This is a genomic window from Mesorhizobium sp. CNPSo 4661, assembly GCF_057784215.1.
In genome coordinates, this window is sequence record NZ_JBWGIO010000004.1 from 114,182 (window position 1) to 169,942 (window position 55,761).

Sequence of the window (55,761 nt, forward strand, 5' to 3'; positions counted from 1 at the left end):
CTGTGGCGGGAACAGTCGCCCTTCGTCACCTCGGTGCTGAAAACCCTCGGCGTACAGGGCGTGGAAGCAGGCTTCAGGATCGGCGACAACGAACCCTACGACTGGCGCCAGGCCGTCGGCTACACGCTGAACCGACATGGGCTGCAGCAGGCCCGGCCCTGCCTTTACCTCGAGGTGCGCAACGATCTACTTGCTGATCCGGAAACTTTCGAACGCATCAGCCGCCTTCTCGAAAATGCCTTTGCCACCGTCGCGATGTCCCTATGGCCGCAATCAGCCGTAGCCGTCTAAAGGCTGGACGCTCAAATAGCGGAACGCTAGAGCTTGTCGAATTGGAAACACGACAGCCAAGGGCGTGGACGATGCAAGGCAATGTGGGCAGCAAGATCCGCGACGCGCGCAAGCAGCAGAACATCACCTTGCGCGATCTCAGCGAGCGCTCCGGCCTTTCCGTTTCGCAGCTGTCGAAGCTGGAGAACGGCAAGGCCAGGCTGACCGTCGACATCGCGCTGATGATCGCCGGCGTGCTGCACGTGCCGGTGGCCTCGTTCCTGTTCAGCCCGAAGCCCGGGCCGCAGGCGCGCCGCTCGATCACGCGCGCCGGCAGTGGCATCCTGCATGAAGGCAACGCCATGGAATTCGAGGTCTTGTGCAGCGATTTCCGCGACAAGACCAATATTTTCTGGCGCGTCACGCTGCGCGCCAGGACCTTCGAGGAAAATGGCGGCTGGCGCAACCATTCGGGTGAAGAGTTCATCCATGTGCTGAGCGGCAGCCTGCAACTGCACACGCTTCATTACGACCCGACCGTGCTGCAGCCCGGCGACAGCATCCTGTTCGACGGCGAGATGCAGCACGCCTATGTCGCGCTCGGCGACGAACCCGTCATCATGCTGATGTCGAACACCGTGCCGCGCGACGGGCTGCCGCCGGGAACAGGCGCCTGACCGACGGTCCGAAGGCTTCCGTTGAAGAATTTTTCTAAAATGGAAAAAAATACTTGTTCTGGAAAAGTCGGAGGACTAGCATCCTTTCGACGGCCGACAGGAGAACAGCCAGCGGCCGGCAATGGGAGAGATGACCGATGCTGTCGGTTGAGGCAGTCAGCAAGACATTCGGCGGCGTGCAGGCCCTGCGCAACGCTTCGCTGACTTGCGAGGCCGGCGAGATCCTCGGCCTTATCGGCCCGAACGGCGCCGGCAAGTCGACGCTCGTCAACGCCATTTCGGGCGTGCTCAAGCCGGACAGCGGCAGCGTTCGCCTGGCGGGCGAAGAGATCACCGGGCGCGGTCCGGAGCATTGCGCACGGGCTGGGGTCGGCCGCACCTTCCAGACCATCAGGCTGTTCAAGGATTTGACCGTGCGCCAGAACGTCGAGGTCGCGCACATCACCTGCCGCGCCGTGCGCCCCGCCGCCGCCGCTCGGATCGGCGTCGACCAGTTGTTGCAGCAATATGAGCTGGCGGGATTCGCCGACAGCCCGGCCGGCACGCTGCCCTATGGCAGCCAGCGCCGGCTCGAGATCGCCCGCGCGCTGGCGCTGGGGCCGTCGCTCTTGTTGCTCGACGAACCGGCGGCCGGCCTCAACGAGGCCGAGTCGGAGACGCTGGCGATCGCGATCGAAGGTATCCGCCGCGACGTCGGCTGCGCGACCATCGTCATCGATCACGACCTGCGCTTCATCAACCGGCTCTGCGACCGGCTTTGCGTGATGGACCAGGGGCAGGTGATCGCTTCGGGCGAGACGGAAGAAGTGTGGCGTGATCCGCGCGTCATCGAGGTCTATGTCGGGCAGTCGGAGACTGCTTGAGGGCCCGGAAGAACAACCGCAATGAGAGGAAGGAGGGGTAGAATGGAAAAGATTTTACTGGGAGCCGCGGTGCTGACCGCCGGCCTGCTGCAGGCAGGGCATGCGGGTGCGGCTGACCTGAAGATCGGGCTTGCCGTCGCCATGACCGGCGCCTACGCGCCCTACAGCGAAGCCGAGGGCGCGCGCTGCATGGCCGACAGGCTGAACAAGGCGGCGGGCGCAAACGATCCCAAGGTCGAGCTGATGATCGAGGACAACCGCTCTGACCCGCAGCTTTCGGTCTCGCTCGGCCAGAAATTCCTCGATGCCGGCGCGCAGATCATCACCGGCGTGCCGTTCCCGGACGCGCTGATCCCGATGGCACAGACCGCGCAGCCTTACGGCGCCACGGTGTTCTCGGCGCCGAACACGCAGCTCGAAATGCAGCAGGCAGGTCTCGACAACTTCATCGCCGGCGCCGTGCCCGATCCGATCAATGCCTCGGCCACCGCCAACGCGCTCTACGGCAAGGGCGCGCGCACCGTGGCGCTGATGGTGTCGCCCGATGCCGGTTCCTATTCGGAAAAGCTGCCTGAGTGGTTCGGCGAGGTGTTCGAGCATCTCGGCGGCAAGGTGGTCGGCAAGTTCAACTATTCCTACGGCACCACCGACTGGTCGCCGCAGATCGCCTCGATCAAGGCGTTGCCGCAGAAGCCGGATGCGATCCATATCTGCGCCGTGCTGCCCGATGTCGGCATCCTGATCCGCCAGCTGCGCGCCAACGGCTATGACGGCTGGGTGGCCGGCTGCGACGCCTTCGACGACAAGTCGCTGGAAGGCACGGTCGGCGATCCGAAGTCGCTGGAAAAGGTGATGTTCGCGACGCACGGCGCGACCGGCGTCGACGGCCCGATCGACAAGTTCCTCGCCCAGTGCAAGGCAGACGGCTACAAGATCAACGGCATCTTCGACGCGCTCGGCGCCGACATGGTGCAGATAAGCTACGAAGCGGCCGAGAAAGCCGGCACCGTCGACCCCGCAGCCTTGCGCGAGGCGATCCGCGCGCCGGGCGGCTATCCGGGCACCACGGCGCCGACGATCTCCTTTGCCGAGAAGAAGGGCTATCCGGTGAAGGCCGTGCCGGTGATGGGCTTTGCCGACGGCAAGCGGGTGCTGATTACCGACACGCCGCCGACCTTCGTTCCGGCGCTGAACTAGGGCGGGCCGGAGCACGTGTTGAAGGTCGAGAAGCTTGTCGTGCGCTATGGCGCCGTCACGGCGGTGCGCGAGCTGTCGCTCGAGGTCGGGCAGGGCGAGCTTGTCGCCCTGCTCGGGCCCAACGGCGCCGGCAAGAGCTCGACCATCAATGCGCTGACCGGCCTGGTAACGCCCGCTTCGGGGCGCATAGTCCTTGACGGCAAGGACATCTCGCATGTCCGCACCGAGGATCGCATCCGAGCCGGGCTGACCTCGACGCCTGAAGGCCGGCACATCTTCTCCAACCTGAGCGTCGGCGAGAACCTGCGGCTGGGGGCCGCGACAAGGCGCGACCCCGCCGGTGTGCGCCAGGACATCGAGCGGTTCCTGGCGCTGTTTCCGGTTCTGTCCGAACGCTACGGCCAGGCGGCCGGCACGCTTTCGGGTGGCGAGCAGCAGATGCTGGCGATCGCCCGCTCATTGATGTCGCGGCCGAAGCTGTTGCTGCTCGACGAGCCGTCGCTTGGACTGGCCCCGAAGATCGTGGCGCGCATCTTCGATTTCATCGGCGAGCTCAAGGCGCAAGGGCTGACGCTGCTGGTGGTCGAGCAGAACGCCAAGCAGGCGCTGCGCTTCGCCGACCGCGTCTATGTCGTGAGCTCGGGAACGCTGCGCTATGACGGACCGCCGGCCAAGCTCGCCGACGAGCACGGCCTGTTCAACCTCTATCTCGGCGGGTAGGCGGCGATGGACTACGCTCTGCAGCAGCTTCTCAACGCGCTCGCCTTCGGCGCGGAATATTCGTTGGTGGCGCTCGGGCTCGCCGTCGTCTTCTCGATCATGGGGCTGGTCAATTTTGCCCATGGCGAGATCATCGGCGTCTCGGCCTACAGCGTGTTCCTGGCAGCCGCACTCGGGCTGACTTCGCCCTTCGTCGCGGTGCTGCTTGCCGTCGTCATGGCGGCGCTGGCGGCGGTCGTGTTCGAGCGCGTCGCCTTCCGGCCGGTGCGCTACGCGCCGACCACGACCGGGCTGCTCACCGCCTTCGGCGTGTCGATCGTGGTGCAGAACCTTTTCATGCTTCTGATCTCGCCCAAGCCGCAGTCGGTTTCGATCCTCAACGGGTTGAACCAGATGTGGTTCTTCGGCCCCTTCGCCGTCTCCTCGCTGCAGGTGATGGAACTGATCGTCTCGGGCCTGACCATCCTTGCGCTGGTGCTCTTCCTCAACCGCTCGACGCTCGGCCTCGCCATCCGCGCCGCCTCGCGCGACTTCGCAACGGTGCGGCTGATGGGGATCAAGGCGAACCGGGTGATTGCCACGGCCTTCGCGATTTCAGGCGCGCTGGCGGGCATTGCCGCCGTCTTCATCCTGGCGCGGCGCGGCAGCGTCTCGCCGGACCTTGGCTTCGGCCTGGTGCTGAAGGCTTTCGTCGCCTGCGTCATCGGCGGCTTCGGCTCGCTGCCTGGCGCGGCTGTCGGCGGCATGCTGCTCGGCTTCATCGAAGTCGGCCTGCTCGTCGCGCTGCCGCAGGAATATGCGGGCTTCAGGGACGCGCTTACTTACGCGATCATCGTCGCTTTGCTCGTCTACCGCCCGGAAGGCCTGCTCGGTCAGCGCATCGAACTCGGCGACAAGGAAATCTGAAGTGGGGAGATCTGACGTGGCAGGCTCCGAACTCTCGCAAGCGGTCGACCAGATGGCGGCTCCGACTGGCGCAACGCGATCCGGCAACGCGCTGGTCCGCTCGCTGATCGGCGGGCTGGTGACGGCGCTGCCGGTGCTGGTGATCGGGCTCCTGGTGCTGAACTTCGCGCCGACCTACTACACCTTCCTGGCGCTCGGCGCCTTCGTGAACCTGATCGTCGTGGTCGGGCTGCAAGTGTTCATGGGCAATTCCAACATCGCCAATCTCGGCCACAGCGCCTTTGTCGGGCTCGGCGCCTATGGCGCCGCCATCCTGTCGACGCCGCTCGCCATGAAGAAGCTGTCGATCCCCAACGCGCCCTTCGGCTTTGCGACGCTGGAGCTCGATCCGGTTTCGTCGGCGTTCATCGCACTCTTCGTCGTCGGCGTCGTGGCGCTGGTCAGCGGCAAGGTGATCAGCCGGCTGTCGGGAGTCGCGGCGACCATCGTCAGCCTGGCGCTGCTGATCATCGTCCACTCGGTGTTCCTCAACTGGACCGATCTGTTCAAGGGCAACCAGGCTTTCTTCGGTATTCCCAAAGTGGTCGGCCTGCCGTGGATGCTGGTCTTCGCGGTGGTGGCGATCGTGGCGGCGCGTCTGTTCAAGGACAGCCGCTGGGGTTTGCAGCTGCGCGCCAGCGCGCAGAGCCCGCAGGCGGCGGCAGCGCTTGGGATAGACGCCAAGAAGCTGCGGCTGATGTCGTGGGTCCTGTCGGCGCTGATCTGCGGCCTCGCCGGCGTGCTCTACGCCTATTTCGCCGGCACGATCAGCCCCAAGCTTTTCTATTTCCAGATGATCTTCAACACGCTGGCGATGCTGATCCTCGGCGGCATGGCGACGGTGACGGGAGCCGTGACCGGCGTCATCGTGCTTTCGATCGGCCTGGAATTCATCCGCAGCATCGAATCCGGCGTGACGATCGCCGGCATCCAACTGCCGCAGCTGCTCGGCCTGTCGGGCGTGGCGCTCGGCGTGGTCATCGTGCTTTGCATGGCGTTCCGGCCAAGCGGCATCAGCGGCCGGCATGAGCTCGACGAGCTCCTGTCGCTTCTGTTGCGGCGCAACGCCAAATAGCTCAGTCATTTCCTGGTGGAGGGTTGAACGTGGAATTTGAGGAGAGGGTGGCGGCGTATGCGCCGAAGCTCGAAGCGCTGCAGGCCGAGCTTGCATCGCGCGGCGTCGAGTTCGTCGAGGTGCATACGGTCGACACGTCGGGCGTTGTGCGCTCCAAGATCGCGCCGCTGAAGCTTTCCACCCATGGCGAAGCGATCAACGCCATCCTCTATTGCGTCACGCATGGCGACGGCCAGCCGATGGGCGACGTCGCCTTCGCCTCGCCGAGCGCCAATGAGGAGAACGGCTTTCCCAACATCAAGGGCATCATCGATCCCGACACTGTGGTGCAGCATGGCTGGAAGCCTAAATTCGCTTCCGCCATCACGCGCTCCTACATGCTCGACGGCGCGGTCTGCCCGTACGATCCGCGCAACGTCCTCGCCCGAGTTGAGGAGCGTGCCAGGGCGCTCGGCTACGAGCCGAAATTCGCGCTCGAATACGAGTTCGGTATTTTCCACGCCGACCATGATCTGATGCGCGCCGGCCGCTATCGCGAGCTCAAACCCTGGGGGCATTCGCTGATCAACTACGACCTGGTGCGCAGTGGCGAATACCAGGACTTCGCTGCCGAGTTCATCACGCGCATGAAGAGCATCGATATCGGCGTCGCCTCGCTCGTCACCGAATATGGCTACGGCATGTATGAGTACGCGCTGACGCCGAAGAGCGCGCTGGCCGCCGCGGACGCGGCGATGCGGGCCAAGCTGCATCTGCGCGAGCTGTGCGCCGAGCGCGGGCTGGTCGCCACCTTCATGACGCGCTTCCAGCCGCCGGGCAAGGAAAGCGCCTGCGGCGCGCACCATCATGTCAGCCTGTGGCAGGACGGCAAGCCGGCCTTCGCGGCCGGACCGAACCGCCTGACGCCGGTTGCGGAAAAATTCCTCGCCGGCGTGCTCAACCGCATGCAGGAGACGCATATCTTCTTCCGGCCGACGGTCAATTCCTACCGCCGCTTCGACCGCGGCGCATGGTCGCCGGAAGACGTCGCCTGGGGGTTCGAGAACCGCACCGCGCCGATCCGCGCCATCACCACGCCGAACGACGCCGCCTGCCGGTTCGAGCACCGCGCGCCGGGCGCCGACGTCAATCCGTATCTGTCGATCGCCGCGATCCTGGCGGCGGGCTGCGAAGGCATCGAGAAGAACCTGCCGCTCGAGGCGCCGGTGACATCCAACCTCGCCAATCTCGACAAGCCGAAGCTGCCGCGCACGCTGAACGCATCCATCGAAGCTTTCGCCGCGTCCGATTTCTGCGCCGCAGCTTTCGGCGAAGCGTTCCGCGACAATTACGCCGAGAGCCGCCGCGCCGAGCAGGCGGCGTTCGATGCGTGGCAGGCGTCGCATATCACCGACTTCGAGTGGCAGCGCTATTTCGTCAGTTGAGCCGACAAAGCTTCGGCGCTTCACAACCCGGCGATCAGTTCCGCTGATCGCTGGGTCAAGCGAATTGGTGTGACATTGAACGCGACGCTCCCTAAATGAGGCCGCACTTAAAGCGCGTCGCGCTGAACGGATTCAGGCGACGCGCTTCAAGTCTTTTTTGTTGATGCATGTCGTTGTCCCAGAACCGCTGCACACTTCTGGGCGACATGCATTAGGAGCGGCTTGATGACAGCGGAAGCAATCTCTGAGGGCAGGACCGGCGGCGATTTCTGGGACGGCGTGCGATTGTCGATGCCGGTGGTCGTCGCCTCGGCGCCATTCGCGATCCTGTTCGGCGCGATCGCCGTCGACAATGGTTTCTCGGTGCTCGAGGCTTTCCTGATGAGCGCCATGATCTATGGCGGTGCAAGCCAGATGGTCGGCATCGAGTTGTTCGGCCAGCACGTCGCGCCATGGCTGATCGTGCTGTCCATCTTCGCGGTGAATTTCCGCCATGTGCTTTATTCGGCCGGCATCGGCCGACGCATCGCGCATTGGCCCGTTTTGCAGCAGGCGCTCGGCTATTTCATCCTGACCGACCCGCAATTCGCCATCGCCGAGGCGAGGGCCGAGTCGGGCCGTCCGGTCGGCTTCGTCTGGTATCTGGGGCTCGGCCTGCCGGTCTATGTGTTCTGGACGATCGAAAGCGGTCTGGGTGCCGTGTTCGGCAAAATGATCCCGGACACCCATGCGCTGGGCATCGATTTCCTGCTGCCGATCTATTTCCTCGGCCTGGTGCTCGGCTTCCGCAAGCGGCCGCTCTGGGCGCCCGTCGTTGCCGCCAGCGCCGTCGCCTCGATCATCGCCTATCGGGCCGTCGGCTCGCCCTGGCATGTCTCGATCGGCGCGGTCGCCGGCGTTCTCCTGGCGGTGGTCCTGCCGCCGCATCACAGCGGCGTGGGCAAGCGGCCGTGAGCACGACCTTCTGGATCATCCTTGCCGGCGCCGTCGCCACCTATCTCACGCGCGTCGGCGGCCATCTCGTCATCTCGCGCTTCGACACCATCCATCCACGCGTCGAGGCGGGCTTGAACGCCGTGCCGGCCGCCGTGCTGACGACGCTGGTCGCGCCGGAGCTCTTGCATGCGGGACCGGCGGAATGGGCGGCGCTGATCGTCACCGTGCTGGTATCGCTGCGCGGCGGCCTGATGGCGATGTTTTTGGCTGGCGCTGCGGTGCTGATCCTGGCGCGCCAGTTCGTCGGGTAGGAACTCTGCCGGCGCGATCGTTCGGATCGTAGGCGCTGCCCCTCATTGCCCTGCCGGGCATTTCTCCCCGTAGAACGGGGAGAAAGAAGCTCATCTCAAATCTTCGCGTCGTGGGGCAGCGGCGCGGTGGCTTTTTCCAGCCAGGCCAGCGTTTCGCCGTCGACCATCGGGCCGATCTCGGCCAGCACCCAGGCGTGATAGCGGTCGAGCCATTGCAGCTCGTCGCGGTGCAGCAGGTCGCTGCGGATCAGCCGCTTGTCGATCGGCGCCAGCGTCAGCGTCTCGAAGCCGTGCATGGCGATGTCGCCGCCTTCGATCTGCTCGGCGGGCGTGACCAGGATCAGGTTCTCGATGCGGATGCCGTAGGCGCCTTCCTTGTAGTAGCCGGGCTCGTTGGACAGCATCATGCCGGCAAGCAGTTTTTCCGTGCCGGTGCGGGCGATGCGCTGTGGCCCTTCATGCACGGCAAGGTAGGAGCCGACACCGTGGCCGGTGCCATGAGCGAAGTCGCAGCCATGTTTCCACAGCGCCATGCGGGCGACAGCGTCGATCTCCGAGCCGCGGGTGCCGGCGGGGAAGCGAAGCGTCGAGATGCCGATCATGCCTTTCAGCACCAAAGTAAAACGCTCGCGCATCTCCTCGCTCGGCTGGCCGATCGGCACGGTGCGGGTGATGTCGGTGGTGCCGTCCTGATACTGACCGCCGGAATCGAGCAGGAACAGCTCGCCGCTCTGCAGCTTGCGGCTGGTGGCGCGCGAGACGCGATAATGCATGATGGCGCCGTTCGGGCCGGCGCCGGAGATCGTGTCGAAGGAGACGTCGCGCAGCGGCATCTGCGTTTCCTCGCCGGTCTGGCGGCGCACTTCCTCCAGCTTGGTGACGACGGCGATTTCGTCCAGCGAGCCAGGTTTCTGGCGATCCAGCCAGCAAAGCAGTTTCGCGACCGCGGCGCCGTCGCGGCGATGCGCGGCGCGGCTGCCCGCGATCTCGGCCTGGTTCTTGGTCGCGCGAGGGATACGCGCCGGGTCGGCGGCCAGCACGACGGCGCCGCCATTGTCCTCGACAAGCATCCGGAACTTCTCCGCCGCAAGCACAGGATCGAGCGCGATTTTCGCGCCGCCCTTGGCGAGCTCAATGATCGCGGCTTCGAATTCGCCTGGGTCGTGCAGGTCGGCAAGCTGCGTAAGATAGGCCGCGACCTGGCGCGGAAATTTGCGCTGGTCCATGAACAGCTGATGCTTGCCGTCGGCGGCGAGGATGGCAAAACCCAGCGCCAGCGGCGTGTGCGGGACATCGCCGCCACGGATGTTGAAGCTCCAGGCGATCGAGGAGGGATCGGTGAGCACGGCATGAGTGGCGCCATCCTTCTCGATCGCCCTCGCCAGCCGCGCCAGCTTGTCCTTGGCGAGCTCCCCGGCAAGGTTTTGCGGGTGGATCTCGACGGGCGCGCGCGGCGGTTCCGGCTGGTCCTTCCAGATGATGTCGATGGGATTCCTGTCGAGCGGCACCAGAGTCGCGCCGCATTGCTCGGCCGATGCCTTCAGCGCCTTGATCTCGCCGATCGTGTGCAGCCAGGGGTCGAAGCCCAGCCTCGCGCCCTTGCCGAGATTGTCCTTGATCCAGCTGGCCGGAGGATTGTCGATCAGGCTTTCGACGATGAAGATCGAAAGGTCGACCTCATTGCGCACCTGCAGCGTATAGCGTCCGTCGACGAAGATGAAGGCGCGGTCGCGCAGGCTGATGGCGACGCCGGCCGAACCGGAAAAGCCGGTCAGCCATTTCAAACGCGCCGAGCGGTCGGCGACATATTCGCCCTGATGCTCGTCCGCGCGGGGGACAAGGAAGCCATCCAGGCCGTTCTCGGCCAGCCATTGCCGCAGCAGCGCCACGCGCGCTTTGCCGACGGCCGGATCACCAGCGGAATCAAAGGTCTGGAACATTTTTGGCACCTCCCTCGAGTGGCTTGCGGCGACCGTAGCGCATGATCTCGAAAACCGGAATCGATTTCGGCAGGGCCAGATCGGCTGGATAAAAGTCGGCCTCAGCGCTTGAGGTGGATGGTCACCCAGCCTTCGCGATGCAGCGTGCGGACGTGGCGGAAGCTCTGGCCTACATAGGCCGAGATCACCGCGTCGCGCTGACGGTCGAGGATACCGGAGAGCACCAGCGAACCGCCGAGCCTGATATGGTTGGCCATCTGGGGCGCCAGCCGCATCAGCGGCCGGGCCAGGATGTTGGCGACGATGAGATCGAAAGGCGCGCGCCTGGCGAAGATCGGATGATGGAAGCCCGGCGCCGTCACCGCCTCGACCAGCGCCTTGACGTGGTTGAGGCGGGCATTGGCGGCGGCGACGCGGACGGCGACCGGATCGATGTCGGTCGCCAGCACCGGGATATGCGCGAGCTTGGCAAGCGCGATCGCAAGCACCGCGCTTCCCGTTCCGAGGTCGAGCGCGTTGCGCGGCCGCTCGCGCAGCACCACCTGCTCCAGCACTTCGAGGCAGCCGGCGGTGGTGCCGTGGTGTCCGGTGCCGAAGGCAAGGCCTGCCTCGATCTCGATGGCGAGGTCGCCGCTGTGACGCTTGGCCCGGTCATGCGAGCCGTGGACAAGGAAGCGGCCGGCGCGCACCGGCTTCAAGCCTTCCAGCGAGCGGGTCACCCAGTCCACGTCGGGAAGGACCTCGCGCGCGACGGGCTTCGGCAGGCCGAGACCGGCGAGGATGTCCCTGACCCGCGCTTCGACGGGATCGATGTCGCCATCTGCATAGAGCGACACTTCGTGGATGTCTTTCTCTTCGTCGACCTCCAGCACGGCGATCGGCAGGCCGTCATCCTCGAAAGCGGCGTCGAGGGCCGCGAAGATGCGGTCGGCGTCAATCTTGCCTGCGGTGAGATGGAGCCTGGTCTGGCCCATCAGAATGACTCTTGTCTGAACATGATCTTTTCCGAAAACCGGTTCCCACTTTTTGCGTTCGCTGACCTTCGGTTCGGGATCATGTTTGGCCACCGCCAGCCAGCCGTTTCAGCTTGGCGACAGCGGTGTCGGCGCTTTCGCCATAGGCGATGGTGCCGGCGAAATCGCCCTTGGCATTGAGCAGCAGCACCGAGGCCGTATGGTCCATCGTGTAGTCGCCGTCGCCGGTATCGACCTTCTTCCAGTAGATGCCGAAGGCCTTGGCCATGGCATGCACCTTGTCCGGATCGCCGGTGATGCCGGTGATGCGGTCGGAGAAGTTGCTGACATAGGTGTTCATCGTCTCCGGCGTGTCGCGCTCCGGATCGATGGTGACGAAATAGGCGTTGAGGTTCTTGCCGCTGTCGCCCATCGTCTTCAGCCAGCCGGCCAGCTCGAACAGGGTCGTCGGGCAGACTTCCGGGCAATGGGTGAAGCCGAAGAAGACGACGCTCGGGTGGCCCCTGAACGCCGCCTCGGTGATCGGCGCGCCTTTCTGGTCGACAAGCGTAAAGGGGGCGCCGAAGGGCTCGCCGCCATAATGGCCCCGGTACCAGTCGAATGTAAGCCAGCCGATGCCCGCCGCCATCAGGACGAGAATGCCGACCAGGATTGAACGCATCATCAGTGAATGCCCATTGCGTTGGCTAGAAGCCAAGTTTCGGCGACAGTCTTAGCGGGTCGGCGCCGGGCACGCAAAGATGTCGCGTTGCCGCAATCGGACGGACAGGCCGATCCCGTGCCTGACCATTACCGATCCTTAATTTGACCGGTCTCGGCTCACAACTATCTTCCGTGCGATTTTCGTGATGGAGCTCCCCGATGGCTGGCGCGCCAGTATCCTATTCGAAGACACAGGTCTGGCTGCATTGGAGCATCGCGGCGCTCATCCTGGTCCAGTTCGTCGCCCATGACGGCATGCAGCATGTGTGGCGCGCGCTGCGCCGCGGGCAGGAGGCCGCCGCCGGCGATTGGCCGCTGGCCTATATGCATGTCGTGCTCGGCCTCGCGGTGCTGGTCCTCGCCGCCTGGCGGCTATGGCTGCGGACAACACGCGGCGTCCCGCCGGTGTCGGGCATGGAACATCCGGCGCTGCAATTGCTCGCCAGGCTGACTCATCTGGTGATCTACGCACTCATCTTCATCGTGCCGCTTTCCGGCGCGGCGGCATGGTTCCTGCGGGTGCCCGACGCGGGCCTGGTGCATGTCTTAGGCAAGAACATCCTCCTCTATGTGGTTCTGCTGCACATCGCCGGCGCGCTCGTCCAGCACTTTGTGCTGAAGTCGAATGTGTTGCGGCAGATGCTGGCCTTCCGGCAGGCATAGCCTCTTCAGCGACGCCGGGCGGCTTGCAAAAGTCATTGTGCTGTCCCACCTGACACCGGCAAACGTGAACCGAGGAGGCTTCCTTGCGAAAACTGATCGGCTTGTTCGCAGCCTGTCTTGCCCTGAGCGCCGGCGCGGCCATGGCTGACGAAGTGGGTAAGGTCGGTGTCGACTGGGTCGGCAACGACATCATGATCGACGCCATCAAGGACCCGAAGGTCGACGGCGTCACCTGCCACGTCGCCTATTTCGACCGCAGCATCATCGACCGGCTGCACAAGGGCAACTGGTTCGAGGATCCTTCCGATTCCTCGATCTCCTGCCGCCAGACCGGGCCGATCACCATCGGCGACATCGACATGAGCGAGGGCGGCGAGGAGGTGTTCAAGCAGGGCCTCAGCCTGATCTGGAAGAAGCAGGTGGTGAACCGCATCTACGACAAGAAGAACGAGACGCTGATCTATCTGTCGCATTCGCGCCAGGTGCAGAACGGATCGGCGAAGATGTCGGTCACGACCGTGCCGCTTTACGGCCAGAACGTGGTGTGGACCAAGGGCAAGCCGCAATAGCTTCCCGACAGGCCAGGCCGCCGCGCTTGCGGGACTGTCCCGGCCGGCGTAAAGCCGCTTCATGGACCGCCCTGAAAACCTCGTTCTCAAGGACCCCGCGCCGCGCATCCATCCGACCGCGGAGCTGAAGGCGTGCAAGCTCGGCCGCTATGCCTCGATCGGCGAGCGGGTGATCCTGCGCGAAGTGAGCGTCGGCGACTTTTCCTATTTCGAACGCCATTGCGAGGCGATCTACACAACGATCGGCAAGTTCTGCTCGATTGCCGCCAACAGCCGCATCAACGCGCTCGAGCATCCGATCGAGCGGCTGACGCAGCACAAGGTCAGCTACCGGCCAAACGAGTATTTCCGCTGGCTGGGCGTGGACACCGAATTCCGCGCACGGCGGCAGGCAAAATCGGTCAGCATCGGCCATGATGTCTGGATCGGCCATGGCGCGGTCATCATGCCGGGCGTCGCGATCGGCAACGGCGCCGTCATCGGCGCCAATGCCGTGGTGACGCATGACGTCGCGCCCTACACGATCGTCGCCGGCGTTCCGTCAAAGCCACTGCGCCGGCGGTTCTCCGCCACCGTCGCGGCGCGCATCGAGGCGCTCGCCTGGTGGGACTGGACGCCCGAGAAACTGGCAAGCGCAATCCCCGACATGCAGGCCATGCCGATCGAGGCCTTCCTCGATCGTTGGGAAGAAAACAGCTTTTGAGGCGAACCACCGGCAGAACGCCGTCCAAATGCATGACGGCGCTGTCGAGGTGTTGCCTTGCTCTCGGGGAATTGCCCCTTCCGCCATGCGGGGGTGGCGCAGCGGAAGGGGCTGGAGGTAAACCGCCGTGAAGCGGAAGGAACAGGCTTTCGGCCTGCAACCGCACTATGGCAAGCAACGGATAAGGTGTTTCTTCACACGCCTGCGCTTTCTGCGTGTATCCGATTGTGAGACGCGTGCATGCACGAAAATTCAATCCTTGGAACCGGACGCGGCGGCAGTTTGTTTCATAGCGAATCCTGCGCTTGCGCGGCTTGCCGAGGAATTTGCATGATCGAAAGACTCTTCACCAGCATAGCCAACCGGGTCGCGCATATGGCGGGCCTGCCGCCGACCTTTGCCGCCTGCGTGCTGATCGTGATCGCATGGGGGGCAAGCGGCCCGGTCTTCGGGTTCTCGGACACCTGGCAACTGGTCATCAATACCGGCACCACTATCATCACCTTCCTGATGGTGTTCCTGATCCAGAACACGCAGAATCGCGATGGCGCGGCGATCCAGGCCAAGCTGGACGAGCTGATCAGGGTCAGCCGCGCCCACAATCATTTCATCGGCATCGAGCACCTAACGGAATCGGAGGTCGAGGAAATCCGCGACAAATGCGAGCGCGCCGCAAAGCGGCATGATCGCAAGATCGCGGAGATGGCGGCCAAGAAGGCCGTGGCGGGCAAGACCGGCTCCAGGAAGAAGGCGGCCGCCTGAGGCGATGTAAGTATTTGCTTTTGCGCAATTTTGGACGGGAGGCTACGGCGAAGTCGCCGAGCCTAAACGCTATGCACTTTTCCTGGAATTGCTTAGCGGTTCATGAAGGCCGCGAACGCGTCCTTGTGATCGGGATGCCAGCGCGACAAGGCAGGGCGGTTCTCGATGATGTCGCCGATCGCCCAGGCCATGCGCTTTTCATCCGTCGGCCGCGCCACCTCGTTGTCGGGGCAGAGGATATAGAAGTCACCGTCCATCAGCGATGCCAGCATGAAGTCGATCACCTGTTCGCCGGTCCATGCGCCGGTTGGCTTTTCCGTCGCGCCTTCGGTGAGGCCGGTATAGGTGAAGCCGGGGATCAGCAGATGCGCCGACACCTTGGCTCCCGGCTCGTTGCGCAGCGCGTGCGCCAGCCCCTCGGTAAAAGTCTTCACGCCGGCCTTGGATACGTTGTAGGCGAGGTTGCCGGGCGGCGTGGTGATGCCCTGCTTGGACCCGGTGTTGATGATCAGGCCCGGCTTGTCCGCCGCGAGCATGCGCGGCGCGAAGGCCTCGACGCCATGCACGACGCCCCAGAAATTAATATCCAGCAACCGCTTCCAGGCGTCGCGGTTCTCCCAGGGCTTGCCCGGATTGTTGCCGACGCCGGCATTGTTCATCAGCACCGACACCGCACCGAAGGCGCCGTTGGCGAGTTCGGCCAGCTGGTCGACTTCGTCGGCCTTGGACACGTCTGTCGGGATAGGCAGGACGGCATCGTCTCCGGCAATCGCCGCGACAGCTTCCTTCGCCTGGTCGAGGCGCACGCCGCCGATATCGGCCAGCACCACCTTCATGCCCATCGCCGCGAAGCGTTTTGCGGCGGCAAGGCCGATGCCGCTGGCGCTGCCGGTGATGACGGCGACATTGCCGGAAGCGAAAGCGGGCAGGGCGGTCTGGATCTGGGCGTCGCTGGTCATGATTTCCATCCTTGTTCGGGTCGGGCCGAACTTAACGCCGGGCGCCGCCGTGGCAAGGCCAACGAATCCCGACAGTGACGGCAATAACCGCAACGGGTTGACGGCAATAGCCGCAACGGGTTGACGGCAATAGCCGCAACGGGTTGACGGCAATAGCCGCAACGGGTTGACGGCAATAGCCGCAACGGGTTGACGGCAATAACCGCAATGGGTTGACGGCGATAGCCGCAACGGGTTGACCATCGCTGCGCCTGCCGCGCATGCTGTTCAGAAAAAGGAGCTCGGCATTTGACCGATTGGATCGGAATCCTGAAGGAGCAGACCGTCAACGGCGACCAGATGGGCCGCGAGGTGCCGAAGATGCTCGCCAATCCCGACATCAGCGAGACGCAGGTGAAGACGCTGTTTGCGGCGCTGGAGAAGCAGGCGGATTTCGCCGAGAAGCTACGACTGGCGCTGGAGAAGTTCGGCCATGACTTTCCGATCATCAAGGCGGCCGAACGGCTGGAGGAGCGCTATGCCGACCTTGCCGCCTCGGCGGCGGAAAAGCTGAAAACAATGCGGAAGTAGGGTTCTATTTTTCGATCAGCCTCTCGAAGCGCTTGTCGGGCGCAAACCAGATGGCCGCTACAAGCACGTAGATCGCGACGCTGATCCACTGGTTGAAGAAGCTGAGCAGGACGGCGGTGGTGTAGAGTCCCAGGGAAATCTTGCCTTTGTTGTCGCGGCCCACCGCCTTGGCAAAGGTCGTGTCGGCGCCGTGCAGATGGCGCAGCTTGACGACCAGAATGGTATAGGCAACGGCACAAAGCACCAGGTCGATGCCGTAGACAGCGACCGGCACGGGCGCGAAGTGGTTCTCTCCCATGAACGCCGTGGTCACCGGCATCAGCGACAGCCAGAACAGAAGGTTGAGATTGGCCCATAGGACGCGCCCGTCGACGCGCTGCACCGCATGGAACATGTTGTGCAGATTGTTCCAGTAGATGCCGACATTGATGAAGGAGAGCACATAGCAGAAGAAGACCGGCCACAGCGGCAAAAGTGCTGAAAAATCCTCGCCATGCGGCACTTTCAGCTCCAGCACCATGATGGTGATGATGATGGCGACGACGCCATCGGTGAATGCCTCGACCCGTCCCTTGCCCATGATTCCTCCCCTCAGTGGCCGGCAGACGTTACGGGAGGATTCTGCGCAAGACCATACTGTCAGGATTGTCAGGAGGGCGTTCGCGGGGTGGAACAGCGCCATTATATAGGCGTTGGGCTTGCAACCTCCGGAGGTCGCGATGACCAGCTACGCTCAAACCATGACGCGTGACAATGAGCTTAGCGGCGGCGCCGCGAAAGCCGCCGTCGCCGCCATGATCGCCGCGCTCTTTGCCGGCAGCACCGCGCTGACGCCGCTTTACGTGATCTACAAGCAGGCCTTCGGCTTCTCGCAGATCATGCTGACGCTGGTCTATGCCGTCTACGTGGTCGGCAACCTGGCGGCGCTGCTGTTTTTCGGCCGCCTGTCGGATGCCGTCGGCCGCCGCCCCGCCGCGCTCGCCGCGATGGCGGTTGCGGTGGTCAGCGCGCTGTCTTTCCTGTTTGCTGAAAATCTCGCCTGGCTCGACGTCGCCCGCATCCTCAGCGGATTAGGCATCGGTGTCGGCGCAGGCGCCGGCACTGCCTGGTTGGCCGAACTGATCGAAGGCAAGGACAAGTCACGCGCCGCGGTCATCGCCACCAGCACCAACTTTGTCGGTCTCGGGGTCGGCGCGCTCGTGGCGGGGCTGCTCGCCCAATATGCGCCCTGGCCGCTCAGGTTGACATTCGCCGTTTATCTCGTCCTGCTCGTGCTGGTCACCCTGCTGATCTGGCGTACGCAGGAGACGGTCTCCGAGCCCGGGCGATTCTCCGACGTCCCGTTGCGGCCGCGGCTTTCGGTGCCCGACGATATCCGCGCGCAATTCGTGGCGCCGGCGGTGACCGGGTTCGGTGCCATGGCGCTGGTCGGCTTCTACGCGGCGCTGGCGCCGAGCATATTGGCGCAGCAGCTGCATGTGACCAGTCATGCCGAAGCCGGCGGGCTTTTCTTCGAGCTGTCGATCGTGGCGGCCGTCACCATCCTCGCCACCGCCAGGCTCTCCAGCCGCGCCAGCATGCTCGCGGCGCTGGCGCTGATGATCCCCGCCGTGGCGCTGGTCGTGGCGGCGCAGGTCTACGCTTCGATGGCGCTGATGATCGCCGCGACGGCGCTCTGTGGCGTGGCGGCGGCTCTCGGCTATCGCGGCGGCTTGCAAGTGGTCAATCAGATCGCGCCCGCCGACCGTCGCGCCGAGGTGGTGTCGGCCTTCTTCATCTGCTGCTTCTGCGGCAACGCGCTGCCGGTGATCGGCATCGGCATTCTGTCCAGCATGGCGAGCGCCACCGCGGCAAGCCTGGCCTTTGCCGGCATGATCATCGTGTTCTCGCTGGTGGCGCTCGGCTTCGGCGCCAGATACGCGCGGTAGGTTTAACTATTCGGTCTCCGGCAAGAGTTGCGCACGCTGGCGGGGCACGCCGAGGCCGGTGTCGGGCGGCTCGCCGGCGGCCGGGCGGTCCTCGATCATGTGCATCGTGCGCCAGCGCCCGAAGCGATAATAGGCAGCGGCGAGCACGAGCGAGGCGATCGAGCCGGCCGGAAAGCTCCACCACAGCGCTTCCTGGCCGATGACGCTGCGCATGGAATAGGCAAAGCCGGTGCGGATGATCAACACCGAGATGATCAGGATGATCAGCGGCGGCATGACGGCGCCGGTGGCGCGTACCGTGGCGAAGAGCACGATGGTGACGCCGAACAGGATGAACGACCAGGATGCCACCTTGTTGATGTGGGCGGCGATGTCGATCGCGGCGCTGTCATTGCTGAGGAAGAGGCTGAGGACTGCGCGGTCGAAGGCGAAAAGCAGCGCAACCAGCGCGCCGGTCAGCACCAGGTTGAAGCCGACGCCGGATGCCGCGACCTTGCCGATGCGGTCCCAGCGCCCGGCGCCGACATTCTGTGCCGCCATCGAGGAGACGGCGGCGCCGATCGCCAGGGCCGGCATCTGGATATAGGTCCAGAGTTGGGCTGCGATGCCGTAAGCGGCGGCGACCTGGGATCCATAGGAATTGACGATGCCCATCACGGTCAGCGCCGCGGCCGAGATGACGATCATCTGCAGGCCCATCGGAATGCCCTTGGAGACGACGATGCGCAGCAGCGCCGGGTCCGGCCGAAGCAAGGCCAGATCGCTGCCCGCCAGCCTGAGCGGATGTTTGCGCACATAGAGCACGATGAGGATGGCGATGACGCTCACCGTCTGTCCTACAAGCGTCGACGTTGCCGAGCCGGCGATGCCGAGCTCGGGGAAGGGGCCGATGCCGCGGATCAGCAGCGGGTTGAGCACGACGTCAAGCACGACCGCCAGCGCCATGAAGACGAACGGCGTGCGCGAATCGCCGGCGCCGCGCAGCACGGTCATGACGAAGGACAAAAGGTTCATCATCGGCACGGCGACAAAGATGATGCGTAAGTAGGCGCGCGCCAGCGGCAAGGCATCCGCCGGCGTGCCGAGCCCGGTGAGGATTGCGTCGACCCAGACCCAGCCGCAGACGGCGAACACCACGGAAACCAGGAAGAAGAAGGTGGCGCTGGTGCCGACGATGCGCCTGGCCTCGGGCAGGTCGCGGGCGCCGACCGATTGCGCCACCAGGATGGTCGCCGCCATGCCGATGCCGAACACCGTGCCGAGGATCAGGAACAGCACCAGATTGGCGTTGGAGGTCGCCGTCAGCGCCGCCTCGCCGAGGAAACGGCCGACCCAGACCGCGTTAATCGAGCCGTTGAGCGACTGCAGCACGTTGGAGCCCAGCACCGGCAGCGCGAACAAAAGCAGCGTGCGCGGTATGGGGCCGCTGGTCAGGTCGGCGGTCCGCCGGCGGGTGGGCTTTTCGTCATCCATGGCAGCACCGAAAATGAATCAGGCCCGCGATGCTATCGCAGGCCTGATGCTCATGCATCCCTTCCGCGCTCGGTCATATGCCGCTCGCCATACGATCCGAAGCAGAACTAGTTCGCGGCGAGGCTGTTCCCAGACAGTCCAGGCAGCGTGACCTGATAGACGAGGAAGGTGGTGTCGACATCGGCGCCATCCTCGGCCTTGTACGAAGCGCCGACCTGGAAGCCGTCCTGGGTGAGGAAGTCGTTGTCGTTGGCGACGAACAGGAAATAGTCGTCGGGCAGCTTCGGATCGAGCACGGAGACCAGCGACATCGCTTCCCACTTCTCCGAGAGGTTGTTCTTGTCGTTCGGCGCGCCATTGTGCAGGCCGAAGCGGCTGAGCTCGCCCTTGTCGTTGATGTCGATGAACGAGGTGAGCTTGGCCGGCGTCACCGACGGGTCGAGCACGCCCTTGGGCGCGACCGGCTTGTCGGCGGCGTCGAACGGGCCGTTGGCGATATCGGTCGCGGCGGAGAGGTCGACGATCTCGATCTTGCGATAGAGCGACTCGTCGCCCTTGAGGCCCTGGCCGTTGCCCGAGTCGCGGGCCAGCATCAGGAAGCTCTTGTCGGAAAGCGCGACGATCTCGCTCTGGGCGGCGATCTTGGTCTTGCCCTTGGCGTCCTTGAACATCGGCAGCGGAACGACATATTCGTGCGCCAGCTTGAGGTGGGCGAGGTCGGAAGCGTCATAGACCAGCGCGCGGGTGTTCTGGCGCGTCGAGCCGGAATCGCCGCCGTCCTGGCGGGCCGCCGACTGCAGCACGGCGATCAGGAACTTGCCGTCAGGCGTCATCGACATGCCTTCGAGACCCTGGTTGTTCTGGCGGCCGGTCTCGGGATCCTTCGGATCGGGCTCGGCTGCGCCCGGGCCGGGGTTGTCGGAGGCGAAGTTCGGCTTGCTGTGGCGCATCGGCACCAGGGCCGCGGGCGGCTGCGTCGCCGACATCAGGCGGCCTTCGGCCGAGAAGCGATAGATGTTGGGGCCATATTCGTCGGAGATGAACATCGTGCCGTCGGGCAGCCGCACGATCGCTTCGTCGTCCAGCGCCAGCTTGCCGTTGTCGGCCTGCGGCAGGATCGGCATGCCGCCGGCGGCTTCGCGCACGCCGTTGAGAGGATCAAGGCCGGTGGAATCAGTGCCCTTGTTGTCGGTCAAGAGCATCGTGTCGGCGAGCGTCGCCCTGACGCCGGTCTGTTCCTGCCCGGCGGCGGGCGCCGCGCCAGGGGCGGTCGGCGTCAGCTCGATCGCGATGGTGTTGACGCGAGCGCGATAATCGGTGGTGCCGACGACATTGTAGCCGCGATCCGGCAGCAGCCAGAGCGAACCCTTGTAGCCCGCGCCGTCGCGTGTCCAGCCCTTGGTGTCGATCGCCATGCCGGAACCCGAACCGAACGTCTCGCCGAACTTGTCCTTCTGGCTGGCCGGAATGCGACCGATGCCGACGAGCCCTTTGTTGACATAGGCGACGCCGTCGGCGAGCGCCGGGGTCAGCGTGGTAAACAGGGCGAGTGCCGCGCCAAGCGCGACGGTTCGGTTGAGACGTTTCATGGATATCCCCTTCGTGACGAGCAGATTGGAGCAGGCGTCGCATCAAAAGCCGCCAGCAGCTTCCGCCAAGCGGTCTAGGACGCCAACGTGATGGTTGCGTGACAGGAGGGCAGTTCTACCTTCTCCCCTTGTGGGAGAAGGTGGATCGGCGCGCAGCGCCGAGACGGTTGAGGGGTGTTCCAGGGAACGTCGACGCCTCACTCCGCTGGAGCACCCCTCATCCGACCGAGCTTCGCTCGGCCACCTTCTCCCACAAGGGGAGAAGGAAAAGCTGCTGCTCAATCGCTCTCGCGCGCGATCAGCTCCAACGGCCAGACTTCGCGCATGATGCGTGTGCCTTCGGGGCCGGCGAAGGCGGGAAGGGAGGCGAGCAGCATCTCGGCCAGCCGCCGGCCCATGGCCTCCAGTGCCGGACGGAAGGCGGTCAGCGTCGGCGAGAAGTAGCGGCAGAGCGGCGTGTCGACGATGACGATCACGGCCATGTCATGGCCCGGCCTGATGCCCATCTCTGCCAGCGCCTTGCAGCCGCCAAGCGCCATCGCGTCATTGTTGAAGATGATGGCCGTCGGTGGGGCCTTGGAGCGCATGACTTGCGGCGTCACCTGGTAGCCGCCGGTCTCGTTGATGAAACCGTCGGCGATCAGGTCGGGGTCGACCTCGATGCCGTGCCGCCTCAGCGCCTTGCGGTAGCCGTCGAGGAACAGGTAGCCGAAGTTGAGATCAAGCGAAGGGCGGATGGCGGCAATGCGGCGGTGGCCGCGCGCGACCAGCCGCTCGACGGCTTCATCACCCGCCCTCTCGAAATCGATATCGAGCGAAGGATAGGTGTCGCCGCCGGACTGACTTCGGCCAAGCGTGGCGAAGGGAAAGCCGGCCTTGCTGAGATAGTCGATCCGGTCGTCTTCCCTTCGCGTATTGGCCAACACGACCGCGTCGGCCCGGCGCGTCTCGACCACGCGGCGCAACCGCTCCTGCTGATATTGGCCGGGCTCTCCCATGACGACCATCAGATCGAGGTCATGCTCGGCGAGCTTCGCCTGCAGCCCGATCAGGAACGGGATGAAGAACGGCTCGCCATATTGTTGGTCGCCCGGATGCGGCTGCAGCATGAAGGCGATCGAGCGGGTGGCGCCTTGCCTGAGACTGCGGCCGGACTGGTTGGGTGAATAGTTCAGCTCTTTGGCCGCATCGAGCACGCGCCGGCGCGTATCGGCATTGACGTCGGCACGGCCGTTCAGCGCGCGCGACACGGTGCCGATCGAAATGTTCAGGTGACGCGCAAGGTCGTGAATGCTGGACGCCAAGAGCCACTCTCCCTTGCCTTGGCCAGAGCAATTCCAGGAAAAGCGCGAAGCGGTTTCCGTTCGGAATTGCGTCAAAAACAAAGAGTTAGACCGGTTCACCGTTTTCGTAAACGGTGAGCCGGTCTAGCATTGGCTGCCGCCCGGGCCAAGGCTTCCGGAAGATTTTTGAGAGGCAGCCTGTTGACATTCTATGTCATCGGGTGTGTTCTCGTAAACGTTTACGGAAAAACGTTTACGGTCTCGCCGTGAATGCCGTGACGACCGGTCTGGAGGGACCGGGCGGAGGAGGAGCGCTGGATGATGAAGGTCGTCCTGGTCGGGTGCGGAGCCATGAGCAGGCAATGGCTCGATGCCGCGAGGCAGATCGACGGGCTTGCCATTGTCGGCCTTGTCGACCTCGATGCCGACCGGGCACAGGCAAGGGCGCGCGAATACGAGCTTTCCGGCGCGGTCATCGGCACCAGCATCGATGCCGTCCTCGATCAAACCAAACCTGACGCTGTGTTCGACGTCGTGGTTCCGGCAGCGCGCCGCGGGGTCGCGCTTTCTGCCTTTGCCCATCATTGCCATTTGCTCACGGAAAAGCCGCTGGCCGACAGCCCGGACAATGCGCGCGCCATCATCGCCGCGGCGCGGGCTGCCGGGCGCATCCATGCCGTGGTCCAGAACCGCCGCTACGTCGCCAATGTCCGGCGCATCCGGCGGTTCCTCGATTCCGGCGCGATCGGCGCGCCGACAAGCATCCACGCCGACTTCTTCGTCGCCCCGCATTTCGGCGGTTTTCGCGAGGAGATGGCGCATGTGCTGCTGCTCGACATGGCGATCCACACCTTCGATGCCGCCCGCTACATGGTGGGCGGCGAGCCTGCCGGCGTCTATTGCCAGGAATGGGAGCCGGTCAGTTCGTGGTACCGGCAGGGATCGTCGGCAAGTGCGGTCTTCGACTTCGGCGGCGGCAAGGTTTTTACCTATGCCGGCTCCTGGTGCGCAGACGGTTTCAGGACCAGTTGGGAAGGCAGCTGGCGCATCGTCGCCCAGCGCGGCTCCCTGTTGTGGGATGGCCATGACGGGCTGAAGGCGGAAGTGGTTGCGTCCGGCCGCGACGGTATCATCGACAAGACCCGGCCGATCGAGGTGCCGCCGCTCGATCCCGCCGATCGTGTCGACGGCCATCTCGGCATCATCAAGGATTTCATGCACGCGATCGAGACCGGCACGGAACCGGAAACGCGCGGCACCGACAATATCCGCAGTCTGGCCATGGTGTTCGGCGCCATCGAGAGCGCCGAGACCGGGCGCCGCATCGCCATCGCACAGGAGCCACAATGATGCCGAACCCGCTTCTCGATATCAGGATCGGCACCATGGTGCGGGCCAATCTCGACGACCCGGCGGCCTATATCAGGCAGATCCTGCCGCTCGGTTTCGAGAGCATCCAGCCCTTCTTCTGGCAGACGCTGGGCGGCAAGGATTTGCCGCGGCTCGCCGGCCAAATAAGGGAGGCGATCGGCGACGCCGACGTCACCGTGTCGTCGCTCGGTGTGTTCGGCAATCCGCTGGAGAGCGGCGAGGTCGATCGCGGCGTGCTCGCAGCCTGGGAGACGGTGATCGACAACGCGCATCTGTTCGGCGCTTCGATGGTCTGCGGCTTCACCGGCCGTCTGCGCGGCAAGAAGCTGACCGACAGCCTGCCCCGCTTCCGCGAGGTCTGGGGGCCGCTGGCCAAACGCGCCGCCGACAAGGGCGTGCGCATCGCCTTCGAGAACTGCGCCATGGACGGCAACTGGGCGAGCGGCGACTGGAACATCGCGCACAACCCGGACGCCTGGGAACTGATGTTCAACGAATTGCCCAACGACAATCTCGGGCTCGAATGGGAGCCCTGCCACCAGCTCGTCTACCTGATCGACCCGATGCCGCAGATCCGCAAATGGGCGCCGCGCATCTTCCACGTCCACGGCAAGGACGCCACCGTGCGCTGGGACGTGATCCGCGAGCATGGCGTGTTCGGGCGCCTGCCTTTCGTGCAGATGCGCACGCCGGGCTTCGGCGACAGCGACTGGACGCGGGTGATCAGCGAGTTGCGGCTGGCCGGTTACAAGGGCGCCATCGACATCGAGGGCTGGCACGACCCTGTCTATCGCGGCGACCTCGAGATCACTGGCCAGGTCCGTGGCCTGGAGTATCTGAAGCAATGCCGGGGAGGGAACAGCTACCTGCCCAATCCGACTTGAGTACTGGCCGACTTGAGTACTGGCCGACTTGAGTACCGGCCGACTTGAGTGCCGGCCGGCGGGAGGAGCCGGCCGATCCAAATCATTGTCGTAAACCCTTGATAGCGAGGGACCAAAAGGGAGGAACGTGCATGAGCATCACGACCAGAAGAACTGTTCTGCGCTCGACCGCCGTGGCGGCCGCCACGGCGCTCTGCGCCTCGATCTCCACCTTGCCGGCGCAGGCGCTCGACGCGCAATGGTGCAAGGACGTGCACATCCGCTTCTTCGTCGGTGGCGCCGAGGGCGACGCCTTCGGCACCATCGTCTATAATGGCGCCAAGCAGGCGGCGGCCGATCTCGGGCCGAAGGTCGACTACATCTTTTCCGGTTGGGATGTCGAAAAGATGGTGCAGCAATTGCGCGAGGCGGTCGCCGTCAAGCCCCAGGGCATCGCCATGATGGGCCATCCGGGCGACGCGGCGATCATGCCGCTGGCCGAACAGGCGCATAAGGACGGCATCAAGATGATGTACCAGAACGTTCCGGTGCCGACCGTGGTGGCGGCGTTCGGCGGCGGTTATGTCGGCGCGCAACAGGAGCAGCAGGGGCGCGCGCTCGGCGCCGAGGCGTTCAAGCTGGCCGGGCTGAAGGCTGGCGACAAGGCGATCATGATCGGCCCGTTCGAGAATGAGAGCCGCGGTGCGCGCGAGCGTGGGACGGTCGCCGCGCTGAAGGAGGCCGGCGTCGATGTCGTTCAGATCAATTCGCAAACCGAATGGGCAGCCGATCCCAATCTCGCGATCCCGCCGATCACTGCCGCGCTCCTCAACAATCCCGGCGTCAAGGCGGTCGGCTATCCCGGCGGACAGATGCTCGGCAATGTTGCCACCTATATGCAGGCGGCGGGAAGGAAGCCCGGCGACATCTTCAATTTCGGCTTCGACACCAGCCCGCAGATCGTCGAGGCCTTCAAGGGCGGCTGGGTGCAGCTGACGGCCGACCAGCAGCCGTTCATGCAGGGCTATCTGCCGATCCTCAGTCTCTGCCAGCAGGTGGTGCTCGGTCTTGCCCCCATGAATGTCGACACCGGCGCCGGCTTCGTGACGCCGCAGAACTACGAGATCGTCTCAGAGCTCGCCAAGCAGGCGCTGCGCTGACCTCCCAGGCCGCCGGCCGGACCCAACCCGGCCGGCGGGACCGCCTGCGGACGAGGCAGGCACAACAGACAATTCAAGCGAGGATCGCATGAGCGAACGCATCATCGAACTGCGCGACATCAAGAAGTCCTACGGCCAGGTCTATGCGCTGGGCGGCGTCAATCTCAGCGTCGATCGCGGCGAGGTGGTCGGCCTGATCGGCGACAACGGCGCCGGCAAGTCGACGCTGATCAAGATACTGTCCGGCGTGGTCAAGCCGACCAGCGGCGACATCCTGGTGCGCGGCAAGCCGGTGACCGGATGGAGCGCGGCGCGCTCGCGCGACGCCGGCATCGAGACCGTGTTCCAGGATCGCGCCCTGGCCGTGCAGCAGACCATCGTGCGCAACATCTTCATGGGTCGCGAGCTCACAGGCTTCATGGGCTGGCTGAAGGTCAACAAGGAAGTCGCGGAAGCTAGCCGGCTGATGCGCGAGATCGGCTTCACCTCGAAAGTGTTCACGCCGCAGTCGATCGTCGGCCAGCTTTCGGGCGGCGAACGCCAGGGCGTGGCGATCGCGCGCGCCATCTACAAGCAGGCGGAGCTGATCATCCTCGACGAACCGACCACGGCGCTGTCGCTGACCGAGACCGCCAAGGTCTTCCATTTCGTGCGCCAGGTGCGGGCGAGTGGCCGCTCGATCCTGTTCATCGGCCACAACATCCACCATGTCTTCGACATCGCCGACCGTTTCGTGGTGCTCGACCGCGGCAAGGTGGCGCTGACCGCCGACCGCACCGAGGTCAAGTCGGCCGAGGATCTCATCAACTTCATGGAAGACGTGGCGCATCCCGGCGGATTGCCCGGTTTGCATGGGGAAGCGGAGCAGAGAGCGTGATGAGCAAAGCCATGGAACCCGATCTGCAAACACCTCTCGGAAGGGCAAGCGGCCAGGCGACCAAGGAGTGGAGCCACCCATCCAACCACTGGCTGCGCGGCTTCGTCCTCGACAACCGCGCGGCGCTCGGCACGCTGGCCGTGTTCATCGTGATGATGGCGGTCTTCATGATCGCCAACCCGACCGTCTTCACCACTTGGTATCTCTACAGTTCGGTGCTCACCACGCTTCCCGTGGCGCTGTTCGTGGTGGTGCCGCTGGTCTTCGTCGTCACCTGCGGCGAGATCGACCTGTCGTTCCCGGCGACGATGGGCTTTGCCTCATGGGTTTTCGCGCTGGTGGTGCAGGCCGGCTACGATCCGTTTATCGGCATCGTAGCCGCGCTGGTCACCGGCACGCTGCTCGGCTTCCTGGTCGGCTCGCTGGTCGTCTATGGCGGACTATCGTCGCTGATCGCCACGCTCGGCATGAATTTCCTGCTGCGCGGCCTGATCCAGATCGTCAACGAGGGCAAGTCGATGGCGCTGACGGGCCTTGCCGACAGCTCGGCCTACAAGATCTTCTCCAGCCAGGTCTTCGGCATCCCGGTGCAGATCTTCTGGGCGATCGCCTTCGTCGTCTTTGCGGCGCTGCTCTACAACCGCCACCGCTTCGGCGCGCAGGTGAAAGTGGTCGGCGACAATCCCGACAGCGCCAGGCAGATGGGCATCGACGTCAAATGGGTTCGGGTGAAAGTCTTCGTCTTCGTCGGCATAGGCGCCGCGATCGCCGGCTGCTTCTCGGTGATGATCAACTTCACCTGGTGGCCGACGGCGGGCGACGGCTATCTGCTGCCGGTGCTGGCCTCGGTGTTCGTTGGCGGCACGCCGACCTGGGGCGGCATCGGCACAGTCGTCGGTGGCGCGATCGGCGCGGTCACGGTGTCGTTCATCCAGACCGGCGTGGTCGCGGCAGGCTTGAGCGGCTTCTACGTGCAGTTCTTCAACGGGCTGATTATCATCCTGTCGTTGCTGGGGCATAAATGGAACCAGGCGCGGTACAGGTGAGGGGGCTGGTCAAACCGGCGCGACAAACCCGTCCAGCACGCGTTTCTGGCCGGCCTTGTCGAAGTCGATGGTGAGCTTGTTGCCTTCGATCGCCGCGATGTTGCCGTTGCCGAATTTCTGATGGAAGACGCGGTCGCCGACATTGAAGGCGGAGGGCGTGTCGGCAACCGATTTGGCGACCAGCTCGCCATCGATGGTACGGCCCTTCACCGAGGTACGGCCGGCACCGTAGCCGGAGTCTGTCTCGCCATAGCCGATGCGTTCGACCTGATGGCCGGAGCGAGTGCCCCAGTTGCGGTCGGTCGCTTCGGTGCGGTTCGCCTGGGCGCGCTGCCAGCCGGGCGTCGCATAGGTGTTGGAGAAGCTGCCCTGGTCCTTGGCGCCGACATTGTCGAAGCGCGAGGCGCCATAGGGATTCTGCCGGCCACCGCCACCGCGCCCGGAGGCGAATGAGCCGCCGCCGTAAGGGTTGCCGTAGCCGCCGTAACTGTTGCCGCTATCGGCGACATCGACATGGGTTTCCGGCAGTTCGTTGACGAAGCGCGACGGGATGGTCGATTGCCAAAGCCCGTGAATCTGGCGGTTGGAGACGAACCAGATATGCAGGTTCTTCTTCGCGCGCGTCAGGCCGACATAGGCCAAGCGCCGCTCTTCCTCGAGGCCAGAGCGTCCGCCTTCATCCAGCGCGCGCTGATGCGGGAACAGGCCTTCCTCCCAGCCGGGCAGGAACACGGTCTCGAATTCGAGGCCCTTGGCCGAATGCAGCGTCATGATGCTGACGGCGTCCTGGTCGGCATTCTGCTCGGCGTCCATGACCAGCGCAACATGCTCGAGGAAGGAGCGCAGCGATTCATACTCCTCCATGGAGCGGATCAACTCCTTGAGGTTTTCCAGCCGTCCGGGCGAATCCGCCGAACGGTCGTTCTTCCACATGTCGGTGTAGCCGCTTTCCTCCAGGATGGTCTCGGCGAGCTCGGTGTGCGGCGTCGTCTCCAGCGCCTTCTGCCAGCGCTCGAAATTGGCCGCGACCTCGCGCAGCGCCGCGCGCGGCTTTGGCTTCAGCTCGTCGCTTTCGGCAAGCGTCGCGGCCGCTTCCAGCATCGGGACGCGCAGGGCACGCGCGGTGTCGTGGATCTGGCGGATGGTGGCTTCGCCGAGCCCGCGCTTCGGCACGTTGACGATGCGCTCGAAGGCGAGGTCGTCGCCGCCATTGGCGACGACGCGGAAGAAGGCCAGCGCATCGCGGATTTCCAGCCGCTCGTAGAAGCGCGGGCCGCCGATGACTCGGTAGTTCAAGCCCAGCGTGATGAAACGGTCTTCGAAGGCGCGCATCTGGAAGGACGCGCGCACCAGGATCGCCATGTCGTTAAGCCGGTGCTTCTGGCGCTGATAGGCCTCGATGGTATCGCCGACGGCTCGGGCTTCTTCCTCGGAGTCCCAGGCGGCATGGACATGCACCTTGTCGTCCTCGGGGTCGTCGCGGTCGGTGAACAGCGTCTTGCCGAAGCGGCCCTCATTGTGGGCGATGAGGTGCGAGGCGGCGCCGAGAATATGCGCGGTCGAGCGATAGTTGCGCTCCAGCCTAATGATGGTGGCGCCCGGGAAATCCTTGTCGAAGCGCAGGATGTTGTCGACCTCGGCGCCGCGCCAGCCATAGATCGACTGGTCGTCGTCGCCGACGCAGCAAATGTTAACTTTGTTCTCGCTCACGGCCGCGCGCTCGCTCCGCTCGCTGGCCTCCGCGGGGGCGGCCTGACCGGCCGACGCCCGGTCGGGCTTGCGGCCTTCGGCCGATGCAGCGCGCCCGCCATTGGGCCGTTGCGCCAATAGGCGCAGCCACATGTATTGCGCGGTGTTGGTGTCCTGGTACTCGTCGACCAGTATGTATTTGAACTTGCGGTGATATTCCTTCAGCACGTCCGGATAAGCGCGGAAGATGCGGATCGGGTGATAGAGCAGGTCGCCGAAATCGCAGGAGTTCAACGTCTGCAGCCGCTCCTGATAGGCTTTGTAGAGCTGGCGGCCCTTGCCGTTGCCGAAGCTGCGCGCATCGCCTTCGGCAATCTCGTCGGGGCCGAGGCCCTTGTTCTTCCAGTTGTCGAGCATCTGGGCGAAGGTCTTGGCCGGCCAGCGCTTGTCGTCCAGCCCTTCGGCCTGGATCAGCTGCTTGATCAGCCGCACCACGTCGTCGGTGTCGAGGATGGTGAAATCCGATTTCAATCCGGCCAGCTCGGCGTGCCTGCGAAGCAGCTTCACGCCGATCGAGTGGAAGGTGCCGAGCCAGGGCATGCCTTCGACATTGCCTTCGCCGATCAGGTGGCCGATGCGCTGCTTCATCTCGCGCGCGGCCTTGTTGGTGAAGGTGACGGCCAGGATCTGCGAGGGGAAGGCCCTGCCGGTGGCAAGGATGTGGGCGATGCGGGTGGTGAGCACCCGCGTCTTGCCGGTGCCGGCGCCGGCCAGCACCAGAACCGGGCCCTCGGTCGTCTCGACGGCGAGCCGCTGCTCGGGGTTCAGGCCCTTCAGGTAATCGGGCGCGCCGTGCTGGCCGCTGCGGGCGGCCATGGCGCGCGCGGCTATGCCGGATGGTGCCGCCGCCGGCCGCGCATTCGGTTCATCGAAAAAAGGCATGTCCTCGGAAAAGCCCGACATCGCTCCCGAATGTAGTGATTCGGCAGCGAAAGACCAGAACTGTCTACGTTTTGTTCTAGTTTCGCGTGTCTGGCCCCAACTTGACAGCCGGAGCGGGTGAGGGAAAGCTGCCGGCAGGGCAGGGACGGCTCGCCGTCGCCTGAAAGCCGCCTCTTCGTTTGAAAGCGCGCAACAGTCGAAGGAGCACCGTCTTGGCTGTCACCATCACGTCCCTCGTCCTCTTCCTCATCGGTCTCGTTCTCGGCGGCGGCGGCATCTGGCTCGCGACGCTAGGCGGCAGCTGGTACTACCTGATCGCCGGCCTGGTCTTCCTGATCACCGCCTGGCTGTTGCTGCGACGCAGGTCAACATCGCTCTGGCTCTACGCGCTGTTCGTGCTCGCCACCTTGTGCTGGGCGGTCTGGGAAATCGGCTTCGACTGGTGGCAGCTCGGTCCGCGCGGCGGCGTCATCGTGCTTATCGCCTTGTGGCTTTTGACGCCATGGGCAAGGCGCGGCTTGCTGGGGCCGGACGCGCGGGCGCCGCTGATCCTGGCCGTGCTCGCCTCGCTCGCGGTCGCCGGCTATTCGATGACCGTCGACCCTCACGACATCGGCGGCACGCTGGGCACCGAGAAGGTGGCGACGGCGGCCAATCTCGGCGGCGACATGCCGGCCGGCGAATGGCATTTCTACGGCCGCACGCCCTTTGGCCAGCGCTATTCACCGCTCGACCAGATCACGCCCGACAATGTCGCCAAATTGCAGCCGGCCTGGACCTATCGCACCGGCGACGTCAAAGGCCCCGACGACATCGGCGAGACGACCTATCAGGTGACACCGCTAAAAGTCGGCGATGCGCTTTACATCTGCACGCCGCATAATTTCGCTATCGCCATCGATGCCGCGAGCGGCCAGGAGAAATGGCGCTACGACCCGAAGGTCAAGCTCGACCCCAACCGCCAGCACCAGACCTGCCGCGGTGTTTCCTATTATGCCGACGCCAAGATCGCCGCCGGCCAGCCTTGCGCGCAGCGCGTCTACCTGCCGACGTCGGACGCCCGGCTGATCGCGCTCGACGCCGCGAACGGGCAGGTGTGTGCGTCCTTCGCCGAGGGCGGCACGCTGAACCTGATGGCCAACATGCCCTATCCGAAGTCGGGCTATTACTATTCGACATCGGCGCCTCTGATCGTCGGCGGCAAGATCATCGTCGGCGGCGCGGTCAACGACAATTGCTCGACCGAGGAGCCGTCCGGCGTCATCCGCGCCTTCGATGTCGATACCGGCGCGCTGCTGTGGAACTGGGATTCCGGCAATCCGGATGTGACGACGCCGCTGCCGGCGGGCCAGAACTACACCCACAACTCGCCCAACATGTGGTCGACCGCGAGCGCCGACGAGAAGCTGGGGCTGCTCTACCTGCCGCTCGGCAACCAGACGCCGGACCAGCTCGGCATGGGCCGCAGCGCCAATGTCGAGAAGTTCTCCTCCTCGATCACCGCGCTCGACCTCAACACCGGACAATTGCGCTGGGTGAGGCAGACCGTGCATCACGACCTGTGGGACATGGATGTGCCGGCGCAGCCGACGCTGGTCGACATCACCACGGCGAACGGAGTCGTGCCGGCACTGGTCGGACCGACCAAGCAGGGCGATCTCTACGTGCTCGACCGGCGCACCGGCGAGCCGATCATCCCGGTGAAGGAAGTGCCCGCACCCGGCGGCGCGATCGAGGGCGATCATGCCTCGCCGACGCAGCCGGCCTCGGACCTTTCCTTCAATCCGAAGCCGCTGACCGGCGCCGACATGTGGGGCATCACCATGTTCGACCAGCTGGCGTGCCGGATCGAATTGAAGAAGCTGCGCTACGAGGGGCGCTACACGCCGCCCTCGCTGCAGGGCTCGTTGATCTATCCCGGCAATTTCGGGGTCTTCAACTGGGGCGGCGTCGCGGTCGATCCGGTGCGGCAGGTGATGTTCGGCATGCCGACCTATCTCGCCTTCACCTCGAAGCTCATCCCGCGCGCGGACGTGCCGGCGCCGGGCGACAACACCAAGGGCAGCGAGCAGGGGCTGAATCGCAACGAAGGCGCGCCTTACGCGGTGGTGATGGGACCGTTTCTGTCGCCGCTCGGCGTTCCCTGCCAGGCGCCGCCCTGGGGCTATGTCGCCGGCGTCGACCTCAAGACGGGAAACATCGCCTACAAGCATCGCAACGGCACAGTCTACGACATGACGCCGCTGCCTCTGCCGCTCAAGGTCGGCGTTCCAGGCATCGGCGGGCCGATGATCACGGCGGGCGGCGTCGCCTTCCTGGGCGCCGCGGTCGACGACTATCTGCGCGCCTATGACCTCACCACCGGCCGGCAGCTCTGGCAGGCGCGGCTGCCGGCGGGCGGGCAGTCGACGCCGATGACCTATACGGTGGCCGACGGCCGTCAGTTCGTCGTCATCGTCGCTGGCGGGCATGGCTCGGTCGGCACCAAGCCGGGAGATTACGTGATGGCCTATACGCTGCCGAAATAAGAGAGGGCAGCGCGAGGCTTCAAAGTCCGAGATGGCCCCTCAGGCTCGGCACCTGGTCCAGCACCTGGTTGGTCAGGTCAGGGCCGGCGGCGGCTTCCGCCTGCTGGATCAGCGTCGTGCCGGCCTTCTGGATTTGCGCCATGTCGAGGCCTGACGCCTTGAGCACGGCGACGCCGTTGATCAGCGCGCCGGCCTTTCCGCCCAGCACGCCGCCAAGCGCGCCCTGCAGCGACGACAGAAGGCCGCCGCCCGAATTGGCCGTCGCGCCGGCGGCCATCACGTCATATTTCTGCGCCAGCGCAGCGGCGCCGGGGATCTGGTCGAAGAAGGACGAAACGCTGGTGCCTTCAGCCTCGTGCTCGAGCACGGAAAAGATGGTGCCGACAACCTTCTCGGTGGTCGGTTCGTCGAGGCCGGCCTTCGACGAAACGGTGTCGATGATGTCCTGGACGTTCATGGCATTCCCCTTTTCGTCGCTCGTATCGGTGCGGCGGCCTCGGCAACTTCGCGCCCTAATGTGACAGCACCATCAAGGCTTTCGGAAATGACCAAAATGTGATGGGCGAGCTGCACCTCGCCGGATCGTCATCCAAGCGTGACTGGAACGTATAAATCTCGACCCTATCTTGCGGATCGACCTGCCAATCTCCCCGATTGTCGTCGAGAGAGCCATGACCGAACCCGTTGCCAAGCCCGTCATCACGCAGCCTGCCATCGCGCAGGCCATGATCGATGCCTATGACGAATACACGCATCTGACGCTCGACCGCCGCCGCTTCATGGAGCAATTGACGAAGCTGGCGGGCTCGGGCGCCGCGGCGGCCGCGATCGTGCCGATGCTGGCGGCCAATTCCGCCCAGGCGGCGATCGTCGCCGAGGACGACAGCCGCATCAAGGGCGAGGACATCACCTATCCCGGCAGCACCGGCGAGATGAAGGGCTATCTGGTCAAGCCCGCGAACCACTCAGGCCAGCTCGGCTCCGTCATAGTCATCCACGAGAACAGGGGGTTGAACCCGCATATCCGCGATGTCGCCCGGCGCGTGGCGCTGGAGGGATTCGTCGTGTTGGCGCCTGACTTCCTATCGCCGCTCGGCGGCACGCCGTCCGACGAGGACAAGGCGCGCGACATGTTCACCAAGCTCGACGCTGCCCAGGTCACGGCCGACGGCGTGGCGACGATCGCCTACCTCAGGAGCCTCAAGGACGGCAACAGCAAGGTCGGGGCGGTCGGCTTCTGCTGGGGCGGCGGCGCGGTCAACCAACTGGCCGTTCATGCGCCGGACCTCAACGCCGGCGTCGCCTATTATGGCATGCAGCCCAAGGCTGAGGACGCTGCGAAGATCAAGGCGCCGCTGCTCCTTCACTATGCCGGGCTCGACAGCAGGACCAATGCCGGCATCGACGCTTACAAGAAGGAACTCGACGCGGCGCATGTCGAATACAAGGTCTATGTCTATGACGGCGCCAACCACGCCTTCAACAACGACACCTCGGCCGCGCGCTATGACAAGAAGGCCGCCGATCTCGCCTGGGGGCGCACGGTCGCTTTCCTGAAAGAGAAGCTGGCATAGTCGAGCAGGCTAGATATTTGCCGCGGGCTTGTGGAAGGCGACGCCGGCGATGACCATCGCAATGCCGATGCAGCCGGTGAGGCTTGGCACCTGGCGCAGCACGACGACGCCGATCAGCGTTGCCGTGAGCGGCAGAAGCGAGAGCATCAATGCGAAGCTCGCGCGCGGCAGCCTCGCCATGGCAAGCTGGTCGCAGATGTAGGGGATGACCGAGGAGCAGACGCCGACGCCGATCGCGGCGGCTAGCAGTTGCGGCGATGAGAAGGCGGGCAGCGCCTCGCTGAAGCCGATGGGCAACACGATGAGGAATGCGATCGCCATGGCGGTGCCGAGGCCGGCAATTCCGATGCCGGCCTGGGCGACGCGGTGACCGATGACGATGTAGCCGACGAACAGGGCGCCGTTCAAAAAGGCCCAGAACAGGCCGACGGGATCGCTGGACCACTTCACGTCGATGAGAAGCAAGGTGCCGGCAACGGCAACAGCGAGCGCGGCAAAGTTGCGCCGGCTGCGCAGGCCGACCAGCGCCACCGCGATCGTGCCGACGAATTCGATCGCCGCCACCAACGAGATCGGCAGGCGGTCGAGCGCCAGATAGAACGAGCAGTTCATCACCGCCAGGCAGATGCCGAATGCCAGCAGCAGCAGTCGCTGGGCACGATCCGCGCGGGCGAAAACGCGCCAGGGCCTGGTCAGCGGGGCAAAGACAAGGGCGGCGGTGGCGATGCGCAGCCAGGCCATGCCGAGCACGCCGACCTGAGCGAAAAGCAGCACGGCGAAGGCCGGCCCGAGATAATGGAATACGGCGCTGACGCAGAACCAGACATGCGGCGGCAAAGCGTTGGCCATTCCACCGAGTGTCGTGGGGCGGGCGAGGGCGGGGCGCGCATCGGTATCACCGGTGGCCGGATTTGCAGCTGGAATTTGCGTTTGGTTGGTCACGAGCGCATTATCGCAGGCGAAATGCGTGCCCTATATGCGTGATCGGCGGCTATATTGATTTTTTGGCTTTCAGAAGAAGAGAAAAAAGTTGAAAAACCTTCGAAGTGAAAATGCCGATCTGGACGCAATCGATCTGAAGGTGCTGCGGCTCCTGGAAAAGGACGCGCGCATCAGCACGGCGGAACTGGCGCGTGCGGTCGGGCTGTCGGCGCCGAGTGTGGCGGAGCGCATCCGCAAGCTGCAGGAGAACGGCGTGATCGAGGCCTATACTGTCAGGATCAATCCGGCCGCTCTCGGCATGAAGCTGTCGGCATGGCTGAGGATCAGGCCGGTGCCGGGACAGCTTTCCGTGGTGGCGGACATCATCCGCGAGCTGCCGGAAATCGCCCAATGCGACCGGGTGACCGGCGAGGACTGCTTCATCGCGCTCGCCCATGTCGGCTCGGTGAGCGAGCTCGAGCGGGTGATCGACCGCATCATTCCCTATGCGATGACCAACACCGCCATCATCCAGTCGTCACCGGTCGAGCCGCGCTCGCCGCTGGGCGGGTTCAAGGCCCGGTGAGGGGATCAGAGCGGGGTTGTCGGCAGCAAGATTTCCACCGTTCATTTCCGTGAAATCAGCGCAGACGCTGGAGATTGGCGGAAGCCTCTCAACCTCGTCATTCCAGGGCGGAGCAGCCGCGAAGCGGCGTCGCGGAGACCCTGGAATCCATTCCGTGACCGTGATCGGAGAACGCGGCGGTGCAGAATTCTGCACCGCAGCAGCGCTCGGACGTCACGGAATGGATCCTCGGGTCTGCGCGTCCGCTTCGCTCCCGCTCCGCCCGTGGATGACGACGGGGTCGGCGTCTCGGCCAATCTCCAAGGCATGCCGCCCGCCAAGGCAAACATAGCCAACCTGTCAGATTTCTGTGCCAGGGAACTAGGCGTGCCCGCGCCTCATGCGCGCCTGCTTCAGAATCGCGCGCCAGCGGATCATGTCGAACGGGATGGGCTCGTTGTTGTTGGCGATGTGGAAGATCTCGTTGTTGACGTTCTTCAACGATCGCCAGAAATCATAGTCGGTGATGCGTGGATCGGCCGCCAACCGTTCCACTTCGACCTTGATGTCGGTTTTCATGCACTGTCCTCGTACCGCATCCGCCAGCCGCCCGCGCGCAACCCGGTACGGCGGTTTTCGAACGCACCAGTGAGTCGTTCAACGGACTCAACCGACTTGTTCACGTTAAAACCTTGGTAAGGTTAACGCGGGCGTCCGGGTGCTTCAAGCGGTCTTGCGCTTGATGCCGATGGAGCGACCGGCGCGCTCCGGCATGGGCAGCGCCCCATGGGCGGCGCGCATAGCTTCAACTTTTTCCATCACGTCGGCTGGAAAGGGGGCGACCCTAGGCCCGGCCATGTCGACATGCAGCGCAAGCTGCTCGGAGGTCGCGGCCAACCAACCGTCGACATGGCGGATTTCCTGATAGGCCCTGAGCCGCTTCTCGTCGTGGTCGATGAGTTGGAACGAGACCTTCACCTTATGGTCGAGGTGTAGTTCCTGGACATAGCAGACATGGACTTCCGCCGTGTAGATGGTGAGACGGCGATCCCTTGCGTAGTTCGGCCCCATGCCCATCATCTCGAAGGCCACATCCGAACAGCGGTCGAACAGCACGTTGTAATAGGCCATATTGAGGTGGCCGTTATAGTCGATCCAGTCCTTCTCGATGTCCATCGGGTCGGAAATGAACGGGGCGGGGATGGTCATCTGATTTTCCTTGATCGCCGCGGGACAGGGCGTGGCTGCTAAGATTCTCGTTGTTCTGGCGTAAAGTCGCCAAGCCTAACCGCTTGGCACTTTTCCTGGAATTGCTTTAGGCATCATCCATAGCTGCATAACAAGGGTGGACGCTGGTCCATTCGCGGAGGAATTCATGGCTTTGAGCGACCTCAACCCCGTCGAACGCAACGAGGAAGGCATCGCCGCGGTGCTCGGCATCCTCAAGCAGCGCTTCGGCGAGCGCTTCCAGACCGGCGAGGCGATACGCGGCCAGCACGCGCACACCACCACCTATATCCCGACCCAGGCGCCGGACGGCGTCGCTTTCGTCGAGACAGCTGAGGAAGTGCAGGAGATCGTGCGCGCCTGCGCCGCGCACCGCGTGCCCGTCATCGCCTTCGGCGTCGGGTCTTCGCTCGAGGGCCACACCAATGCGCCGGGCGGCGGCATTTCCATCGACACGTCGCGCATGAACCGGATCCTGGCCGTCAATCCGCAGGACCTCGACTGCACGGTCGAGCCAGGGGTGACGCGCGAGGATCTCAACCGGCATTTGCGCGACACCGGCCTGTTCTTTCCGATCGATCCGGGCGCCAATGCGTCGCTGGGCGGCATGGCGGCGACCAGGGCTTCCGGCACCAACGCGGTGCGCTACGGCACGATGCGCGAAAACGTGCTGTCGCTGACCGCCGTCATGGCCGACGGCGAGACGGTGACGACCGGCAAGCGGGCGAAGAAAAGCTCGGCCGGCTATGACCTGACGCGGCTTCTGGTCGGCTCCGAAGGCACGCTCGGCGTGATCACTTCGCTGACGCTGAGGCTCCAGGGCATTCCGCAGGCAATTTCAGGAGGGGTCTGTCCGTTTCCGAGCCTCGAGGCGGCCTGCAACACAGTGATCGCGACCATCCAGATGGGCATTCCGGTGGCGCGCATCGAACTGGTCAACGCGTTGCAGATGCGGGCGATGAAGAATTATTCCAAGCTCGACTATCCGGAGAGCCCATGCCTGTTCGTCGAGTTCCACGGCAGTGACGCCGGCGTGGCTGAACAGGCCGAGACGTTCGGCATGATCGCCGAGGAGAATGGAGGAGGGCCGTTCCTGTGGACCAGCGTCGCGGAAGAGCGGACGAAGCTCTGGAAGGCGCGGCACGACGCCTATTGGTCGTCGCTGACGCTGCGGCCCGGCGCCAAGGGGCTTTCGACGGATGTCTGCGTACCGATCTCGCGGCTTGCCGAATGCGTCACTGAGACCGAGGCCGACATTGCCGAGATGGGGCTGGTGGCACCCATCGTCGGTCATGCCGGCGACGGCAATTTCCATGTGCTGGTGCTGATGGACGTCGACAACCCGCAAGAGATCGCGCTCGCCGAGAAATTCGTAGCCCGGCTCAACATGCGTGCCATCGCGATGGAGGGAACCTGCACCGGCGAGCACGGCATCGGCCAGGGCAAGGTCGGCTTCCTGCGCCATGAGCTCGGCCATGGCGTCGATGTCATGCGCACGATCAAGCAGGCGCTCGATCCGCTCAACATCATGAACCCGGGCAAGATTCTGCCGGCGGCGGGATAACCCATCGGCCAGAGGCTATTCGCCCACTCCTTCGACAAGCTTCTGCAACGTCGGCCGCGTCGGCGCGAAGAAGGTCGTGCCGGTGTGCGGCGTGGAGAAGTCGAGCAGCCGGTCGTAGGCGCCGGGCGGCTCGCCGACATACATGCGCTGCAGCATTTTCTCGATCACCCACAGATAGCGCGTGTAGCCGATGAAATAGGTGCCGAACTCGTTCTGCCCGGGGCGGCCGAACGGCATGTTGTCGCGCAGGATGTCGTATTCGTTGCCGGCGTCGTCCTCGATCGTGGCCAGCGACTTGTGCGATTTGCGCGGCTTGTCGTCGTCATCGATCTCGATGTTGTCGATCTTGGTGCGGCCGATGATTTCTTCCTGGACATGCGTCGGCGTTTTGCCCCAGGCGGCCATGTCGTGCAGGTATTTCTGCACGACCACATAGCTACCGCCGGCAAAGTCGCCGTCCTCGTCGCCGACCAGCGCCGAGGCGGGCAGGTCGAGGCCGGTCGGATTTGCAGTGCCGTCGACGAAGCCGAGAAGATCGCGCGCGTCGAAATAGCGGAAGCCCGAAACCTCGTCGGCAACGCTCACGCTGTCGCCGAGGCTGTTCAGCAAGATGCGCTCGAGTTCGAAGCACATATCGGGCCGCTCGGCGCGGATGTGGAAGAGGAGATCGCCGGGCGTCGAGGGCGCCGAATGCGCCGCTCCTTCAATCGGCGCGAAGGGTTTCAACTCGCGCGGCCGCCGGTTGGGCGAGAGGCGGTTCCAGAGTCCGGCGCCGATGCCGGCGATGCAGGAGAGCCGGCCCGACAGGTCGCGAAAGCCGACATTCTTGACGAGATCGTCGAGCTCGCCCAGCACCGATGCGACGGTCGCAAGCGCGACCCTGTCGGTGCCGACCGTGACGACGAGGAAAATCGCGGCCTGCGATAGCGGAGCGTCGACGCTCTGCGCGTCGATCGGCACTCTATCCCAGTTCTTGCCTGACATCGGGAACGCTCCGTGTTGGGTTCAGATCTGTGGCGACCAGGGGCATGGCCGGAAGGGCAGGAATTGGCAAAAGAGATATCCCGACCGCGAGCCATCGCGCAACTGGAGAGGTCGGCCGTTGCTGCGCCGCTGAATTGCCTCTTTATCGACACGCGGATGCGGGTAGAGTGCGGTTGACTTTCAACCCGGGAAACAGATGCTCGCCCGCCTGTTCGTGATCTTCGGTGGCCTGTTCGTGCTGGTGCTGTGCGCGGCGCTGGTGGTGCCGTATTTCATCGACTGGACAGGCTACCGGGGCGATTTCGAGCGCGAGGCGAGCGCCATCCTCGGCCGCAAGGTGACGGTAAAGGGCGATGCCACGGCGCGGCTGTTGCCGTTTCCGTCGGTGACCTTCTCCAATGTCGAGGTCGCGGGCGGGCCGCAAGGCCAGCCGGCGATGAAGGTCGAGACCTTTTCCATGGATGCGGAACTGGCGCCCTTCCTGCGTGGCGAGGTGCTGATCTTCGACATGCGGCTGGTCCACCCGAAGGCCATCATCAATGTCGCCGGTGACGGCACCGTCGACTGGACGCTGCGGCCCTCGACGCCCCTCGACCCCGGCCAGATCGCCATCGAGAAGCTGTCGGTAACCGAGGGGCAGATCGAGCTTCGTCACGCCGCCGGCGGACGCAGCCATCTGATATCGGAGATCAACTCGACGATTTCGGCCAAGGCGCTCACCGGCCCATGGCGCATGGATGGAACGCTGCGCTTCGACGGCTTGCGCGCCGACGTCTCGGCTTCTACCGGCAAGGTGGAACCGGACGGGCAGATGCGGCTCAGGCTGAAAGCAGATCCCGATGCCTATCCGCTGGTCATCGAAGCCGACGGCAATGCCGGCATCGTCAAGGGCGCCGCGGTCTATTCCGGCCAGTTCAAGATCTCAGGTGCGGACAAAAACTCGGCCGAGCTGCGCGGCAATGACGGCGAGCCGGTCAAGATCAGCACCGGCAAGCCCGACCCGGGCTTCCGGCTGAACGGCAGGTTCGCGCTCGACCACCAGAAGCTCAATGTCGATGAGTTCCGCTTCGAGACCGGGCCGCTCGACAATCCCTATACCGCCGACGGCAAGGCATCGGTCGATCTCGGCCTGAAGCCGCATTTCTCGGTTGAGGCCAGCGGCGCGCAGGTGCAGTTCGACGAGGCCGTGGGTGGTACCGCCGGCGCCGGCTTCACGCTCGACCAGCGCATCGCCGCATTCGAGCAGACGCTGCAGCATATGCCGAAGCCGACGATACCGGGCACGGTCGAGGTCAGGCTGCCGGCGGTGGTGGCGGGCGATACCACGGTGCGCGACGTGCGGCTGTCGGCCGAGCCCGTCGAAGGGGGCTGGTCGGTCAAGTCGCTTGCCGCGACGCTGCCTGGCCGCACGACGCTCGAGGCCGACGGCATGTTGAGTGTCGAGGACCATTTCGGCTTCACCGGCTCGCTGCTGCTCGCCGTCGGACAGCCTTCCGGCTTTGCCGCCTGGCTGTCGAAGGATGTCGACGAGGCGATCCGCCGGCTGCCCGCGGCAGGCTTCAAGGCCAAGGTCGATCTCAGCGAGAACCGGCAGTCCTTCAGCGATCTCGAACTCATCCTCGGCAAGGCGAAATTTGCGGGCAGCATCGATTCCAGCCAGCCGGACGGCGCCAGGCCATCGGTGCTGATGCGGCTGACGGGCGGCGAGATGGACCTGGACGGGCTCGCCGCGTTCGCCTCGATCTTCATCAGCGACAAGGGCGCCAACCGGTTTTCGGATCGCGATCTCGATTTCCAGATCAAGGCAGGGCCGGTCAGCGCCGGCGGCTTGAGCGCCGACACCGTCGACACGGCGCTGCGGCTGCGTGAGGGCCTGCTCGAGATCGATCGGCTTTCGATCGGCGGCCTGGCCGGCGCCTCGATCAGCGCCACGGGCCGGGTCAAGGACTTCCCTCAGAGCCCGACAGGCAAGCTCAACGCTTCCGTGGTGGCGGTGGACCTCAAGCCGCTGATCGATGTCGCGGCGCAGCACTATCCCAACAATGGCGTGCTCAAAGGTCTGGCCAGCCGCGCGGCGGCCTATCCCGAACTGTTTCAGGACGCGCGCATCGATCTTTTGACTAGCGCCGCCGACAATGGCGACGGCACTACGGGCCTGGCGCTCTCCGCCCAGGGCAATGCCGGCGGCTCGGCCTTCTCGGCTTCGCTTTCCGGCAAGGGAACCGCGGACAAGCTCTCCGAGGCGCCGGTATCGATCACCTTCAACGCCCGCAACGACAATGCCACCACGCTGCTTGCGCTTTACGGCCTGCCGGCGCTGCCGCTCGGCATGCTCGGCCACGCCAACACCGAAGTCTCGGCGAAGGGCTCGGTCGTCGGCGGTCTCGCGGCCAGTTTCAACCTGACGTCCGACGATTTCAGGGCAAGCTTCGACGGAACCGTCGCCGAGACGGCGCAAGGCGCCACCGCCAAAGGCAAGGTCAATCTCGACGCCGCCGATATCGAGCCGTGGCTGATGACCACCGGGGTCGGCCTGCCCGGCATGGGAACGGGCACGTCGACGTCGCTGACGGCCGATGCCGATTTCGGCAACGGGCTCCTGGTGCTGAGCGGTCTCACTGGCTCGATCAACAAGGCGGCGGTGTCCGGCGACATCAACATCGATGCCAAGGATGGACTGCCGCATCTTGCGGGGGCGCTGGCGCTCGACGAACTTGACCTCGATCCCCTGGCGGTCTCGCTGTTCGGCGACCAGTCCTTCGCGCCCGCCAAGAGCGGATGGCCGACGACGCCGTTTAGCCAGAAGTCGACGCTTCCGTTCAACGCAGACCTCGATCTCAACACGTCGGCGCTTGCCGCCGGGCCGTTCGCCACGGCGCATGACGCTTCATTCTCGTTGAAGCTCGACCGCGAAGGCATCCACGTCTCCGACCTCAAGGCGAAGCTCCATGGCGGCGATCTGACCGGCCTGTTCGACTTGAAGAACACGGAAGGCACCGGCCTGTTCTCCGGCCAGATGAGACTGGCCGGCGGCGACCTTTCCGCCGTTCTGCCCGGCGCCGGTATCGGCGGCAGCGGCGATCTTTCGGCGGCGCTGTCGACCAGCGGCAAATCCGTCGACGCCATGATTGCGGCTCTCTCCGGATCGGGCACGGCGGCGCTGAAGGGATTGAAAGTGGACGGCATCAATCCGGATGGCTTTGCCGCGATGATCGCCAAGGCCGATGCGATCGGACGCGATATCGACACGGCCAAGACGGCGGAGTTCGCGCCGCAGATCGCCGGGGAGGGCAGCTTTGCCGCCGGCGATGCGGATGTGGCCTTCACCGTGGCGAACGGCACGTTGCGGGCGCCGCCGATCAGCCTCGACAATCCCGGCGCGACCTTGTCCGCGGACGTGACGGCCGATCTCAACACGAGCACCGTCACGGCAAAGGGGGCGCTGACCTATCGTCCCGGCGACGAGGCGCTGGTCGGTTCCGAACCAACCGTCAATTTCAGCCTGACCGGCCCGCTCGGGGCGGCCGCGCCGCAGTTCGACAGCGGCCCGCTGGCGCAGTTCCTGACGCAGCGCGCGTTGGAGAAGGAACAGCAGCGGGTCGAGGCGATGCAGGCGGCGCTCCTGGAGAAGCAGCGGCTGCGGCGCGAAGTGCGCTATTACGCGGCGCTGCAGACGGAGCGCGACAACGCGGCCGAGGAGTTGCGCCGGCAAGAGGAAGAGGCGCGGCAGAAGGCCGAGGCGGAAGCCAAGGCCAAAGCCGAAGCGGAAGCCCAGGCGCAGGCGGAAGCCGAGGCAAAAGCCAAGGCCGACGAAGAGGCGAGGGCCAAGGCGGAAGCCGACGCCAAGGCGCAGGCCGAAGCGGACGCCAAGAAGGCCGATGCACAGGCGAAAGCCGAGGCCGAGCAGCGGGCCGCGGACGAGGCGGCCAAGGCGCAGGCCGAGGCCGATCGCAAGAGGGCGGAGCAGGCGAAGCTGGAAGCGGCGCGCAAGGCGGCCGAGCAAACGCCAAAGGCCGAGGGGTCGCTGCCCGGCGTCAATGACGGTTCGACGCCGGCGAAGCCGAAGGCCAACCCGTTCACGATAGACAATCTGTTGAAGTCACTCGACGGCGGCTGAGCTTCACGCCGCACGCGTGGCGGAACCAGTTCCGCGGCACACGGATTTGACCGGGCGGCTCTGTTTGCGTTGGCAGGTGGCATGCGTTGGAGATTGGCCGAAACGCCCATCGCGATCGTCATTCTAGGGCGGAGCAGGAGCGAAGCTCCGTCGCGAAGACCCTAGAATCCATGCCGTTACCTTCGCCAAGGAGTGCAACGGAGCAAAATTCAGCACCGTGGCGGCGCTTCCAAGTCACGGCATGGATTCTATGGTCTGCGCCGCGTCGCTTCGCTCCTTGCTCCGCCATAGAATGACGAGGTTGGGGCGGCTTCAACCAATCCCCGGCGCTTGTGCTGATTTCACGGACATGAACGGAAAATCTTGCACCAAGACAAACGGCAACCTTTCATCCCTTATCGGGGAACTGGTCGAATATCTTGGCGCTCAGGATTCTTCCCGGCGCGAGAGCAGGCGCCGCAGCATCGGCTCGATGCGCGAAAGCTCGTCGAGATGCGCGGCCGACAAGTCGGCAAGGTGGTCGTCCGCCAGAGGGGTGAGCTGCAGCAAGACTCGGCGGTGATCGCCCTTGTCCTGATCGCGTATGACCAGGCCTGCCTCGGCAAGGCGGTTGACCAGTTCGACCGCGCTGTGATGGCGGATGCGCAGCCGCTCGGCAAGATCGCCCACCGCCACCGGTCCGCCGCCGGGAAATCCCTTGATCGCCAGCAGCGCCTGGTGCTGGCGCGGCGTGAGGCCTGCGTCATTGGCTTGGACCTGGCTGAATTCGAGAAAGCGGCGGATCAGGTAGCGAAACTGCGACAGCCGCTGGTAGTCGGCCTGGCTGATGGCGGGGCGTGGTTTCGGCGGCGTCATTCTCCGACTTATGGTCCTTTCCTGCAAAAGCTCAACAGGCGGCCGCGATCCCTGTCCAAAATGACGCGGCGCAAGGATCGAAAACGGCTTGAAGATTTATATCGTATTACGATATTAAGCCGCCTGAAACCGGACGGCCTTCGCCGCCAGAAAGTTCAGGTTCCCGAAATGAAATCCGCTCACGCCGGCAACGGCCATCTTCGCGACTTCACGACCGATCCGCGCGTGTTGATCATCGCGGCAATCGCCGTGGTGGTGGCGACCGCCGGGCTCTTCGCCGGCATCGTGCTCCTGAAGCTCATCCGGCTCGCCACCAACATCGCCTATTTCGGCCAGTTCTCGCTGGCCGAACTCAAGCTAGAGGACTCGCCGCTGGGCTATGCCGCCGTGATCGTGCCGGTGATCGGCGCGCTGATCATCGGCCTGATGGCGCGCTTCGGCAGCGAGAAGATCCGCGGCCACGGCATCCCCGAAGCCATCGAGGCGATCCTGCTCGGACGCTCGCGGCTCGACGCCAAGGTCGCGGTGCTGAAGCCGCTGTCGTCGGCGATCTCGATCGGCTCGGGCGGACCGTTCGGCGCCGAAGGCCCGATCATCATGACCGGCGGCGCCATCGGCTCGCTGATCGCGCAGATGCTGCCGGTCAGCGACAATGAGCGCAAGACGCTGCTGGTGGCGGGCGCTGCGGCCGGCATGACGACGGTGTTCGGCACGCCGATCGCCGCCATCATGCTCGCGGTCGAGCTGCTGTTGTTCGAATGGACGCCGCGCAGCTTCATCCCTGTCGCCGTCGCTGCGATCGTCGCGGAAGTCGAGCGCACCTTGCTGCACTTGCCAGGTCCGATCTTTCCGTTCTCAGGCACCATGGAGACATCGCTCGCAGGATTGGGCGGCTGGGTGCTGGTCGGCATTGCCGCCGGGCTGCTTTCGGGCTTGCTGACGCAATTGGTCTATGCCTGCGAGGACGCCTTCCTGAAGCTGCCGATACACTGGATGTGGTGGCCGATGATCGGCGGCCTGGTGGTCGGCATCGGCGGACTTGTCGAGCCGCACGCGCTTGGCGTCGGCTACGACAACATCGCCAACATGCTCGACGGCCGCACCGTCGCGACCGCCGCGCTGCTGCTTCTGGTGGTGAAGGCCGTCATCTGGTCGGTTGCGCTGGGGTCCGGGACCTCGGGAGGCGTGCTGGCGCCGCTGCTTATCATGGGCGGCGCGATGGGAGCGGTGCTCTCGGGCATCCTGCCCGCGGCGAGCCCCGGCTTCTGGCCGCTGTTGGCGATGGCCGCGACCATGGGCGGCACCATGCGCGCGCCGCTGACCGCGACCTTCTTTGCCACCGAGCTTACCGGCAACACGCATGTTCTGGTACCGCTGATTGCCGCCTGCGCTACCGCGCATGCGGTCACCGTGCTGTTGATGAAGCGCTCGATCTTGACCGAGAAAGTGGCGCGGCGCGGGCATCACCTCGTTCGCGAATATCGTGTCGATCCTTTCGCCCTGACCAGGGTCAAGGAGGTGATGACGACCAAGGTCGAGAGCGTGCCATCGACGATGACGCTGCATGGCGCGGCAGCCTTCCTGACCGCGCCGGACACGCGGCACCCGAGCTTCCCGGTTATCAATGGGGAGGGGCATGTGCTCGGCGTCATCGATCCGCCCGCGATCTTGCGCTGGCGGCGCGCCGGGAAGCACCGCAAGGCGACGCTCGGCGAACTCCTCGCTGGCAGCAAGATCACGCTCGCTTATCCGGACGAATATCTGGAGGCGCTTTCCGACAAGCTGCTCACCGCCAATGTGTCGCATCTGCCTGTGGTCTCACGCGAGGGTGAACGGCTCATCGGCTATATCGGCTGGAAAGACATGATGCGGGTGAGATCGAAAAAGCAGGCGGAGGAGCGCGACCGCACTGCATTGCTCAGCTTCGGCGCGAAGCGCAAGGCTGGGCAAAGCGTCGGCGATCCGGCTTAGGGCGCGGCGCCGCCGCCCTTCGCCCAGGCCAGCACATAGAGCCTCAGCGCGGATGAGAGGTTCGCGTCGCGGGTGCGCGTATCGTCTATCTCCGCGACCAGAGCCGCGAGCGACAGCGAACGCTGCGCAGCGATGGCGATGAGGTCGTCATAGAAGGGTTGTTCCAGGGAAAAGCTGGTGCGGTGACCGCGGATCGTTACCGAACGTTTTTCGACCGCGGCCATTGCAGGGACTCAGCGCTCGCCGGGGTCGTCGGGTTTTTCCCGGCGATGGCCGGCCACGAATTTCTCGGCCTTTTCCGATGCGAGCCGGTCACGCTCGCGCTCCGTCTTCGGGCGGCCGTGCAGTGCCCGGTTCTCGCTCGCCTGGCGTTCTTTCTCGATGCGCGCTTTATGCTTGCGGGCCTGGCGGAGATTGACGACCTCGCCCATGGAGCAGCGCTACTTCTTGCGGAAGGCGTCGAGCGAAACGACGTCCGCGCCCTTGCCGCCGGTTTCGGCGACCGCCGGCTTCTTTTCGGCCTCGGCGGCCTTCTTCTTCGTTTCCGCCTTCTTCTCGGGGACGACGGCGATCGGCTCGGGTGCCGGAGCGGCCGCCTCTTCTTCCGCATTCTCCGTCTTGACGTCGAATTCGAGCTCGAAATTGACCGACGGATCGTAGAAGCCGCGCACGGCGGAGAAGGGGATTTCGAGCTTTTCCGGCACGTCGGAGAAGGAAAGCCCGACCTCGAAGCCGGCATCCGTCACCTTGAGGTCCCAGTACTGGAACTGGATGACGATGGTCATCTGCTCCGGATAGCGCTCGCGCAGCCTGGACGAGATGCGCACGCCCGGCGCGCCGGTCAGGAAGGTGATGAAGAAATGATGATTGCCCGGAAGGCCGGTGCGCGCGACCTCGGCCAGGACCTTGCGCATGACGCCGCGCAGAGCCTCCTGGGCCAGAATGTCGTAGCGGATGTGGTCGTCGGCCATCTGATGGTCGGGTTCCGTTGAATCGTCCGCATAGCTGTAATCAAGCTTGAGCGCGGCGTAAACCGCATATAGGCGCAAAGCCGTGAGGCCAAGAGGGGTGTCGGCGATTTGATCGCTCAGGCGTGAACGAGCGCCGCCTGTTTGCCGGCTGGCGACTTCTTCCTGCCGAAGGCGCCAAGAAAGGTCCGCACGCCGTTGGTGGCGGAACGCAGCACCTCTTCCTCGGTCGGCACGCCGCCCAGCATGAAAGTGATCTGAAGCTCGGCGTTGACGAGGGCGAGGAACTGACGCGCCGCGACGTCTGGGTCGCCGATCGACAGATGACCGGCAAAGGCAAGCCGGGCAAAGCGCGCGGCAAGCGCCGACCAGGTGCGGCCCGGACCTTGTTCGCGCCATTCCGCAAACAGTTCCGGATAACGCTCGCCTTCGGCCTGGATCAGCTTGCGCAGGAAACGGCCGTCGCGGTTGCAGATGCAATTGCGGTTCATGCGCACGGCGAAGGCGACCAGGTCGGCTTCGAGGTTCGTAGGCTGGTCGGGGAATGTAGCGAATGTGGCGAAGATGCCGGCGTTGCAGCGCTCCGTCAGGTCGCGCACGACGGCAACGAAGAGCTTTTCCTTGTCGCCGTGATGGTTGTAGACGGTCTGGCGTGAAACGCCGGCCTCGGCCGCGATCAGGTCGATATTGGCGCCGGCATAGCCTTCCCGGCAAAAGACGGAAGCGGCGGCATCCACCACCGACACGCGCTTGGCCTCGTGGCTGCGTGGCGGGAAAGTGTCAGGAGAAACGCCGTGCTTCATGAAAATCTATATAGCGGTGATTGACGAATTGGACAAGCCTGTCTAAATTTGTGGACACAACAAAGGGAGTCCGAGCTGCCGAGACGAACAAGTTCGCTCGTGAATGTCGGATTTCCCGTGGGATGGAACGTCCTTGGTTCAGACGCCGGTATTCTCGGCGGCAACCAGATCTGAAAGAGCCTTTATCATGAGTCCCAAATTCCTCCGCGTCGCGGTCGTGCTCGGCTTGTTGTCCGCGATCGGCCCGTTTGCGATCGATATGTATCTCCCCGCGCTGCCGTCGATCGGCCAGGACCTGCATGCCGGCACAGCCGCCGTGCAGATGAGCCTGCTGATCTTCTTCCTGTCGATGGGTTTCGGGCAGATCGTCGTCGGCCCGATCTCCGACATGGTCGGCCGCAAGACGCCGCTTTATGCCGGTCTCGCGCTGTTCATGGTTGGCGGCGTCGGCTCTGCGATGGCGCCGACCATCGAGTGGCTGATCGCTTTCCGCTTCCTGCAAGGGCTTGGCGCCAGCGCCGGCATGGCGGTGCCGCGCGCCATCGTGCGCGACCTGCACACCGGCAACGAGGCCGCCAAGCTGATGTCGCTCTTGATGCTGGTGTTCTCGGTGTCGCCGATCCTGGCGCCGCTGACCGGCAGCCAGATCATCGAGAGTTTTGGCTGGCGCGCCGTGTTCTGGACGGTGACGGGCGCGGCCGCCCTGGCCACCATACTGCTCGCCACCTCGCTCAAGGAGACGCGGCCGGTCGAGGAGCGCGCCGGCTCGTCCTTCGGCACGGCGCTTGCCGGCTATCGCTACCTGATGGGCGATCGCAACTTCCTCGGCCTTGTGGCGATCGCGGGCTTCGGTATTGCGAGCTTCTTCGTCTATCTGTCGAGCTCGTCCTTCATCCTGATCGACCATTACGGCCTGTCGCCGTCGGTCTACAGCGTGTTCTTCTCGATCAACGCGGTCGCCTTCATCGGCATGTCGCAGCTGACCGGGATGCTGGCCGACCGCTTCGGGTTGAAGCGCGTCGTCTGGGTGGCGGTCACCGGCTATGCCACGGTGATGGTGGCGCTGTTCGCCATCATGGCCTCCGGTGTCGATCGGCTCGACGTGATGGCGGCGCTGCTGTTCGTCGGCTACGGCTTCCTTGGCCTCGTCATCCCGACCACCTCGGTGCTGGCGATGGAAGAGCATGGCCAGATCGCGGGAACGGCCTCGGCGCTGATGGGCACGCTGCACTTCGCCATCGGCGCGCTGGCGATGGGCGTCGCCGGCATCTTCTTCGACGGCACGCCGCTGCCGATGGTGGCCGGCATCTCGCTCTGCGCAGTGATCTCGTTCACGCTGGCCAAGCTGACGCTCGGCCGCGCACGCGAGGCGGCCGAAGCGCCGGCGGAATAGGTAATCGCAGACGAAACAGGAAAGGCCGGGTTTGCCCGGCCTTTTTCATGTGCCTCGCAGGCCCGCTTGATCGAGGACGAAACGGACCCGTTCCCCGACCGGCACGAGAGGCAAGGGCACCAGCTCGTAACCGAGCTCCGCATAGACGCCCGTCACCGAGCGGAATGTGCGCTCGGCCTCGTCGAGCGTCTGCTTGCGCTCTTCGTCCTGGATGAAAATCTCCGGCCAGGGCGGCGCGACGAAGACGCGGCGCGCGTAGCGGAATTTTTCAGCCGCGCTTGTGATGTGGTCCGGCACCGGCTGGCCGCAGAGCCTAAGATAGCCGATCGTGTCGGGCGCGCCGCGGTCGAAGAAGATCGGGCCAGGCGGTTCGGCACGTGCGGCGTGCCAGGAACGCAGCTCCCACGACAGCATCAGCTCGGCGAAGAGCGTGCGGTCTTGCCAGGGAAGGGCAGGGCCGCCGATGGCCATCTGGTCGCGGATGATGCCGCGCCCAGCCTCAGGGGCCGTGGCGAAGCCTTGGGCCCGCAGTGCCTCGACCAAGGTGGTCTTGCCCGAGCCGGGGCCGCCGGTCAGCACGAAAAATCGGTCGCAATCGTCTTGCATCGCTTGTCCCTGGAGAATGAGCGGCAAGGCTGCGCGCCGCGCATCGAGCGCCGGACGAGCCTTGGCCGTTCGATCGAATGAGAAGAAAAGGGGGAGGAAAGTGGAGGTTTCTGTTGCCAGGTACCTCCGAACCCCGCCTAGAAGTGCGAACCGCTAGGACTTGATTTGAAGCGTTCGCGCCGCATTAAGCAGCGAGACGAGCTTCCGCATAGTTGTCGTTGGCAACTATAAGTTTAGCCCGATGACGGTGGTACAATGCCGGGCAAAAGTACGATCTTTACACCTTCGTCGATCCTATTTCGCCCCCAGCAAAAGCCGCTCCGTCAGCCAGAGCGGTTTTTGGTGGAGGCGCCGGGTACCGCCCCCGGGTCCGAACGGCTTATTTCATCGCCTGTTTATCGCCATAGTCGGTCAAGCCGACGAAGCGAATATAGGGATCGATAACGGAAAAAGAAAGGCCAAACCGGTGCTTATCCGGTTATGCCAAACTGCACAGCCAAGGGTTGACTTGCGCGCCCACTCAATCAAATCTCGCTCCCCGGTGAGGAGTCTCTGACCTAGCGCACAGGTTGCGCGGCGCGCCACAACCCTCATCGACCGGATCCGTGGCGCCGACGAGGGGAAGTTCGATGGCCGACTATCTTGCGGATGTGAAGAAATACGATGCCGGCGCCAGCGCCGACGCTGTCGATAAGATCGTCAAGCATCTGGGCATTGCGCTCAGGAACCGCGATTCCTCGCTGGTATCCTGCACCGACCCGAAGGAACTCGACCGCGTGCGGGAGAACTGGATCGGCAAGAAGCTCGGCATCGCGGATGCCGCCAAGGCCAACGCCTCGATCGAGAAGACCTGCAAGGCGATGCATGCCGACAACACCAAGAGCCGCGTGACCTTCTATTACCTGGTTGCGAAGGACCTCGGCAAACTCGGCTCCCTGTAAGGCACGGCCACCCGGCGGTCGGCACGAAACCGTGCCGGCACCGTGGATTTCCGGCGCGGTCCACATTTGTCGCCTGCTTTGCGGTGTTCGACCGGCTGCCGGTCGGGTATGATTGCCTGTTACCCGAATCGAGGCAGAGCCGATGCGCCAATATCTCGACCTGTTGAAGCATGTGCTGGAGAACGGCACCGACCGCGGCGACCGCACCGGAACCGGAACACGTTCGGTGTTCGGCTACCAGATGCGCTTCGATCTTTCGCGCGGCTTCCCGGTCACCACCACCAAGAAGCTGCATCTGAAGTCGATCATCCACGAGCTTTTGTGGTTCCTGGCCGGCGACACCAACATCAAATATCTCAACGACAACGGCGTCAGCATCTGGGACGAGTGGGCCGACGAGAATGGCGATCTCGGCCCGGTCTATGGCAAGCAGTGGCGCTCATGGCCGGATGGACATGGCGGCGAGATCGACCAGATCGCGAGGCTTTTGAAGGAGATACGCAGGAATCCTAACTCGCGCCGGCTGATCGTCTCGGCCTGGAATCCGGCCGAAGTCGAGGCGATGGCGCTGCCGCCCTGCCACTGCCTGTTCCAGTTCTATGTTTCGGAAGGCCGGCTCTCGTGCCAGCTTTACCAGCGCTCGGCCGACATCTTCCTCGGCGTGCCATTCAACATCGCGTCCTACGCCTTGCTCACTATGATGGTGGCGCAGGTGACCGGGCTGAAGCCCGGCGACTTCGTCCACACGCTTGGCGATGCGCATCTTTATTCGAACCATTTCGAGCAGGCGCGCGAGCAGATGCGGCGCACGCCCAAGGCCTTGCCGACGATGTGGATCAATCCGGAGGTGAAGGACCTCTTCGCCTTCCGCTTCGAGGATTTCCGCCTCGAGAATTATTTCGCGGATGCGAGCATCAAGGCGCCGATCGCCGTCTAGCTCTCTCAGTCGATGCCGACCATGACGTCCGAGGCCTTGATCACCGCATAGGCCTGCTTGCCTTTTTCGAGCGCGAGGTCGGCGACCGCTTCATTGGTGATCGAGGAGGTGACGATGACGCCGCCGCCGATGTCGATCCTGACATGCGAAGTGGTGGCTCCCTTGACGATCTCGGTCACCTTGCCCTTGAGGATGTTGCGGGCGCTGATCTTCATGCGTCTCTCCTTTGAACTTCGCCGTTCCGTTTCGCATTCACCGTAGGCTGAGACCACGACGGCGCACAATGCTATCGCAGGCGAAAACCCTTCCCTTGTTATGTTCATGCGGATATATCGGTCCGAGGCTTTGGGCCATACGGATTTTGAAACCAGGGAGAGATTTCATGACGCGCAAGGGTTTTGGTTTGAAGGCGATCGCTGTTGGAGGTTTTACGGCAATGCTGATGGCCGCGGTGCCGGCGGCCCATGCCGACGCCAAGGTGGTCGTGTTTGCCGCGGCAAGCCTCAAGGACGCGCTCGACGCGGTCAACAAGGCCTGCGAGCCGGAAGTCGGCGAGGCCGCCACCATTTCCTACGCGGCGAGCTCGGCGCTCGCCAAGCAGATCGAAGGCGGCGCGCCGGCCGATATCTTCGTCTCGGCCGACCTCGACTGGATGAAGTATCTCTCCGACAAGAAGCTGACCAAGCCGGATACCGAAGTGAAGCTGCTCGGCAATCAGATCGTGCTGGTGGCGCCCAAGGATTCCACGGTTGAGACCAAGATCGAGAAGGGCTTCGACCTCGCCAGGGTGATCGGCGACGGCAAGCTTGCCATGGGCGATTTCAAGGCCGTGCCCGCCGGCAAATACGGCAAGGCGGCGCTGGAATCGCTGGGCGTCTGGTCGTCGGTCGAGGGCAAGGTCGCGCAGGCCGAGAATGTGCGTGCGGCACTGAAGCTGGTGTCGACGGGCGAGGCGGCGCTGGGCATCGTCTACGCCACCGACGCGCATGCCGAAAAGGGCGTCAAGGTCGTCGGCACCTTCCCGGAGGATTCGCATCCGCCGATCATCTATCCGATTGCCCAGACCGCGGATTCGAAGGACAAGGACACGGCTGCCTTCCTGAAATGCGTCGAGTCGGCCAAAGCCGCCGAGCTCTTCAAGGAGCAGGGCTTCACGGTGCTCGCGCCGAGCAACTGAGAAAGGCCGCGCAACGCTGACATGAACTGGCTGCTGGACCTCACTCCCGACGAATGGAATGCGGTCCGGCTGTCCATCAAGGTGGCGACGGTGGCGATGATCGCCAGCCTGCCGCCAGGCATCCTGATCGCGCTCCTGCTGGCGCGAGGGCGTTTCTGGGGCAAGACGCTGCTCAACGGGCTGGTGCACCTGCCGCTGATCCTGCCGCCGGTGGTGACTGGCTATCTGCTGTTGCTCACCTTCGGCCGGCGCGGGCCGGCCGGCGCCTTCCTTGCCGAGCATTTCGGCATCGTCTTTTCGTTCCGCTGGACTGGCGCGGCATTGGCTTGCGGGATCATGGGCTTTCCGCTGATGGTGCGGGCCATCCGGCTCTCGATCGAGGCTGTCGACCGCAGAATCGAGGCGGCGGCCGGCACGTTGGGCGCCAATCCGCTCTGGGTGTTCGCCACCATCACGCTGCCGCTGATCCTGCCCGGCCTGATCGCGGGCGCGATCCTTGCCTTCGCCAAGGCGATGGGCGAATTCGGCGCCACCATCACCTTCGTCTCCAACATCCCCAACGAGACGCAGACGCTGCCCTCGGCGATCTACACCTTCACGCAGGTGCCCGGCGGCGATGAAGGCGCGCTGAGGCTGACGCTGATCTCGATCGTCATCTCGATGGTTGCGCTGGTTGCCTCGGAAGTGCTGGCGCGGCGGGTCGGCCGGCGGATGGACATCGAATGACGCTCTCGGTCGACATCAGCCATCGCCTTGGCGATTTCGCCGTGGAAGCGCGTTTCGAGAGCGCCGGCCGGCTGACTGCGCTGTTCGGGCCGTCCGGCTCGGGCAAGTCGACGCTGATCAACCTGATCGCGGGCCTGATCCGTCCGGACAAGGGCCGCATCTCTGTCGACGGCAACGTGCTGGTCGACACCGCCGCGCGGATCTTCGTGCCCATGCACAAGCGGCGCATCGGCATGGTGTTCCAGGATGCGCGGCTGTTCCCGCATATGAGCGTTGCCGGCAATCTGCGCTACGGCCGCTGGTTCACGCCGGCCTCCGAACGCTACGCCAAGATGGATGCGGTGGTCGACCTGCTCGGCATCGGTCACCTGCTCGACCGGCGGCCGGCGAAACTGTCGGGCGGCGAAAAACAGCGCGTCGCGATCGGCCGCGCGCTGCTTGCCAGTCCGAAGCTGCTTCTGATGGACGAGCCGCTCGCCTCGCTCGACGAGGCGCGCAAGGCCGAGATCCTGCCCTATATCGAGCGGTTGCGCGACGAGACGAATATCCCGATCGGCTATGTCAGCCATTCCGTCGCCGAGGTGGCGCGGCTGGCAAGCGACGTCGTGGTGCTTTCGCAAGGCAAGGTCGCGGCCTCGGGCCCGACGGTGGCAATCATGCAGCGGCTCGACCTGTTGCCGGCGGAGGAGCGCGGCGAGGGTGGTGCCGTGCTCGACACAAAGGTCATGCGCCACGATGAGGCCTTCGGCATGACGGTGCTTGGCTCGCAGGCCGGCGAAATCCGCGTGCCGCGCCTTGCGCATCCGGTCGGAGCTTCGGTGCGGCTGCGCGTCCGGGCCCGCGACGTCATGGTTGCGACCGAGCAGCCGACAGGCCTCAGCGCGCTCAACATTTTGTCGGGAACGATTTCCGCTGTCAGGCCGGGTATCGGGCCTACGGTGGAAATCGCCATCGATTGCAATGGCGCGACCGTGCTGGCGCGCATCACCGAACAGTCAAAGCAAACCCTGCGCCTTGCGCTTGGCCACAAGGTCTTCGCGGTGATCAAGACGGTGAGCTTCGACAGCGCGACGACAGGCGTCGGACTGCCGGCGGAGGCCGATGGATGACGGATGCGTATGTCGCTATGTTGCTTTGGAATAGCGCTTTGGCCGCAAAAGGGCTAACCTCGACATGATTGCGGAGGACAGGACATGCCGTCGCTCAGCCTGCGGATAAATCTCGACCCCGACGGCCGGATCGGCCCGGGCAAGATCGAACTCCTGGAGCAGATTGCCGCCTTCGGCTCGATCTCGGCCGCGGCGCGCGGCATGGAGATGTCCTATAAGCATGCCTGGGACCTGGTCGAAGACATGAACCGCGTGTTCGGCAAGCCGCTGGTCGCGGCGCAGACCGGCGGCCGCAAAGGCGGCGGCGCGCAACT

The 55,761-nt window shown here is 64.6% G+C and carries 54 protein-coding genes, 1 other RNA gene and 1 pseudogene (2 of these 56 only partly in view); 34 read left to right on the forward strand and 22 right to left on the reverse strand.

Annotated elements, in window-relative coordinates; genetic code table 11:
- The 10 genes and pseudogenes from AC0YKC_RS07210 to AC0YKC_RS07255 form a co-directional block, all read left to right on the forward strand.
- Positions 1–291: the final stretch of an N-formylglutamate amidohydrolase gene (locus AC0YKC_RS07210; protein ID WP_320295126.1), read on the forward strand. The gene continues 549 nt to the left of window position 1, outside the view; the window shows 291 of its 840 coding nt (coding positions 550–840); the start codon falls outside the window, past its left edge; the stop codon is at positions 289–291.
- 71 nt (positions 292–362) lie between these two features.
- On the forward strand, positions 363–947 hold the full coding sequence (locus AC0YKC_RS07215) for a helix-turn-helix domain-containing protein (RefSeq protein WP_320295127.1): 585 nt from the start codon (positions 363–365) through the stop codon (positions 945–947).
- Between the two features lie 197 nt (positions 948–1,144).
- A pseudogene (locus tag AC0YKC_RS07220) lies at positions 1,145–1,810 on the forward strand (ABC transporter ATP-binding protein); the annotation flags it as partial.
- Between the two features lie 42 nt (positions 1,811–1,852).
- A complete protein-coding gene (locus AC0YKC_RS07225; RefSeq protein WP_320295129.1) occupies positions 1,853–3,007 on the forward strand; it encodes an ABC transporter substrate-binding protein in 1,155 nt (384 codons plus the stop codon).
- A gap of 15 nt (positions 3,008–3,022) precedes the next feature.
- Positions 3,023–3,727 carry an ABC transporter ATP-binding protein gene (locus AC0YKC_RS07230; RefSeq protein WP_320295130.1) on the forward strand — a complete coding sequence of 235 codons (705 nt, stop codon included), beginning with the start codon at positions 3,023–3,025 and terminating at the stop codon, positions 3,725–3,727.
- 6 nt (positions 3,728–3,733) lie between these two features.
- Positions 3,734–4,633, forward strand: a complete 900-nt coding sequence (locus AC0YKC_RS07235; RefSeq protein WP_320295131.1) for a branched-chain amino acid ABC transporter permease — start codon at positions 3,734–3,736, stop codon at positions 4,631–4,633.
- A 16-nt stretch (positions 4,634–4,649) separates the two neighbouring features.
- Positions 4,650–5,747 carry a branched-chain amino acid ABC transporter permease gene (locus tag AC0YKC_RS07240; RefSeq protein WP_488510628.1) on the forward strand — a complete coding sequence of 366 codons (1,098 nt, stop codon included), beginning with the start codon at positions 4,650–4,652 and terminating at the stop codon, positions 5,745–5,747.
- A gap of 29 nt (positions 5,748–5,776) precedes the next feature.
- Positions 5,777–7,171: a glutamine synthetase family protein gene (locus AC0YKC_RS07245; protein WP_488510629.1), complete on the forward strand. Its 1,395-nt coding sequence runs from the start codon at positions 5,777–5,779 to the stop codon at positions 7,169–7,171.
- Between the two features lie 225 nt (positions 7,172–7,396).
- A complete protein-coding gene (locus tag AC0YKC_RS07250; RefSeq protein ID WP_488510630.1) occupies positions 7,397–8,125 on the forward strand; it encodes an AzlC family ABC transporter permease in 729 nt (242 codons plus the stop codon).
- A complete protein-coding gene (locus AC0YKC_RS07255; RefSeq protein WP_434723340.1) occupies positions 8,122–8,418 on the forward strand; it encodes an AzlD family protein in 297 nt (98 codons plus the stop codon). Before AC0YKC_RS07250 ends, AC0YKC_RS07255 begins: the two co-directional genes overlap by 4 nt.
- Before the next feature lie 95 nt (positions 8,419–8,513).
- On the opposite strand, the gene AC0YKC_RS07260 is transcribed toward AC0YKC_RS07255, so the two are convergent.
- The 3 genes from AC0YKC_RS07260 to AC0YKC_RS07270 form a co-directional block, all read right to left on the reverse strand.
- Positions 8,514–10,358, reverse strand: a complete 1,845-nt coding sequence (locus tag AC0YKC_RS07260) for an aminopeptidase P family protein (protein WP_488510631.1) — start codon at positions 10,356–10,358, stop codon at positions 8,514–8,516.
- Between the two features lie 101 nt (positions 10,359–10,459).
- Complete coding sequence (locus tag AC0YKC_RS07265; RefSeq protein ID WP_488510632.1) at positions 10,460–11,332, reverse strand: 50S ribosomal protein L11 methyltransferase; 873 nt, start codon at positions 11,330–11,332, stop codon at positions 10,460–10,462.
- A 79-nt stretch (positions 11,333–11,411) separates the two neighbouring features.
- The gene (locus AC0YKC_RS07270) at positions 11,412–11,996 is read right to left on the reverse strand and encodes an SCO family protein (protein ID WP_488510633.1); all 585 of its coding nucleotides are present in this window, start codon (positions 11,994–11,996) and stop codon (positions 11,412–11,414) included.
- 197 nt (positions 11,997–12,193) lie between these two features.
- On the opposite strand from AC0YKC_RS07270, the gene AC0YKC_RS07275 reads away from it, so the two are divergent.
- From AC0YKC_RS07275 to AC0YKC_RS07290, 4 genes are all read left to right on the forward strand, one after another.
- On the forward strand, positions 12,194–12,697 hold the full coding sequence (locus tag AC0YKC_RS07275; RefSeq protein WP_488510634.1) for a cytochrome b: 504 nt from the start codon (positions 12,194–12,196) through the stop codon (positions 12,695–12,697).
- A gap of 140 nt (positions 12,698–12,837) precedes the next feature.
- Positions 12,838–13,266 (forward strand): CreA family protein, encoded by a 429-nt coding sequence (locus tag AC0YKC_RS07280; protein ID WP_278160609.1) that lies wholly within the window; start codon positions 12,838–12,840, stop codon positions 13,264–13,266.
- Positions 13,267–13,327: 61 nt separating this feature from the next.
- A complete protein-coding gene (locus AC0YKC_RS07285) occupies positions 13,328–13,969 on the forward strand; it encodes a DapH/DapD/GlmU-related protein (protein ID WP_488510635.1) in 642 nt (213 codons plus the stop codon).
- Between the two features lie 330 nt (positions 13,970–14,299).
- Entirely contained in the window at positions 14,300–14,731 is a 432-nt protein-coding gene (locus AC0YKC_RS07290) for a low affinity iron permease family protein (RefSeq protein ID WP_320295140.1), read from the forward strand.
- A gap of 92 nt (positions 14,732–14,823) precedes the next feature.
- Here AC0YKC_RS07290 and AC0YKC_RS07295 read toward each other — a convergent pair whose 3' ends face one another.
- On the reverse strand, positions 14,824–15,690 hold the full coding sequence (locus tag AC0YKC_RS07295; RefSeq protein WP_488510636.1) for an SDR family NAD(P)-dependent oxidoreductase: 867 nt from the start codon (positions 15,688–15,690) through the stop codon (positions 14,824–14,826).
- Between the two features lie 288 nt (positions 15,691–15,978).
- On the opposite strand from AC0YKC_RS07295, the gene AC0YKC_RS07300 reads away from it, so the two are divergent.
- A complete protein-coding gene (locus AC0YKC_RS07300) occupies positions 15,979–16,260 on the forward strand; it encodes a hypothetical protein (RefSeq protein ID WP_320295142.1) in 282 nt (93 codons plus the stop codon).
- A 4-nt stretch (positions 16,261–16,264) separates the two neighbouring features.
- Here AC0YKC_RS07300 and AC0YKC_RS07305 read toward each other — a convergent pair whose 3' ends face one another.
- A complete protein-coding gene (locus AC0YKC_RS07305; protein WP_320295143.1) occupies positions 16,265–16,840 on the reverse strand; it encodes a TMEM175 family protein in 576 nt (191 codons plus the stop codon).
- Positions 16,841–16,979: 139 nt separating this feature from the next.
- Between AC0YKC_RS07305 and AC0YKC_RS07310 the strand changes: the two genes are divergently transcribed.
- Positions 16,980–18,188 carry an MFS transporter gene (locus tag AC0YKC_RS07310; RefSeq protein ID WP_488510637.1) on the forward strand — a complete coding sequence of 403 codons (1,209 nt, stop codon included), beginning with the start codon at positions 16,980–16,982 and terminating at the stop codon, positions 18,186–18,188.
- Between the two features lie 6 nt (positions 18,189–18,194).
- Here the strand turns inward: AC0YKC_RS07310 and AC0YKC_RS07315 are convergent, their stop codons facing one another.
- The 3 genes from AC0YKC_RS07315 to AC0YKC_RS07325 form a co-directional block, all read right to left on the reverse strand.
- Entirely contained in the window at positions 18,195–19,661 is a 1,467-nt protein-coding gene (locus tag AC0YKC_RS07315) for an MATE family efflux transporter (RefSeq protein ID WP_434723332.1), read from the reverse strand.
- A 107-nt stretch (positions 19,662–19,768) separates the two neighbouring features.
- The gene (locus AC0YKC_RS07320) at positions 19,769–21,250 is read right to left on the reverse strand and encodes an esterase-like activity of phytase family protein (protein ID WP_488510638.1); all 1,482 of its coding nucleotides are present in this window, start codon (positions 21,248–21,250) and stop codon (positions 19,769–19,771) included.
- 278 nt (positions 21,251–21,528) lie between these two features.
- Positions 21,529–22,554 carry a LacI family DNA-binding transcriptional regulator gene (locus AC0YKC_RS07325; RefSeq protein WP_488510639.1) on the reverse strand — a complete coding sequence of 342 codons (1,026 nt, stop codon included), beginning with the start codon at positions 22,552–22,554 and terminating at the stop codon, positions 21,529–21,531.
- 297 nt (positions 22,555–22,851) lie between these two features.
- Here AC0YKC_RS07325 and AC0YKC_RS07330 point away from each other — a divergent pair, with 297 nt between their 5' ends.
- The 5 genes from AC0YKC_RS07330 (at position 22,852) to AC0YKC_RS07350 (ending at position 27,850) form a co-directional block, all read left to right on the forward strand.
- Positions 22,852–23,883 (forward strand): Gfo/Idh/MocA family protein, encoded by a 1,032-nt coding sequence (locus AC0YKC_RS07330; protein WP_488510640.1) that lies wholly within the window; start codon positions 22,852–22,854, stop codon positions 23,881–23,883.
- Positions 23,883–24,788 (forward strand): sugar phosphate isomerase/epimerase family protein, encoded by a 906-nt coding sequence (locus AC0YKC_RS07335; protein WP_488510641.1) that lies wholly within the window; start codon positions 23,883–23,885, stop codon positions 24,786–24,788. Before AC0YKC_RS07330 ends, AC0YKC_RS07335 begins: the two co-directional genes overlap by 1 nt.
- 131 nt (positions 24,789–24,919) lie before the next feature.
- Positions 24,920–25,927 (forward strand): substrate-binding domain-containing protein, encoded by a 1,008-nt coding sequence (locus AC0YKC_RS07340; RefSeq protein ID WP_488510642.1) that lies wholly within the window; start codon positions 24,920–24,922, stop codon positions 25,925–25,927.
- An 88-nt stretch (positions 25,928–26,015) separates the two neighbouring features.
- The gene (locus tag AC0YKC_RS07345; protein WP_488510643.1) at positions 26,016–26,804 is read left to right on the forward strand and encodes an ATP-binding cassette domain-containing protein; all 789 of its coding nucleotides are present in this window, start codon (positions 26,016–26,018) and stop codon (positions 26,802–26,804) included.
- Positions 26,804–27,850 carry an ABC transporter permease gene (locus AC0YKC_RS07350; RefSeq protein ID WP_320295150.1) on the forward strand — a complete coding sequence of 349 codons (1,047 nt, stop codon included), beginning with the start codon at positions 26,804–26,806 and terminating at the stop codon, positions 27,848–27,850. Before AC0YKC_RS07345 ends, AC0YKC_RS07350 begins: the two co-directional genes overlap by 1 nt.
- 9 nt (positions 27,851–27,859) lie before the next feature.
- Here the strand turns inward: AC0YKC_RS07350 and AC0YKC_RS07355 are convergent, their stop codons facing one another.
- On the reverse strand, positions 27,860–30,502 hold the full coding sequence (locus AC0YKC_RS07355; RefSeq protein WP_488510644.1) for an ATP-dependent helicase: 2,643 nt from the start codon (positions 30,500–30,502) through the stop codon (positions 27,860–27,862).
- 191 nt (positions 30,503–30,693) lie between these two features.
- Here AC0YKC_RS07355 and AC0YKC_RS07360 point away from each other — a divergent pair, with 191 nt between their 5' ends.
- Entirely contained in the window at positions 30,694–33,009 is a 2,316-nt protein-coding gene (locus tag AC0YKC_RS07360) for a glucose/quinate/shikimate family membrane-bound PQQ-dependent dehydrogenase (RefSeq protein WP_488510645.1), read from the forward strand.
- Between the two features lie 19 nt (positions 33,010–33,028).
- Here AC0YKC_RS07360 and AC0YKC_RS07365 read toward each other — a convergent pair whose 3' ends face one another.
- Entirely contained in the window at positions 33,029–33,466 is a 438-nt protein-coding gene (locus tag AC0YKC_RS07365; protein ID WP_488510646.1) for a hypothetical protein, read from the reverse strand.
- A gap of 214 nt (positions 33,467–33,680) precedes the next feature.
- On the opposite strand from AC0YKC_RS07365, the gene AC0YKC_RS07370 reads away from it, so the two are divergent.
- Positions 33,681–34,583, forward strand: a complete 903-nt coding sequence (locus tag AC0YKC_RS07370; protein ID WP_488510647.1) for a dienelactone hydrolase family protein — start codon at positions 33,681–33,683, stop codon at positions 34,581–34,583.
- Positions 34,584–34,592: 9 nt separating this feature from the next.
- Here AC0YKC_RS07370 and AC0YKC_RS07375 read toward each other — a convergent pair whose 3' ends face one another.
- Positions 34,593–35,432: an EamA family transporter gene (locus AC0YKC_RS07375; RefSeq protein ID WP_488510648.1), complete on the reverse strand. Its 840-nt coding sequence runs from the start codon at positions 35,430–35,432 to the stop codon at positions 34,593–34,595.
- A gap of 181 nt (positions 35,433–35,613) precedes the next feature.
- On the opposite strand from AC0YKC_RS07375, the gene AC0YKC_RS07380 reads away from it, so the two are divergent.
- On the forward strand, positions 35,614–36,090 hold the full coding sequence (locus tag AC0YKC_RS07380; protein ID WP_488510649.1) for an Lrp/AsnC family transcriptional regulator: 477 nt from the start codon (positions 35,614–35,616) through the stop codon (positions 36,088–36,090).
- A gap of 360 nt (positions 36,091–36,450) precedes the next feature.
- Here AC0YKC_RS07380 and AC0YKC_RS07385 read toward each other — a convergent pair whose 3' ends face one another.
- Positions 36,451–36,648 (reverse strand): hypothetical protein, encoded by a 198-nt coding sequence (locus AC0YKC_RS07385; protein WP_140674600.1) that lies wholly within the window; start codon positions 36,646–36,648, stop codon positions 36,451–36,453.
- Positions 36,649–36,792: 144 nt separating this feature from the next.
- Positions 36,793–37,278 carry a thioesterase family protein gene (locus tag AC0YKC_RS07390; RefSeq protein ID WP_434723320.1) on the reverse strand — a complete coding sequence of 162 codons (486 nt, stop codon included), beginning with the start codon at positions 37,276–37,278 and terminating at the stop codon, positions 36,793–36,795.
- Between the two features lie 166 nt (positions 37,279–37,444).
- Between AC0YKC_RS07390 and AC0YKC_RS07395 the strand changes: the two genes are divergently transcribed.
- Positions 37,445–38,860, forward strand: a complete 1,416-nt coding sequence (locus tag AC0YKC_RS07395; protein WP_488510650.1) for an FAD-binding oxidoreductase — start codon at positions 37,445–37,447, stop codon at positions 38,858–38,860.
- 15 nt (positions 38,861–38,875) lie between these two features.
- Here the strand turns inward: AC0YKC_RS07395 and AC0YKC_RS07400 are convergent, their stop codons facing one another.
- Positions 38,876–39,844: a Dyp-type peroxidase gene (locus AC0YKC_RS07400; RefSeq protein ID WP_488510651.1), complete on the reverse strand. Its 969-nt coding sequence runs from the start codon at positions 39,842–39,844 to the stop codon at positions 38,876–38,878.
- 196 nt (positions 39,845–40,040) lie between these two features.
- Here AC0YKC_RS07400 and AC0YKC_RS07405 point away from each other — a divergent pair, with 196 nt between their 5' ends.
- Positions 40,041–43,961 carry an AsmA family protein gene (locus AC0YKC_RS07405; RefSeq protein WP_488510652.1) on the forward strand — a complete coding sequence of 1,307 codons (3,921 nt, stop codon included), beginning with the start codon at positions 40,041–40,043 and terminating at the stop codon, positions 43,959–43,961.
- Between the two features lie 426 nt (positions 43,962–44,387).
- Here the strand turns inward: AC0YKC_RS07405 and AC0YKC_RS07410 are convergent, their stop codons facing one another.
- On the reverse strand, positions 44,388–44,816 hold the full coding sequence (locus AC0YKC_RS07410) for a MarR family winged helix-turn-helix transcriptional regulator (RefSeq protein ID WP_320295161.1): 429 nt from the start codon (positions 44,814–44,816) through the stop codon (positions 44,388–44,390).
- Between the two features lie 168 nt (positions 44,817–44,984).
- Between AC0YKC_RS07410 and AC0YKC_RS07415 the strand changes: the two genes are divergently transcribed.
- Positions 44,985–46,787 (forward strand): chloride channel protein, encoded by a 1,803-nt coding sequence (locus AC0YKC_RS07415; RefSeq protein WP_488510653.1) that lies wholly within the window; start codon positions 44,985–44,987, stop codon positions 46,785–46,787.
- Here AC0YKC_RS07415 and AC0YKC_RS07420 read toward each other — a convergent pair.
- The 4 genes from AC0YKC_RS07420 to AC0YKC_RS07435 all read right to left on the reverse strand — a co-directional run bounded on the left by AC0YKC_RS07420 (position 46,784) and on the right by AC0YKC_RS07435 (position 48,558).
- Complete coding sequence (locus tag AC0YKC_RS07420) at positions 46,784–47,011, reverse strand: ribbon-helix-helix domain-containing protein (protein ID WP_434723315.1); 228 nt, start codon at positions 47,009–47,011, stop codon at positions 46,784–46,786. The two genes, AC0YKC_RS07415 and AC0YKC_RS07420, sit on opposite strands and share 4 nt — an antisense overlap.
- 9 nt (positions 47,012–47,020) lie before the next feature.
- Entirely contained in the window at positions 47,021–47,218 is a 198-nt protein-coding gene (locus AC0YKC_RS07425; protein WP_320295164.1) for a DUF4169 family protein, read from the reverse strand.
- A 9-nt stretch (positions 47,219–47,227) separates the two neighbouring features.
- Positions 47,228–47,758, reverse strand: coding sequence for an SspB family protein (locus AC0YKC_RS07430; protein WP_320295165.1), 531 nt, complete (start codon positions 47,756–47,758; stop codon positions 47,228–47,230).
- A gap of 116 nt (positions 47,759–47,874) precedes the next feature.
- Positions 47,875–48,558, reverse strand: a complete 684-nt coding sequence (locus tag AC0YKC_RS07435; RefSeq protein WP_320295166.1) for a TetR/AcrR family transcriptional regulator — start codon at positions 48,556–48,558, stop codon at positions 47,875–47,877.
- A 187-nt stretch (positions 48,559–48,745) separates the two neighbouring features.
- Here AC0YKC_RS07435 and AC0YKC_RS07440 point away from each other — a divergent pair, with 187 nt between their 5' ends.
- Complete coding sequence (locus AC0YKC_RS07440; protein ID WP_434723313.1) at positions 48,746–49,951, forward strand: multidrug effflux MFS transporter; 1,206 nt, start codon at positions 48,746–48,748, stop codon at positions 49,949–49,951.
- A gap of 45 nt (positions 49,952–49,996) precedes the next feature.
- On the opposite strand, the gene AC0YKC_RS07445 is transcribed toward AC0YKC_RS07440, so the two are convergent.
- Positions 49,997–50,557: an AAA family ATPase gene (locus tag AC0YKC_RS07445; protein WP_320295168.1), complete on the reverse strand. Its 561-nt coding sequence runs from the start codon at positions 50,555–50,557 to the stop codon at positions 49,997–49,999.
- Between the two features lie 99 nt (positions 50,558–50,656).
- Positions 50,657–51,017: a transfer-messenger RNA gene (gene ssrA / locus AC0YKC_RS07450) on the reverse strand.
- Between the two features lie 169 nt (positions 51,018–51,186).
- Here ssrA and AC0YKC_RS07455 point away from each other — a divergent pair.
- Positions 51,187–51,498: a DUF2853 family protein gene (locus tag AC0YKC_RS07455; protein WP_140644165.1), complete on the forward strand. Its 312-nt coding sequence runs from the start codon at positions 51,187–51,189 to the stop codon at positions 51,496–51,498.
- A 142-nt stretch (positions 51,499–51,640) separates the two neighbouring features.
- Positions 51,641–52,435, forward strand: a complete 795-nt coding sequence (locus AC0YKC_RS07460; protein WP_488510654.1) for a thymidylate synthase — start codon at positions 51,641–51,643, stop codon at positions 52,433–52,435.
- Positions 52,436–52,440: 5 nt separating this feature from the next.
- On the opposite strand, the gene AC0YKC_RS07465 is transcribed toward AC0YKC_RS07460, so the two are convergent.
- A complete protein-coding gene (locus AC0YKC_RS07465; RefSeq protein WP_040995706.1) occupies positions 52,441–52,650 on the reverse strand; it encodes a TOBE domain-containing protein in 210 nt (69 codons plus the stop codon).
- A gap of 167 nt (positions 52,651–52,817) precedes the next feature.
- On the opposite strand from AC0YKC_RS07465, the gene modA reads away from it, so the two are divergent.
- The 4 genes from modA to AC0YKC_RS07485 form a co-directional block, all read left to right on the forward strand.
- Positions 52,818–53,612, forward strand: coding sequence for a molybdate ABC transporter substrate-binding protein (gene modA / locus AC0YKC_RS07470; RefSeq protein WP_488510655.1), 795 nt, complete (start codon positions 52,818–52,820; stop codon positions 53,610–53,612).
- A 21-nt stretch (positions 53,613–53,633) separates the two neighbouring features.
- Entirely contained in the window at positions 53,634–54,338 is a 705-nt protein-coding gene (modB, locus tag AC0YKC_RS07475) for a molybdate ABC transporter permease subunit (protein ID WP_488510656.1), read from the forward strand.
- Entirely contained in the window at positions 54,335–55,447 is a 1,113-nt protein-coding gene (gene modC / locus AC0YKC_RS07480; protein WP_320295172.1) for a molybdenum ABC transporter ATP-binding protein, read from the forward strand. Before modB ends, modC begins: the two co-directional genes overlap by 4 nt.
- An 84-nt stretch (positions 55,448–55,531) precedes the next feature.
- Positions 55,532–55,761, forward strand: partial view of a winged helix-turn-helix domain-containing protein gene (locus AC0YKC_RS07485; protein ID WP_320295173.1) — the 5' portion only. The gene runs 112 nt beyond the window's last position; the window shows 230 of its 342 coding nt (coding positions 1–230); the start codon lies at positions 55,532–55,534; its stop codon lies beyond the right edge, outside the window.

Bases quoted from the DNA above. Each gene is read 5' to 3' on its own strand.
- AC0YKC_RS07315 (WP_434723332.1), bottom strand. From the start codon at position 19,661: ATGGATGACGAAAAGCCCACCCGCCGGCGGACCGCCGACCTGACCAGC.
- AC0YKC_RS07400 (WP_488510651.1), bottom strand. From the start codon at position 39,844: ATGTCAGGCAAGAACTGGGATAGAGTGCCGATCGACGCGCAGAGCGTC.
- AC0YKC_RS07375 (WP_488510648.1), bottom strand. From the start codon at position 35,432: ATGGCCAACGCTTTGCCGCCGCATGTCTGGTTCTGCGTCAGCGCCGTA.
- AC0YKC_RS07235 (WP_320295131.1), top strand. From the start codon at position 3,734: ATGGACTACGCTCTGCAGCAGCTTCTCAACGCGCTCGCCTTCGGCGCG.
- AC0YKC_RS07345 (WP_488510643.1), top strand. From the start codon at position 26,016: ATGAGCGAACGCATCATCGAACTGCGCGACATCAAGAAGTCCTACGGC.
- AC0YKC_RS07430 (WP_320295165.1), bottom strand. From the start codon at position 47,758: ATGGCCGACGACCACATCCGCTACGACATTCTGGCCCAGGAGGCTCTG.
- AC0YKC_RS07335 (WP_488510641.1), top strand. From the start codon at position 23,883: ATGCCGAACCCGCTTCTCGATATCAGGATCGGCACCATGGTGCGGGCC.
- AC0YKC_RS07405 (WP_488510652.1), top strand. From the start codon at position 40,041: ATGCTCGCCCGCCTGTTCGTGATCTTCGGTGGCCTGTTCGTGCTGGTG.
- AC0YKC_RS07460 (WP_488510654.1), top strand. From the start codon at position 51,641: ATGCGCCAATATCTCGACCTGTTGAAGCATGTGCTGGAGAACGGCACC.
- AC0YKC_RS07290 (WP_320295140.1), top strand. From the start codon at position 14,300: ATGATCGAAAGACTCTTCACCAGCATAGCCAACCGGGTCGCGCATATG.
- AC0YKC_RS07280 (WP_278160609.1), top strand. From the start codon at position 12,838: ATGGCTGACGAAGTGGGTAAGGTCGGTGTCGACTGGGTCGGCAACGAC.
- AC0YKC_RS07250 (WP_488510630.1), top strand. From the start codon at position 7,397: ATGACAGCGGAAGCAATCTCTGAGGGCAGGACCGGCGGCGATTTCTGG.
- AC0YKC_RS07305 (WP_320295143.1), bottom strand. From the start codon at position 16,840: ATGGGCAAGGGACGGGTCGAGGCATTCACCGATGGCGTCGTCGCCATC.
- AC0YKC_RS07320 (WP_488510638.1), bottom strand. From the start codon at position 21,250: ATGAAACGTCTCAACCGAACCGTCGCGCTTGGCGCGGCACTCGCCCTG.
- AC0YKC_RS07285 (WP_488510635.1), top strand. From the start codon at position 13,328: ATGGACCGCCCTGAAAACCTCGTTCTCAAGGACCCCGCGCCGCGCATC.
- AC0YKC_RS07440 (WP_434723313.1), top strand. From the start codon at position 48,746: ATGAGTCCCAAATTCCTCCGCGTCGCGGTCGTGCTCGGCTTGTTGTCC.
- AC0YKC_RS07395 (WP_488510650.1), top strand. From the start codon at position 37,445: ATGGCTTTGAGCGACCTCAACCCCGTCGAACGCAACGAGGAAGGCATC.
- AC0YKC_RS07215 (WP_320295127.1), top strand. From the start codon at position 363: ATGCAAGGCAATGTGGGCAGCAAGATCCGCGACGCGCGCAAGCAGCAG.
- AC0YKC_RS07275 (WP_488510634.1), top strand. From the start codon at position 12,194: ATGGCTGGCGCGCCAGTATCCTATTCGAAGACACAGGTCTGGCTGCAT.
- AC0YKC_RS07340 (WP_488510642.1), top strand. From the start codon at position 24,920: ATGAGCATCACGACCAGAAGAACTGTTCTGCGCTCGACCGCCGTGGCG.
- AC0YKC_RS07390 (WP_434723320.1), bottom strand. From the start codon at position 37,278: ATGACCATCCCCGCCCCGTTCATTTCCGACCCGATGGACATCGAGAAG.
- modB (WP_488510656.1), top strand. From the start codon at position 53,634: ATGAACTGGCTGCTGGACCTCACTCCCGACGAATGGAATGCGGTCCGG.
- AC0YKC_RS07415 (WP_488510653.1), top strand. From the start codon at position 44,985: ATGAAATCCGCTCACGCCGGCAACGGCCATCTTCGCGACTTCACGACC.
- AC0YKC_RS07370 (WP_488510647.1), top strand. From the start codon at position 33,681: ATGACCGAACCCGTTGCCAAGCCCGTCATCACGCAGCCTGCCATCGCG.
- AC0YKC_RS07260 (WP_488510631.1), bottom strand. From the start codon at position 10,358: ATGTTCCAGACCTTTGATTCCGCTGGTGATCCGGCCGTCGGCAAAGCG.
- AC0YKC_RS07425 (WP_320295164.1), bottom strand. From the start codon at position 47,218: ATGGGCGAGGTCGTCAATCTCCGCCAGGCCCGCAAGCATAAAGCGCGC.
- AC0YKC_RS07420 (WP_434723315.1), bottom strand. From the start codon at position 47,011: ATGGCCGCGGTCGAAAAACGTTCGGTAACGATCCGCGGTCACCGCACC.
- AC0YKC_RS07295 (WP_488510636.1), bottom strand. From the start codon at position 15,690: ATGACCAGCGACGCCCAGATCCAGACCGCCCTGCCCGCTTTCGCTTCC.
- AC0YKC_RS07385 (WP_140674600.1), bottom strand. From the start codon at position 36,648: ATGAAAACCGACATCAAGGTCGAAGTGGAACGGTTGGCGGCCGATCCA.
- AC0YKC_RS07435 (WP_320295166.1), bottom strand. From the start codon at position 48,558: ATGAAGCACGGCGTTTCTCCTGACACTTTCCCGCCACGCAGCCACGAG.
- AC0YKC_RS07270 (WP_488510633.1), bottom strand. From the start codon at position 11,996: ATGATGCGTTCAATCCTGGTCGGCATTCTCGTCCTGATGGCGGCGGGC.
- AC0YKC_RS07310 (WP_488510637.1), top strand. From the start codon at position 16,980: ATGACCAGCTACGCTCAAACCATGACGCGTGACAATGAGCTTAGCGGC.
- AC0YKC_RS07445 (WP_320295168.1), bottom strand. From the start codon at position 50,557: ATGCAAGACGATTGCGACCGATTTTTCGTGCTGACCGGCGGCCCCGGC.
- AC0YKC_RS07465 (WP_040995706.1), bottom strand. From the start codon at position 52,650: ATGAAGATCAGCGCCCGCAACATCCTCAAGGGCAAGGTGACCGAGATC.
- modA (WP_488510655.1), top strand. From the start codon at position 52,818: ATGACGCGCAAGGGTTTTGGTTTGAAGGCGATCGCTGTTGGAGGTTTT.
- AC0YKC_RS07455 (WP_140644165.1), top strand. From the start codon at position 51,187: ATGGCCGACTATCTTGCGGATGTGAAGAAATACGATGCCGGCGCCAGC.
- AC0YKC_RS07410 (WP_320295161.1), bottom strand. From the start codon at position 44,816: ATGACGCCGCCGAAACCACGCCCCGCCATCAGCCAGGCCGACTACCAG.
- modC (WP_320295172.1), top strand. From the start codon at position 54,335: ATGACGCTCTCGGTCGACATCAGCCATCGCCTTGGCGATTTCGCCGTG.
- AC0YKC_RS07330 (WP_488510640.1), top strand. From the start codon at position 22,852: ATGATGAAGGTCGTCCTGGTCGGGTGCGGAGCCATGAGCAGGCAATGG.
- AC0YKC_RS07355 (WP_488510644.1), bottom strand. From the start codon at position 30,502: ATGTCGGGCTTTTCCGAGGACATGCCTTTTTTCGATGAACCGAATGCG.
- AC0YKC_RS07265 (WP_488510632.1), bottom strand. From the start codon at position 11,332: ATGGGCCAGACCAGGCTCCATCTCACCGCAGGCAAGATTGACGCCGAC.
- AC0YKC_RS07365 (WP_488510646.1), bottom strand. From the start codon at position 33,466: ATGAACGTCCAGGACATCATCGACACCGTTTCGTCGAAGGCCGGCCTC.
- AC0YKC_RS07350 (WP_320295150.1), top strand. From the start codon at position 26,804: ATGAGCAAAGCCATGGAACCCGATCTGCAAACACCTCTCGGAAGGGCA.
- AC0YKC_RS07225 (WP_320295129.1), top strand. From the start codon at position 1,853: ATGGAAAAGATTTTACTGGGAGCCGCGGTGCTGACCGCCGGCCTGCTG.